The sequence below is a fragment of the Teichococcus aestuarii genome, assembly GCF_042651065.1.
In the GTDB taxonomy this organism is placed as follows: Bacteria; Pseudomonadota; Alphaproteobacteria; order Acetobacterales; family Acetobacteraceae; genus Pseudoroseomonas; species Pseudoroseomonas aestuarii.
The window spans coordinates 109432-160926 of record NZ_JBHSCH010000002.1 but is presented as its reverse complement, the minus strand read 5'-3'; the positions used below and the strand labels follow the sequence as shown (position 1 = coordinate 160926).

The window sequence follows — 51495 nt, the reverse complement described above, 5'->3', positions numbered from 1 at the left end:
GTGCCACGCCTGCGCCGACGCAGAAGGCGGCGGCGCGGGTGGCGCGCCAGTCCGCGCCGGCCCGCAGCGCCGGGCGGCTTTCGGTGGCCCGCCGCGCCACGGCCACGGTGATCGAGCAGGGCGATGGCGGCAGCCGCGTGCGCGCCACGCCCGAGCGCAGGCCGGCGCGGCGCAACCCGGCCCGGCCGGCGCGCTGAGCGCCGGCTTCCGTCACACTTCATCACGGGCGTAGGGGGAGGGCGCAATGCGCCCGTAACATTCCCCTCCCATCTCTCTCCTCATGCGGCGCTGTTCGCCGCCCATCCCGAGGGGAGAGCCACGATGACTTCCAAGCTTGCCATGGGCCTGTTCGGCGCCGCGCTGGCCGCCGCCGCCCTTCCGGCCCTGGCGCAGCAGCCGGGCCAAGGCGGTCCGCGCCACGGTGGCCCGGCCCGGATGCTGCAGCAGGCCGATGCCGACCGCGATGGCCGCGTCAGCGAGACGGAGGGGCTGAACTTCCTCTCCGCCCGCTTCGCCGAGGCGGATGCCAACAACGATGCCGCGCTGGAACGCAACGAAGTGCGCGACTACCTGCAGGCGCGCCGCGCCGCCCATGCGCCGGGTGGCGAGCGCCGCCCCATGCCGGAGCGCGTCCGCAACGCCATGGAAGGCCGCATGGATGCCATCTTCCGGGCCGCCGACGCCAACCGCGACGGGCGCGTGACGATGCAGGAGGTGCAGCCGATCGCGGTGGCGATGTTCCGCGCCGCCGATGCCAATGCCGATGGCGCGCTGGAGGCGTCCGAGCTGCGTGGCCCGCGCCACCACCGTCATCAGCGCGGCTCCGGGGCGCCCGCGCCGCAGGCTCCCTCTCCCGAGGCGCAGCCCGCCCCCCAGGCGCCGCGCTGAGGCGGCGCGGCCCGGCGGCACTTCCCCACCCCCCCCCCGCCGCCGGGCCCGCCGCGCTTCTCCGCGGCCCTGGGCCGCTCATGCCACGCGCGAGAAACGACAACGGGGCCGTGCGATGCACGGCCCCGTTGGCAGCCTGACGATCAGGAAATTCGAGGACCCGATGGTGGGTGCGACAGGGATTGAACCTGTGACCCCCGCCGTGTGAAGGCGATGCTCTACCGCTGAGCTACGCACCCATCGGGTGTGGGCGGGGAAATAACGGGCGGCCGGAAAGGTGTCAAGCAGGGGTCACAATCATTCCTCATCTACAAACACCCGCCCGGCGCATCATCTGAACGGGATGCGCCGTCTCCTCCTGCCGCTCCTTGCCGCCGTGCTTTTCCTGCCCCTGCCGGGGCGGGCGGAACCGTTGCGGGCTGTCTATGGCGTGCAGGCGGCGGGCATGCAGGTGATGCGGGTGGAGGTGATGTTCGACCTGGATTCGCCACGCCACTACCGCATCGAATCCGCCGTGCACCTGACCGGGCTGGCACGCTGGTTCAGCGCCGGGCGGCAGGTCAACCGTGTCGAGGGGCTGTGGCGGGAGCATCGCGCCCAGCCGGTGCGTTTCGTGGGGGATGGGGTGTGGCGTGGCAAGCCGCGCCAGGTGGTGCTGGAATACCCCGACGGCCAGGCCACGCTGCGCCACCTCGTGCCGGCCGAGGACCCGGAGCGGGAGCCGGTGCCGCCCGCCCTGTGGCGCGGCACGGTGGACGCGCTGACGCCGGTGGCGCAGATGGCGCGCAACCTGGCCCGCACCGGCCGCTGCGAGGCCGAGGCCACGGTGTTCGACGGCCGCCGCCGCGCCGAGTTCACCGCCCGCACCCTCGGGCGGGACCGCCTCGCCCCTTGGCGCGAGGCCTGGAGCGGCGAGGCGGTGCGCTGCGGCTTCACCGGCCGCCAGACCGCCGGCTTCCGCCACGATGACGAGCGGGACCTGCGCGAGCCGCAGGAGGCCATCGCCTGGATGGCCAGCCCGCGCCCGGGTGCCCCGGTGCTGCCCGTGCGGGTGGAGATGCCGGGCCGCTGGCTGGGTCCGCTGACCGCCTATCTGCTGGAACTGGGCCCCGCCTGAGGCCTCGGCGCCGCCAGCGCCTGCCGCAGCAGCGCGGGCAGGGCGGCGGGGCTATCCGCCACCGGCGCGCCTTCCGCCATCTCAGGCAGGCCGTAGCCCCAGCCGCAATAGACCACCGGCACGCCAGCGGCGCGGCCGGCGGCGATGTCGTTGTGGTGGTCGCCCACCATCACCGCCGCCCCGGGCGTGCCGCCGGCCGCGGCCAGCGTGGCCAGCACATGCGCCGGGTCCGGCTTGCGGACGGGAAAGCTGTCGCCGCCGCCCAGCGCCGCGAAGCGGCCATCCAGGCCGAGCGCCCCCAGCAGGAGGCGTGCGGCCTTCTCCGGCTTGTTGGTGCAGACGGCCATCGCCCAGCCTTCGGCCGCCAGCCCGTCCAGGACCGCCGCCATGCCGCCGAACAGCTTCGTGTGGACGGCGGCGTTGGCCTCGTAATCGGCCAGGAAGGCGGGCTGGGCGGTGGGGTCGGCCGGCAGGCCGCGCGCGGCGAAGGCGCGGGCGAGCAGCACCGGCACGCCGTCGCCGATGAAGCGCGTCACCTCCGCCAGGGTGAAGGGGGCGAGGCCGCGCGCCTGCATCAGCCGGTTGAGCGCCGCGTGGATGTCCGGCCGGCTGTCCACCAGCGTGCCGTCCAGGTCGAAGATCACGGTTCGTTGCATGGCGCCGGTTCATGCCATGTTTCGTGCGGCAATGCGAAGTGACGCCGGAAACCCTTGCCGGGCCTTGGCTTTCCCAGGCAGAAGCGGGGCATGAATGCTGCCGCCATCCTGCTCGCCGCCGGCCTCGGCACCCGCATGAAGAGCCGCCTGCCCAAGGCGCTGCATCCCATTGCCGGGCGCCCGATGCTCAGCCACCTCATCGCCGCCTGCGAGGGGGTGTTCGACCGCCTGGTGGTGGTGGTGGGCCCCGACATGCCGGCGCTGGAGCGCGCCGCCGCGCCGCACGCCACCGTCGTGCAGGCCGAGCGCTTGGGCACCGGCCATGCCGCCCTGCAGGCCGCGCCGCTGCTCGACGGCTTCGCGGGCGACGTGGCGGTGCTCTATGCCGACAACCCGCTGATCAGCCCCGCCACACTGCGCCGCCTGCGCGCGGCGCGCGGCGCGGAAGGCGGCGAGGGGGCCGGCCTCGCGCTGCTGGCCATGCGGCCGGAGGACCCGGCGAAGTATGGCCGGGTGATGCAGGACGGGAGCGGCAACGTCACCCGCATCGTCGAGTACGCCGACGCCACGGAGGCCGAGCGCGCCGTCGGGCTGTGCAATGCCGGCGTGCTCTGCGCCCCGGCGGCCGACCTGTTCCGCTGGCTGCGCGGCGTGCGCAACGAGAACCGGGCGGGCGAGTACTACCTGCCCGACGTGGTGCCGCTGGCCGTGGCCGAGGGGAAGCGCGTCGTCGCGGTGGAGGCGCCGGAGGCCGAGCTGCGCGGCATCAACAGCCGCGTCGAGCTGGCCGCCGCCGAGGCCACGGTGCAGCAGGCGCTGCGCCGCGCCGCCATGGAAGGCGGCGCCACCCTGACCTGGCCCGAGAGCGTGGTGTTCAGCCACGACACCCGGCTCGGCCAGGATGTGACGGTGGGCCCGCATGTGGTGTTCGGCCCCGGCGTGACAGTGGAGGACGGCGCCGAGATCCGGGCCTTCAGCCATCTGGAGGGCTGCGTGGTGCGCGCCGGCGCGCTGGTCGGCCCCTATGCGCGGCTGCGGCCGGGCACGGATGTGGGGCCCGCCGCGCATGTCGGCAATTTCGTCGAGCTGAAGAACGTGGCGCTGGGGCAGGGGGCCAAGGCCAACCACCTGACCTATCTGGGCGACGCCTCGGTGGGGGCGGGCACCAATGTCGGCGCCGGCACCATCACCTGCAACTATGACGGCTTCGCCAAGCACCGCACGGAGATCGGCGCCGGCGTGTTCGTGGGCTCCCACACCACGCTGATCGCGCCCATCGCGCTGGGCGATGGCGCGATGACCGCCGCCGGCTCGGTGCTGACCAGGGATGTGGCGCCGGATGCGCTGGCCTTCGCCCGCGCGCGGGCGGCTGAGAAACCCGGGGCGGCCGCGGCCTTCCGCGCCGCCCGCCGGAAGGAGAAGGGCTGATGTGCGGGATCGTCGGTGTGGTGGGGCGGGACGATGCCGCCCCGCGCCTGCTGGAAGGGCTGCGGCGGCTGGAATACCGGGGCTATGACAGCGCCGGCATCGCCACGCTGGTGAACGGGCACATCGAGCGCCGCCGCGCCGAGGGCAAGCTCGTCAACCTGGCGAATGCGCTGGAGGCCCAGCCGCTGGCGGGCACCATCGGCATCGGCCACACCCGCTGGGCGACGCATGGCGCGCCGACCGAGCGCAATGCCCATCCGCACGGCACCGCCCGCGTCTCCGTCGTGCACAACGGCATCATCGAGAATTTCTCCCAGCTGCGCGCCGAGCTGGAAGCCGAGGGCGTGGAATTCGAGACAGAGACCGACACCGAGACGGTCGCCAAGCTGCTCGACCACCTGCTGGCCGGCGGTGCCACCCCGGAGCAGGCCGTCTCCGCCACGCTGAAGAAGATCCATGGCGCCTTCGGGCTGGCGATGGTCTTCGCCGGCCATCCTCGCACCCTGATCGCCGCGCGGCAGGGCAGCCCGCTGGCCGTGGGCTATGGCGAGGGCGAGATGTTCGTGGGCTCCGACGCCCTGGCGCTCTCGCCCATGACGCGCCGCGTCGCCTATCTGGAGGAGGGCGACTGGGTGGTGCTCTCCGATCGCGATGCCCGCTTCTTCGACGCCGATGACCGGCCGGTGGAGCGCGCCATCAAGCTCACCGCCTATTCCGGCGCCGCGGTGGGCAAGGGCAACTACCGGCACTTCATGGAGAAGGAACTGCACGAGCACCCCGTCGTGCTCGGCGACACGCTGCGCCAGTATATCGACCCGGCCAGCCGCGCCGTGGCCCTGCCGGCGCTGCCCTTCGACCCGGTGGCGGTGCCCAAGATCTCTTTCAGCGCCTGCGGCTCGGCCTATCTGGCGGCGCAGGTCGGGCGCTACTGGATCGAGCAGGTGGCGCGCATTCCGGTCGATGCCGATATCGCCAGCGAGCTGCGCTACCGCGACCCGCCGCTGCCCGAGGGCGGCGCCGCGCTGCTCGTCAGTCAGTCCGGCGAGACGGCGGACACGCTGGCGGCGCTGCGCCTGCTGCGCGAGCGCGGCCAGCGCATTCTCTCGGTGGTGAACGTGGCCGAGAGCAGCATGGCGCGGGAGAGCCATGGCACGGTGCTGACCGTGGCGGGGCCGGAGATCGGCGTCGCCTCCACCAAGGCGTTCACCGCGCAGCTCGCGGTGCTGGCCAGCTTGGCGCTGGGCTTCGGCCGGGCGCGCGGCACGCTGCCCGCCACCGAGGAGGCGCGCCTGACCGCCGCCCTGCTGGAGGTGCCCGCCCATGCCGCCGCCCTGCTGGAGGACAGCGCCGAGATCCTGGAGCTGGCGCGCGAGGTGGCGCAGGCGCGGGACGTGCTGTTCCTCGGCCGCGGCAGCCTCTACCCGATCGCGCTCGAGGGCGCGCTGAAGCTGAAGGAGCTGAGCTACATCCACGCCGAGGGCTATGCCGCCGGCGAGATGAAGCACGGACCCATCGCGCTGATCGACCCGACGGTGCCGGTGATCGCCCTCTGCCCCTCCGGCCCGCTCTTCGAGAAGACCGCATCCAATTTGCAGGAGGCGGCGGCACGCGGCGGCCGCATCATGGCCTTCACCGACGCGGTGGGCGCCCCGGCGCTGCGCCGCTTCGCCGAACGGGTGGTGGTGCTGCCCACGGTCGATCCCTTCGTGGCGCCCATCCTGCACGCGATACCGGTGCAGCTGCTGGCCTACCACGTGGCGGTGCTGAAGGGCACCGATGTGGACCAGCCGCGCAACCTGGCCAAGGCGGTGACGGTGGAGTGACAGGACGCCCGCCTCTGGCCGGGGCGCAGTCCGGTGGTGGCGGCCGCTCCGGCCGCGGCCCGGCCCGATATCCTAGGGCCTGCCGGGCCGGGTGCGGCGTGATGATGCGGCCTATTCCGCCGGTTATTCCACCGGGCGACGGAACTGCGCCATGCCATGCGGAGTTTCCAGTGGCAGGGCGCGCCGCTCCGGCGGAGAGGGCGGCCGGCCCGTTCCTCCACCACCGGATCCGAGGCGCTTCCCATTGCTTGGCGGTCACGGCAACCTGAGACTATGCTGCGTCGCAGCACAACCTTCCGGAGCCGTCATGCCATGAGTCGGACCCGCCTCGCCCGCACCGAACTGCTCGCTCGCCGCTATCTGGCCAGCCGCGGCGGTGCGCCGATGGTCGAGGACCCGCTCCGGGTGGCGCTGCCCCGGCTGCAGGCGGAGGTCGCCGCCGCCTCCCGCCTGGCACGGCTGGATCTGACGATCGCGCTCGGATTGTTCGTGGCGGCGCTGACCATGGTGCTGACGGCCTGGCTGGCCCCGCTGCATGGCGGTATCCTGGTGGCGCTCCTGCACCTGCATCTGGCGCCGCTGGCGGGGCTCGCGGTGGCCGTGTGGGCCGCCATCGTGCTGGAGAAGTCGGGGCCGCGGCTGTTCGTGACGCGCCGCATCGCCCGCGCCCTGAAGGCGGGTGCATGGCTGGAGGCGCTGGACCTCGCGGTGCAGGGCCTGCCCGCCCCCAGCGCCGCCTGAGCCGGCCATCCCCCTCTCCCGAAAGGAGAGGGGGATGGCCGCCGGCGTCAGATCCGGCCCATCAGCAGCAGCACGATCAGGATCAGCAGGATCAGGCCAAGGCCACCCGAGGGCCCGTAGCCCCAGCCGCGGCTGTAGCCCCAGCTCGGCAGCGCGCCGATCAGCAGCAGAATGACGATGATCAGCAGGATCGTACCCATGGCGTTCTCCAGCCTTGTAGCCTGCGCCTGCGGTTGCCGGCGTGCCGGGTCAACGCCCGGGCGGCGGAAAGTGTTGCGCTCAGGTTTCAGCGATCATCGGCGGGTGGGCTGACAGCGAGGCATCGCACGCCTACCTTTCCCGGAACGCCCGGCCAGCCGCCTTCCGGCGGGCCGGAGAAAAGGGAAGGAGAGCCCGATGCTCGACACCGTTGCCAAGCTGCCGCTGAAAGACCCCGACCTGTTCCGGCAGGCCAACCTGATCGACGGCGAATGGGTGCAGGCGGACAGCGCCAAGAGCCTGGAGGTTCGCAACCCGGCCACGGGTGAGGTGGTGGGCACCGTGCCCGCCATGGGCCAGGCCGAGACGCGCCGCGCCATCGAGGCGGCCAATGCCGCCTGGCCGGCCTGGCGGGCCATGCTGGCCAGCGAGCGGGCGGCCATCCTGAAGAAGCTGGCCGCGCTGATGCTGGCCAACACCGACGACCTGGCCGCCATCATGACCGCCGAGCAGGGCAAGCCCCTGGCGGAGTCGAAGGGCGAAATCGGTTACGCCGCCAGCTTCATCGAATGGTTCGCCGAGGAGGCGCGCCGGGTGAATGGCGAGACCATTCCGCAGAACGCCAAGGGCCGCCGCATCCTGGTGACCAAGGAGCCGGTCGGCGTCTTCGCCGCCATCACGCCCTGGAACTTCCCGGCCGCCATGATCACCCGCAAGGCCGGCCCCGGCTGGGCGGCGGGCTGCACCGGCGTCATCCGCCCGGCCAGCCAGACGCCCTTCTCGGCGCTGGCCATCGGCGTGCTGGCCGAGCGCGCGGGCATGCCCAAGGGCGTGTGCAACATCATCACCGGCCCGTCCTCCGGCACCGGCAAGGAGCTGACCGGCAACCCGCTGGTGCGCAAGCTCTCCTTCACCGGCTCCACCGAGGTGGGCCGGGTGCTGCTGGAGCAATGCGCCGCCACCATCAAGAAGACCTCGATGGAGCTGGGCGGCAACGCGCCCTTCATCGTGTTCGACGATGCCGACCTTGACGAGGCGGTGAAGGGCGCCATCGCCTCGAAGTACCGCAACACCGGGCAGACCTGCGTCTGCGCCAACCGGGTGCTGGTGCAGGAGGGCGTCTACGAGGCGTTCAGCCAGAAGCTGAAGGCGGCGGTGGAGAAGCTGAAGGTCGGCAACGGCATGGAGGACGGGGTCACCCAGGGCCCGCTGATCAATGCCGACGCGGTCAAGAAGGTGCAGGACCACATCGCCGATGCGCTGTCGAAGGGCGCCAGCATCGTCACCGGCGGCAAGCCGCACGAGAAGGGCGGCAATTTCTTCCAGCCCACCGTGCTGGCCAACGTGCCGCATGACGCCGTGATCTTCCGCGAGGAGACCTTCGGCCCGGTGGCGCCGCTCTTCCGCTTCAAGACGGAGGAAGAGGCGATCCGCTTGGCCAACGACACCGAGTTCGGCCTCGCCGCCTATTTCTATTCGCGCGACGTGGGGCGGATCTTCCGTGTCGCCGAGGCGCTGGAATACGGCATCATCGGCATCAACGAGGGCATCATCTCGACCGCCGAGGCGCCGTTCGGCGGCTTCAAGCAGTCGGGCCTCGGCCGCGAGGGCAGCAGCCACGGCATCGAGGAATATCTCGAGACGAAGTATCTGGCGCTCGGCGGCATCGGCGGCTGAGCGACCGGGCCGGGGAGGGGTGCTTCCCCGGCCTTTCCTGCGCGCGAAATGGCCGCAGGAAGAAGGAAGGATGCCAGCTTTCCGCGGCATGAGTGCCGCAGTCGAATACAAAAAAGGCCCCGCACGGAATGCCGTGCCAGAGCCTGGGAATATTTCAGCATGTTGGAAAACTTGGCTGGGGAACCTGGATTCGAACCAAGACTGCCCGAGTCAGAGTCGGGAGTTCTACCGTTAAACTATTCCCCAACGGCGTTGGCGGCGATATAGCGCCCGCCAGATTGGCTTGCAAGGGGGGTGTTGAACCATTCCGCTTTGCGGCGCGAAATCGCTTGCCCCGGGCGCCCGCAGGCCGGATCATTGGCAAGCCCCCCTTCTGCCCCTGCCCGGGCGGAGCCGGGAAAGGCCCCGAATATCATGCCAGATGCCGTGTCGAATCCTGCTGTCGCCCGCTTCCACCCGCCCTCCGCGGCCGCTGGCGGTGCATTCGCGGCCATTGATCTCGGCACCAACAACTGCCGCCTGCTCGTCGGCACCCCCACCCAGTCCGGCACCTTTAGGGTGCTGGACAGCTACAGCCGCGTCGTCCGCCTCGGCGAAGGGCTGGCGGGGGAGGGGCGCCTGTCCGAGGGCGCGATGGAGCGGGCGCTGCTGGCGCTCCAGACCTGCGCGCAGAAGCTGCTGCGCCGGCCGCTGCGGCGGCTGCTCGCCGTCACCACCGAGGCCTGCCGCCAGGCGAGCAACGGCCGCGCCTTCGTCGCCCGCGCCCAGGCCGCCACGGGCCTGCCCATCCGCATCATCACGGCGCGGGAGGAGGCGGAGCTGGCGATGGAATCCTGCGCCCCCCTGCTGCGCCCGCAGGACCGCCGCGCCCTGCTGTTCGACATCGGCGGCGGCAGCACCGAGATCGCCTGGATCCGCGCCGGCGCGGGGGGGCAGGCGGAGCTGATCGGCTATGTCTCTCTGCCGCTCGGCGTCGTCACCCTGGCGGAGCGGGCGGGGCTGTGCTGCTACACGCCGGAGGGTTTCGGCCGGGTGGTGGATGAGGTGACCGAGCAGCTCACCGAGTTCGACCGGGTGCACAGCATTGGCCGCGAGATGCGCGCCGGCGGCGTGCGGCTGATGGGCACCAGCGGCACCGTCACCACCCTGGCCGGCGTCGCCCTGTCGCTGCCGCGCTATTCCCGGCCGCTGGTCGATGGGCGCGTGCTGGACATCGAGGTGGCCGACCAGGCGCTACGCGACCTGTTCCATCTCGGGCGGGAAGGGCTGCGGGCGCATCCCTGCATCGGCCCCGAACGGGCGGATTTCGTCCTGCCCGGCTGCGCCATCTATGCCGCCATCCGCCGGTTGTGGCCCTCCTCCTGCGTCACCGTCGCCGATCGCGGGCTGCGGGAGGGGATGCTGCTGCGCATGATGCGGCAGGAGCGCGCGCCGCCGCGCCGTGCCGCCCACCCGCCCCGCTGGGCCGCCCACCCGGCGCCCTGAGACACTGCTTCTTGAGGAATTGCCTGTCGTGAAGACTCCGACCGGAGCCGGGCGTGGCCTGACCACGCGCCTCCGCACCGCCAAGGGCCGCACCACCGCCAGCCAGAAATGGCTGGAGCGGCAGCTCAACGACCCCTATGTGCGCGCCGCCAAGGCGGCCGGCTGGCGGTCCCGTGCCGCCTTCAAGATCATCGAGCTGGATGAGAAGTACGGCCTGTTCCACCCCGGCCAGCGCGTGGTCGACCTGGGCGCCGCGCCCGGCGGCTGGACCCAGGTGGCGGTGCAGAAGACGGGCGAGCGCGGCAAGGTGGTGGGGCTCGACCTGCTGCCGATGGACGTGATCGCCGGGGCCACCCTGCTGCAGGGCGACTTCCAGGACGCAGCGGTGGAGCAGGCCGTGCTGGACACGCTGGACGGGCCGGCCGACCTCGTCCTGTCCGACATGGCGCCCAACACCACCGGCCACAACGCCACCGACCACCTGCGCATCCTGGGACTCGTCGAGCTGGCGCTGGATTTCGCGGGCAAGGTGCTGGTGCCGGGCGGCGGCTTCGTCGCCAAGGTGTTCCAGGGCGGCACGGAGCGCGACCTGCTGAACCGGCTGAAGCGGGACTTCGCCAGCGTGAAGCACGCCAAGCCTCCCTCCAGCCGCAAGGACAGCGCGGAGATGTATGTGGTGGCCCAGGGCTTCCGCGGCGGGGCCGAGGCTGGCGGGGAGGCGTAGGGCGCGGGGCAGGGTCGCCCGCAGGGCGCGGGGCGGGGTCGCCCGCAGGGCGCGGGGCAGGATCCCCCAATCGTCACGCGCTCGCGGCTTGCGGCGCATGGCGAATCTGGGGTAGGGGGACGCGCCAAGGCTGCGGAACGCGCCGCAAGAGTTGTCCGAAAGGCTCCCGCCATGGCTCCCGACACCATCCCGACCGACGGCCCCGCCGAGCGCGGCGCCGCGCCGCGCCGCACCCTGATCGCCGAGGCCTATGCCTTCGACGACGTGCTGCTCGTCCCGGCCTATTCCACCGTGCTGCCGAACCAGACGGATGTTCGCACCCGCCTGACGCGCGAGATCACGCTGAACATGCCGGTCATCTCGGCCGCCATGGACACCGTCACCGAGGGGCCGATGGCCATCGCCATGGCGCAGGCCGGCGGCATCGGGGTCATCCACAAGAACCTGACGCCGGAAGACCAGGCCGCGCAGGTGCGGCAGGTGAAGAAGTTCGAGAGCGGCATGGTGGTGAACCCCGTCACCATCCACCCCGACCAGACCCTGGCCGAGGCGCAGGCGCTGATGGCGGCGCACCGCATCAGCGGCATCCCCGTGGTGGAGCGCGACAGCAAGCGCCTCGTCGGCATCCTCACCTACCGCGACGTGCGCTTCGCCAACGACCCGAATGTGCGGGTCTATGAGCTGATGACGCGGGAGAACCTCGTCACCGTCACCGCCGACGTCTCGGCCGAGAAGGCGCGCGGCCTGCTGCACAAGCACCGCATCGAGAAGCTGCTGGTGGTGGACGATGCCTATCGCTGCATCGGCCTGATCACCGTCAAGGACATGGACAAGGCGCAGGCCAACCCGAACGCGGCCAAGGACGCCATGGGGCGCCTGCGCGCCGCCGCCGCCACTGGCACCGGCGAGGACGGCTTCCGCCGCGCCGAGCTGCTGATCGCCGCCGAGGTGGACGTGATCGTGGTGGACACGGCGCATGGCCACTCCGCCGGCGTGCTGAAGGCGGTGGAGAAGATCAAGCGCCTGTCCAACAGCGTGCAGGTCATCGCCGGCAACGTGGCGACGCCCGAGGCGGCCGAGGCGCTGGCCGAGGCGGGGGCGGACGCGGTGAAGATCGGCATCGGGCCGGGCTCCATCTGCACCACGCGCATTGTCGCCGGCGTCGGTGTGCCGCAGCTCACCGCGGTGATGGAGAGCGCGGCGGCCGCGCATGAGAAGGGCATCCCCGCCATCGCCGATGGCGGCGTCCGCTCCTCCGGCGACCTCGCCAAGGCGATCGCCGCCGGGGCCGACTGCGTGATGATGGGCAGCCTCTTCGCCGGCACGGACGAGGCGCCGGGCGAGGTGTTCCTCTACCAGGGGCGGTCCTACAAGTCGTATCGCGGCATGGGCAGCCTCGGCGCCATGGCGCGCGGCTCGGCCGACCGCTACTTCCAGGCCGAGGTGCAGGACCAGCTCAAGCTGGTGCCGGAAGGCATCGAGGGGCGCGTCGGCTACAAGGGGCCGGTGGGGCCGGTGATCCACCAGCTCGTGGGCGGGCTGAAGTCGGCCATGGGCTACACCGGCAACGCCACCATCGCCGACATGCAGCGCAACTGCACCTTCCGCCGCATCACCGGGGCCGGGCTGCGCGAGAGCCACGTGCATGATGTCGCCATCACGCGCGAGGCGCCGAACTACCGGCAGGACGGCTGAGCGCGACACAAGGCCGGGGGAAGGAATTCCCCCGGACCCCCATCTTTTTTCTTCGAGTCTGGGCGTGTGCGCCTGGGGTGAGTACATTCCGACATGACACCTTCCGCGCGGATCGCCGCCACGGTGGCGCTGCTGGCCGAGGTGGCCGCCGCGCCGCGCCGCCCGGCCGACGCCACGGCCAACAGCTTCTTCCGCGAGCGCCGCTACATCGGCAGCGGCGACCGCCGCGCGGTGGCCGAGCGCGCCTGGGGCGTGCTGCGCCAGCGCATCCGGCTGGAGTGGCACCTGGCGGCGGGCGGCGTGCCCGTCACGCCGCGCCTGCTGGTGATGGCCCACCTGCTGCTGGTGGAGCGCTGGACGCGCGACGGCGTGCTGCAGGCCTTCTGCGGGGGCCGCTTCAACCCCGCGCCGCCCGACCCGGGCGAGATGAGCGTGATCGAGGCGCTCGCCGGTGCACCCCTGCTCGATGAGGACATGCCCGAGGCGGTGCGCCACAACCTGCCGGGCTGGGCGCTGCCCGGCTTCCAGGCCCGCTTCGGCGCCGAGCTGCCGGCGGCGATGGCGGCGATGGAGCTGGCGGCGCCGCTCGACCTCCGCGCCAACCTGCTGCGCACGACGCGTGAGGCCGCCGCCGCCGCCCTCGCCGCCGAGGGCGTGCCCACCGAGCCGATGCCGTTCTCGCCCTGGGGGCTGCGGATCGCCGACCGCCGGCCGATCCTGGCCAGCAAGGCCTATACCGAGGGGCTGATCGAGATCCAGGACGAGGGCAGCCAGCTCATCGCCCTGCTGACCGGTGCGCGGCCGGGCATGCGCGTGGTCGATTACTGCGCCGGCGCCGCCGGCAAGACGCTGGCGGTGGCCGCCACCATGGGCAACCGCGGCCGCATCGTCGCCTGCGACGTCTCGGCCATGCGGCTGGAAGGCGCGGTGAAGCGCCTGCGCCGCGCCGGCGTGGACAATGCCGAGCGCCACCTGCTGCAGGCCGGCGACCGCTGGGTGAAGCGCCGCGCCGGGCAGTTCGACCGCGTGCTGGTCGATGCGCCCTGCACCGGCACCGGCACCTGGCGCCGCAACCCCGATGCCCGCGCCCGCACGCAGCCGCGCGATCTCGAGGAGCTGGTCACCAAACAGCGAGATATCCTCGAAACCGTCGCGGAACTGGTGCGCCCGGGCGGGCGGCTGGTCTACGCTACCTGCTCGGTGCTGCCCGAGGAGAACGGATTGCAGGTCGAGGCCTTTCTGGCGCGTCACGGCGAGTATGAGGCTGTCCCGGTCGCCGAGGCCTGGAGCGATGCCTTCGCGCCGGCCACGCCGCCTGGCCCGCCGCCTTGCGATGGTCGCTGGATGGAACTCGCGCCACACAGCCATGGCACGGACGGCTTCTTCGCCGCCGTGCTGCGCCGCAAGGAATAGCCCGGCTGGGCGGCGGAACGGGAAGGGATGGGGGCACGCCGATGATCCGCATCCGTAAGGCCCGCCCGGCCGATGCCGCCGCCATCGCAGCCGTCCATATCGAGACCTGGCGCAGCACCTATCCCGGTATCCTGCCCGAGGCCTATCTCGCTGGCCTGTCTCTGCCGCGCGTCGCCGCCTTCTATCAGCGTAGCCTGCTGGAGCGGCGGGAAGGCGCCGCCATGTTCGTCGCCATCGCGGAGCCGGAGACCGGCTGCGGCCCGTCGCAGGTGGTGGGCTTCGCTTCCGGTGCCCGTGCGCGCCGGCCGACCCTGGCGCAGGGCGAGATCGAGACCCTCTACCTGCTGGAGGATTGGCGCGAGCGCGGCGTGGGCCGGCGCCTGATGCGCGCCACGGCGGCGCATCTGGCTGCCATCGGCTGCCGCTCCGCCATGCTCTGGGTGCTGAGCGAGAATCCCGCCCGCTGGTTCTACCAGCATCTCGGCGGGCGCCTGGTCGGCACGGACATGGTGCGAGTCGGCGGCGTGTCCGTGCCGCAGACCGCCCTGCTCTGGGACCCCATCCAGACCCTTCTCCTCTCCACCGCGCGCGCGGATGGTGCCTGAGCCCATGCCCCCGGTCTGCCCGTTTGGGAGAGGGGGTGTTGCAAAAATGTCTCGCCCGATTGAAGCTTCTGCGCCACACCCCGCCGCATGGTTGACGCCAGCGACCCATCCCGGTTCTCTTTTAACCAGAAGGGGTTGCGAGGAGTTAGACAGCCATGGGCCGCGCTCGGTCATGAACACCATCACCCGCGCGCAACTGGCCGAGGCGATCTATGCCCAGGTCGGCCTGTCGCGAAACGAAAGTGCTGCGCTGCTGGAGGATGTGCTGGAGCGCATCTCGGCTGCGCTGGAATCCGGCCGCCCCGTGAAGATTTCCGCCTTCGGCACCTTCTCGGTGCGGCAGAAGGGGATGCGAGTCGGTCGCAACCCGAAAACGGGAGTCGAGGTGCCGATCATGCCCCGGCGCGTCCTGTCCTTCCGCCCCAGCCAGGTGCTCAAGGCCCGGCTCAACGGCGAGGCGGTGCGCGCGGGTGATGAGTGATGCCGGCCATGCCGGCCGCAATGTGGAATTGACCGCATGAATGACGGGGTGCATCCGATGCCAGAGGATCCGGAGGCCACCGGCCGACCGCGCAAGGCCCCGACGGCATTCCGCACCATCAGCGAGGTGGCGGAGGATCTGCAGATTCCGCAGCACGTGCTGCGTTTCTGGGAGACCAAGTTCCCGCAGCTCAAGCCGCTGAAGCGCGGAGGCGGGCGGCGCTACTACCGGCCCGAGGATATCGCCCTGCTGCGGCGCATCGGCGACCTGCTCTACACCCAGGGATACACCATCAAGGGCGTGCAGCGCCTGCTGCGCGACAATGGCGGCGAAGGGGGCGGGGAGGCGGAGGCCGACCTGCCCGAGGCGGAGGGCGCGCCGCACGAGCCCGCCGCGACGGCGCTGCGCGATGCGGTGGCGGAGCTGGAGGCGCTCGCGGCCGAGCTGCGCATCCTCGCCGCCCGCATGGGCCGCTAGCCGCCCCGGGCCAGGGCGGCGGGCGGCCGGTGCCCCGTGGCGGTTTCGCGGGCAGATTAACCCCATCTTCTTCGGGGCAGGGGGTTGAGGCGGGGCGGCACGGGTGCTATGCCCCCGGTCGTCGGAGCCGATACGCTCCAGCCGCCCCGGCTGGTGCTGAAGGCCAGCCGGCATCCTGGCACAGCGGGCAGTAGCGCAGCCTGGTAGCGCATCAGTCTGGGGGACTGGGGGTCGTGGGTTCGAATCCCGCCTGCCCGATACGCCAAGCCAAGGATTGCCGGCCGGTATGCCCTTTCGGGCATCTCCGGCTTCCTGAATGCCCGGCCGCCCTCGCAGGTGGCCGGGCTTTTTCATGTCGCTTTTTCACCTCCGGGGCGCGGCCGGGGGCGGCGTGCCGGCAGGCGCCGCGCCGCGTCGCTCCGCCTTCTTAGCCCTCGCGCAAGCGTGTCATGCTGCGGTGCTTCCAAGACTAGCCACAGAATTGCCGCAAAGTCGGGAATCGTCTAAAATCATTGTCGGTGCACAATGAAGTGCCAGGGATGGTTGCAATGATTCGCGGAGGCATGGTGTTCGATCAGATCGGCCACGAGATCCATGCACGTATTTCCGAGGATACCGCCCCGGCGCGGGCACGCGACCTGGGGCGGGTGGCGGCGGAGCGGGCCATCCAGCAGGTTCTGGCGGGGCAGGAAGCGCCGCAGCGGCGGCGGTGGATCGACATCCTGAAGACCGACTTCCGCAACTACGGCTACGACCTGGTGCACGAGTTCGGCCACCATCATGCGGCGCGGGACGCATGGGAGGCGGTGCACAGCTATCTCCGCCGCCTGTAAGCGGCGCACCGGCCGGCGGCCCCCGCATTCCCCGCCCGCAGATCCTCCCGCGGCGGGCGGGCGCCGCCTGAGGCGGCGCTACAGGCCGGCGAAGAGGTCGGTGGAGAGGTAGCGCTCGGCGAAGGAGGCGGCGATCCCGACGATCAGCTGCCCCTCAATGGCTGGCTCCGCGCCCAGTTCCAGCATGGCATGCAGCACCGCGCCGGAGGAGATGCCGATGGGCAGCCCCTCGGTGCGGGCACAGAGCCGGGCGGCCGCGAAGCTCTCCCGCTCCGTCACCCGCCGCACCGCGTCCAGACGGTGCAGCTCCAGCACCGTGGGGCGGAAGCCCGCGCCGATGCCCTGGATCTCGTGCGGGCCCGGGTCGTCGCCCGAGAGGACGGCGGATTCGGCCGGCTCCACCCCGATCACGCGCATCCCCGCGCGGCGCGGCTTCAGCGCGCGGGCGATGCCGGTGAGGGTGCCACCGGTGCCGACGCCCCCCACCACCACATCCACCAGCCCCGCGCTGTCGGCCCAGATCTCTTCGGCGGTGGTCGCGGCGTGCACCGCCGGGTTGGCGGGGTTGTCGAACTGCCGCGGCATCCAGGCGCCCGGCGTCGCCGCGACGATCGCCTCGGCCCGGGCGATGGCGCCCGACATGCCCTGGCCGGCGGGCGTCAGCTCCACCTCGGCACCCAGCAGGCGTAGCATCTTGCGCCGCTCCACGCTGGCGCCGTCCGGCATGGTGACGATCAGCCGGTAGCCCTTGGCGGCGGCGACGAAGCCCAGCGCGATGCCGGTGTTGCCCGAGGTCGGCTCCACCAGCACCGACTCGCCCGGGTGGATCAGCCCCTCCCGCTCCGCCGCCTCGATCATGGCGAGGCCGATCCGGTCCTTCACCGAGCCGAGCGGGTTGAAGAATTCCAGCTTCAGCGCCAGCCGCGCCTTCAGGCCACGCGCTGCCTCCAGCCGGGGCAGCCGGACCAGGGGGGTGTTGCCGATGGTGCTGAGGATGCTCTCGTGCATCCCGCCGGGCCGGGTGGCGCCGGGCCGGGTGGCGCCGGGAATGGCGCGGGGGGTGTTTCCTTCGGGCATGGGGCGGCTATACCACGTATCGGATGCGTGGTTCAGGGGTGAATGCGATGTTGTTGCGGCGGGATCGGGCGATGACGGCGGTGTCGATCGTGCTGGACGTGGCTTTCCACGCGGGGCGCGGCAGCACCGTGCCGGCGGGCGATATCGCCGACCGCCTGGGCGAGGCGCGCCGGGGTATCGAGCCGGTGCTGCAGGCCCTCTCGCGCGCCGGCATCCTGGGCAGCACGCGCGGGCCGAAGGGCGGCTACCGGCTGGGCCGCGCGGCGCGCGACATCACCCTGGCGGAGGTGGTGGCGGCCGCCACCGGCGGAGACACCGCCGCCGAGCCGGCGCCGCCGCCGCCCTCGCCCCTGCAGGTGCGGGTGATGATGCCGCTGTGGGAGGAACTGGAGGCGGGGCTGCTGGAGGCGCTTTCGGGCCGCACCGTGGCCGAGCTGCTGCGCCGCGCCGCCCTGGCCGGCCTGCAGCGCCCGACGCCGGAGGCGCTGAACTTCGCCATCTGAGGCGGCCGCGAGGCCGCGCGGCAGACCCTGAAAGCTTTGCTTGCAGAGGGCTTTGCGCCTCGTCCATTGTGCGTCGCAATGGTCCCGGAACGGGATCTCGGGGAGCGTGCAATGAAAGGGAGCACAGGGTGACGGACACCATCCTGGAGACGCGCGGCATGACCAAGGAGTTCCTTGGCTTCGTGGCCGTGGGCGACGTGTCGCTCCAGATCCGGCGGGGAAGCATCCATGGGCTGATCGGGCCCAACGGCGCCGGCAAGACGACCTGCTTCAACCTGCTGACCAAGTTCCTGCCGCCGACGCGCGGCGAGATCCGCTTCGACGGGCGCGACATCACCCGCATGAAGCCCGCCGAGGTGGCGCGGCTCGGCCTGGTGCGCAGCTTCCAGATCTCCGCCGTTTTCCCGCACCTGACGGTGCTGGAGAATGTGCGCGTGGCGCTGCAGCGGCAGCGCGGCGGCAGCTTCGATTTCTGGCGTTCCGACCGCGTGCTGCGGCAGCACGATTCGCGGGCGCGGGAGCTGCTCGAGGATGTCGGCCTCTCCTCCTATGCCGCGCTGACGGCGGGGCAGCTGCCCTATGGCCGCAAGCGCGCGCTGGAGATCGCCACCACCCTGGCGCTCGACCCGGTGATGATGCTGCTCGACGAGCCCACCGCCGGCATGACGGCCGAGGATGTGGACCGCATCGTGGCGCTGGTGAAGCGCGTGGCGCAGGGCCGCACCGTGCTGATGGTGGAGCACAACCTGAAGGTGGTCGAAGGCCTGTGCGACACCATCACGGTGCTGACGCGCGGCCGCGTGCTGGCGGAGGGGGACTACGCCACCGTCTCCCGCAACCCCGAGGTCGTCGCCGCCTATCTCGGCACCGATCCCTCCATCGCCGGAGCCGCCGCCCATGGCTGAGCCGCTGCTGAAGGTCGAGAACCTCCAGGCCTGGTATGGCGAGAGCCACATCCTGCACGGCATGGACATCGAGGTGCGGGAAGGGGAGGTGGTGACGCTGCTTGGCCGCAACGGCGCCGGCAAGACCACCACGCTGCGCGCCATCATGGGGCTGGTCGGCCGCCGCAGCGGCAGCGTGCGCTTCGAGGGGCAGGAGCTGGTGGCCGCGCGCAGCGACCGCATCGCCCGCGCCGGAATCGCCCTCTGCCCCGAGGAGCGCGGCATCTTCGCCAGCCTCGACGTGACGGAGAACCTGATGCTGCCGCCCAAGGTGCGGGAGGGCGGCATGGAGCTCGAGGCCATCTACGCCCTGTTCCCGAACCTGAAGGAGCGGGCGCGCAGCCCCGGCACCAAGCTCTCGGGCGGCGAGCAGCAGATGCTGGCCATCGCCCGCATCCTGCGCACCGGCGCCAAGCTGCTGATGCTGGACGAGCCGACGGAGGGCCTCGCCCCCGTCATCGTGCAGCAGATCGGCCGCACCATCCGCGAGATCAAGGCGCGCGGCTTCACCGTGCTGCTGGTGGAGCAGAATTTCCGCTTCGCCCAGACGGTGGCGGACCGGCACTACGTGGTGGAGCATGGCCGCGTGGTCGATGCGGTGAGCAATGCCGAGCTCGCCGGCGCGATGGACCGGCTGCACGACTACCTCGGCGTCTGACTTCTCGGCGTCCGGCCGGCGCCCCGGCCCGGACCGCCACAGGCTTGCACGCCTCCGCCCGGCCGGCGGCGCACTGCGCCGGCGGAGGCACCAGACCCGGCCCCGGGGGACGACAGGGGCATTGGGAGAGAACCGAGACATGGCACAAGATCGCCGCAGCCTGCTGAAGACCGCCGCCGCCGCGGCCATCGCCCCCGCCCTGGGGGCGGGGCTCGCCGGCCTGCCCGGCCGCGCCCGCGCCCAGGGCGCCAACACGCTGAAGATCGGCGTGCTGAACGACCAGTCCGGCGTCTATCGCGAGATCTCGGGGCCCGGCTCCGTGGCCTGTGTGCGGCAGGCGATCCAGGATTCCGGCATCGCCCAGCGCGGGGTGAATGTCGAGGTCGTCTTCGCCGACCACCAGAACAAGGCGGATGTCGGCTCCACCATCGCCCGCCAGTGGATCGACCGCGACGGTGTCGATGTCATCTTCGACGTGCCGAACTCGGCGGTGGCGCTGGCGGTGAACGCCGTCGTCCGCGAGAAGAACAAGGCCTACTTCAACTCGACCGGCGCCACGACCGACCTCACCGGCGCCCAGTGCAGCCCGAACACGGTGCACTGGACCTACGACACCTACATGCTCGCCAAGTCCACCGGCGGCGCCATGGTGAAGACGGGCGGCGACAGCTGGTTCTTCATCACCGCCGACTACGCCTTCGGCCATGCGCTGGAGCGCGACACCACCCGCTTCGTGCAGGCGGCCGGCGGCAAGGTGCTGGGCAATGTGCGCCACCCCCTGCAGTCGACCGACTTCTCCTCCTACCTGCTGCAGGCGCAGCAGAGCCGCGCCAAAGTGATCGGCCTGGCCAATGCCGGCACGGACACCATCAACAGCGTGAAGCAGGCGGCCGAGTTCGGCGTCACGCGGCGCGGCACCAAGATCGCCGTGCTGCTGATGTTCATCAACGACGTGCACAGCCTCGGGCTGAAGGCGGCGCAGGGCCTCGTCTGCACCGAGAGCTTCTATTGGGACCTGAACGACCGCACCCGCGCCTTCACCGGCCGGGTGAAGGGCGCCATGGGCGGCAACTACCCCGCCATGTCGCATGCCGGCTGCTACGCCTCCGTGCTGCACTACCTGAAGGCGGTGGGCGACATGGGCGTGGCGGCGGCCAAGGCCAGCGGCGCCGAGGCGGTGGCGCGCATGAAGGCGATGCCGACCGACGATGACTGCTTCGGGCAGGGCCGCATCCGCGAGGATGGCCGCAAGCTGCACCCCGTCTACCTCTTCGAGGTCAAGAGCCCCGAGGAATCGAAGGGCGCCTGGGACTACTACAAGGTGCTGCAGACCACCCCGGCCGACGAGGCCTGGCGCCCGCTCTCCGAGGGCGGCTGCAGCCTGGTGAAGAGCTGATCCAGCCTCTCCGCAGCCACTCCGGCCGGGTACGCCATGGTGCGCCCGGCCGGACCCTGAAGCCGCTCGCCACGGGAAGTCTCGCCGGTGCTTGAGGAATTGCTCTTCCAGATTGAGCTCGGCCTGCCGCAGATCGTGCTCGGCCTGGTGAACGGCGCCTTCTACGCGCTGCTCTCGCTCGGCCTCGCCGTCATCTTCGGCATGCTGAACGTCATCAACTTCGCCCACGGCGCCCAGTTCATGATGGGCGCCTTCGTCGCCTGGATGCTGCTGAACTGGGTGGGCATCGGCTACTGGCCGGCGCTGGTGCTCTCGCCGCTGATCGTCGGCGCCTTCGGCGTGCTGATCGAGAAGACGATGATCAGCCGCCTCTACAAGCTCGACCACCTCTACGGCCTGCTGCTCACCTTCGGGCTGGCGCTGATCATCGAGGGCATCTTCCGCAACCAGTTCGGCTCCTCCGGCCTGCCCTACGCGCCGCCCGAGGCGCTAGGCGGCCCGCCGGTCGATCTCGGCTTCATGTTCCTGCCGAAGTACCGCCTCTGGGTGGTGGTGGCGGCGCTGGGGATGAGCCTCGCCACCTGGCTCGTCATCGAGAAGACGCGGCTCGGCGCCTATCTGCGCGCGGCCACCGAGAACGCGGCGCTGGTGCAGGCCTTCGGCGTCAACGTGCCGCGCATGGTCACGCTCACCTACGCGGCGGGGGTGGGGCTCGCCGCCTTCGCCGGGGTGCTGGCGGCGCCGATCTACTCGGTGAACCCGCAGATGGGGTCGAGCCTCATCATCGTCGTCTTCGCCGTGGTGGTCATCGGCGGCATGGGCTCCATCCTGGGCTCGGTGGTCACCGGCTTCGGCCTCGGCCTGGTCGAGGGGCTGACCAAGGTGTTCTACCCCGAGGCCAGCTCCACCGTCATCTTCGTCATCATGGCCATCGTGCTGCTGGCGCGGCCGGCCGGCCTGTTCGGGAGGGCCTGAGCCATGGCCGGTGGTCACGCATCCACGGCGCCGGCGATGCTGGCGCCCGAATCCCCCGGGCTGCTCGGCCTCTCGGGCTTGGGCTTCAACCGGGCGCAGAGCATCGCCTTCCTGGTGATGCTGGCGGCGCTGCTGGTGGGGCCGTTCCTGCTCTACCCCGTCTTCCTGATGAAGCTGCTCTGCTTCGCCCTCTTCGCCTGCGCCTTCAACCTGCTGATCGGCTATGTCGGACTGCTCTCCTTCGGGCACGCCATGTTCTTCGGCATGGGCGGCTATGTCGCGGCCCATGCCGCCAAGGTGTGGGGCCTCACGCCGGAGCTGGCCATCCTGGCCGGCGGCGTGGTGGGGGCGGGGCTTGGCGTGGTGGCGGGCTGGATCGCCATTCGCCGCCAGGGCATCTACTTCGCCATGATCACCCTGGCGCTGGCGCAGATGGTCTATTTCTTCTGCCTCCAGGCGCCCTTCACCGGCGGCGAGGACGGCATCCAGCGCGTGCCGCGCGGCGCGCTGCTCGGCGTGGTGGACCTCAGCCGCGACATGTCGCTCTACTGGGTGGTGGCGGCGGTCTTCCTGGCCGGCTTCCTGCTCATCAACCGCATCGTCCACTCGCCCTTCGGCCAGGTGCTGACGGCGATCCGCGAGAACGAGCCACGCGCCACCTCGCTCGGCTACCGGACGGACGACTACAAGCTGGTGGCCTTCACCCTCTCCGCCACCCTGGCCGGCATCGCCGGCGGCACCAAGGCGTTGCTCTTCGGCATCGCCACCCTCACCGATGTCTACTGGGCGATGTCCGGCGAGGTGGTGCTGATGACGCTGGTGGGCGGGCTCGGCACGGTGTTCGGCCCGGTGGTGGGGGCGGCCGTCATCGTCACCATGCAGAACTACCTGGCCGAGTTCGGCGCCTGGGTGACGGTGATCCAGGGCGTCATCTTCGTCGCCTGCGTGCTGGCCTTCCGCGCCGGGGTGGTGGGCGAGCTGGGCCGGGTGCTGAAGGTGCGCCTGTAGGCGGCGGGCGGGGCGGCGCGCCCCGCCCCTCAGGAGATCAGCGCCTGCGACAGGTCGGCGGCGTTGCGGATGTTGCTCTGCATCTGCTGCGCCGCCTCGTTGATGCCCTGCAGGCTCTGGCTGATGGCCCCCACCGCCCCGGCGGCCTGCGTCATGTTCTCGGCCATCTGCCGCGTGGTCATGCTCTGCTCGTCCACCGAGCTGGAGATGGCGGTGGCGATGTCCGAGATCGCCTCGATCCGCTGCGCCACGGAGCGGATCGCCCCCACCGTCTGCTCCACCGCGCTGCGCATCTGGCCCACCTGGCTGCTGATCTCGCCGGTGGCCTTGGCGGTCTGGCTGGCGAGGTTCTTCACCTCGGAGGCCACCACGGCGAAGCCCTTGCCGGCCTCGCCGGCGCGCGCCGCCTCGATGGTGGCGTTCAGCGCCAGCAGGTTGGTCTGCCCGGCGATGGCGGCGATCAGCCCCAGCACCTCGCCGATGCGGTCGGCCGCCTGCACCAGATCGGCCACCGTCACCGAGGCGCGCTCCGCCTCCGCCTGGCCGGCGAGGGACACCTCCGAGGCGCTGCGCACCTGCCGGTTGATCTCGGAGACGGAGTTCGCCATCTCATCCGCCGATTGGGCGATGGTCTGCACCTTGCCCAGGGTCTCGCCGGTGGAGCGGGCCGCGGCCTCCGCGCGGTGCAGGGTCGTCTCGGCCGCCCTGGAGATGCCGGACAGCTCCCCGGCCACCTCCTGCCCCATCTGCAGGCGGCGCTGCCGGGCCTGTACCGTGGCGGTGATGTCGGTGGCGTATTTCACGATCTTCATCAGCCGGCCGCAGGGCGCGAAGATCGGGTTGTAGATGGCCTGGATCCAGATCTCGCGGCCGCCCTTGGCCCGGCGCCGGAACTCGGCCGCCTGGTACTGGCCGTTGCGCAGCGCCTGCCAGAAGGCCTCGTAGGCGGGCAGGCGCTGCTCCTCCGGGTGCATGAACATGGAGTGGTGCTGGCCCACGATCTCGTCCAGCCGGTAGCCCGTGGCGGCGAGGAAATTCTCGTTCGCGGTGAGCACCTTGCCCGACAGGTCGAACTCGATGACGGCGCGGGAGCGGTGGATGGCGGCGATCTGCCCCGCATGGTCCGCCGCGAGCATCTTGCTGGCCGTGATGTCGGTGGCGAACTTCATGATGCGCGCCGGCCTGCCGCAGCGGTTGAGCACCGGGCAGTAGGAAGCCTGGATCCAGACCTCGCGCCCGCCCTTGGCGATCCGCCGGAACTCGGCGCTCTGGAAGCGGCCCGCCCGCAACTCCCGCCAGAACAGCTGGTAGGCGGGGTCCGACTGCGCGCCCGGCTCCATGAACATGCTGTGCGGCCGGCCGCGAATCTCCTCGATCGTGTAGCCCATGGCCCGCAGGAACAGGTCGTTGGCCCCGAGGATGGTGCCGTCGAGCTGGAATTCGATCACTGCCTGGCTGGCCTGGACGGCGGCCATGCGGGCCGCCGCGCTGGGGGGGAGGGCGGCGCAGATCGTATCGAGCATGGCTACCTCGGGGGAGAGAAAGTGGCGCGAGGCTATGCCCGGGGACGGTAAAGGATTCTGAACGTGTGGCGCTTGAGCCTCCGGCAGGTGTGGCGCATGGGCCTCCGGCCCGGCAGTCCTGGTGCTGCCCGCCGCGCCTATCCCGTGCTCCGCGCCAGCACCAGCCGCAGCGCCCGGTCCGCCAGCAGCGCCAGCCAGGCGGTGAACACGGCGCCCTGCGCCACCCAGGCCATGTTGCCATTGGCCAGCCCGGTGACGATGGGCGTGCCCAGGCACTGCGCCCCGGCCACGGCCCCCACCGCCGTGGTGGCGATCGAGAGCACGACGGCGACGCGCAGCCCCGCCTGGATCACCGGCAGCGCCAGCGGCAGCTCCACCCGCGCCAGGATGCCCGCACGCCCCATGCCGGTGCCGCGCGCGGCATCCAGCACGCCGGGCGGCACGGCATCGAGCCCGGCCACGGCGCCGCGCATCACCGGCAGGCTGGCATAGAGCACCAGCGCCAGCAGCGTCGGCGCCGCGCCGAAGCCCAGCAGCGGCAGGGCGAGCGCGATGACCGCCACGGGCGGGATGGCCTGGGCCAGGGAGAACACCGCGTCCAGCAGCGGCCGCAGCCGCTGCCCGCCCGGCCGCGTGGCCAGGATACCGGCGCCGAGGCCGATGGCGCCGGCGATGGCCGCGGCGCCGAGCGAGAGCATCAGGTGCTCGCCCAGCAGGGTGAACCAGCCCTGGCTCTCCCACACGGGCCGGGCGATGCCGGGGAACAGCCAGCGCCACAGCCCCTCCGCCCGCGGCGCCGCCCACAGCGCCAGCAGGAAGGCGGCGGCCTGCGCCAGCAGCCAGAGGAGCGGCCGGCTCACGCCGCGCGCACCAAATCGGCCCAGTGCAGCGTGCCGCCGGGGAAGCCGGCCTCGGCCGGCACGGCGAGGCGGTCGGCGCCCTGTTCCAGCATCAGCATCAGCGCCTGCTTCAGCGAGGCGGCGGCGGGCAGCACGGGCAGGCCGTCCTCCGCGTCCTCGTCGCGGGCGAGGCGGGCGGCGGGCAGGGTGCCGAGGCGGTGGAAGGCCAGGCTCTCCTCGCCGAACAGGCGGCGCACGCTGCGGTCCGAGCCATCCTCCAGCACCCGCGCCGGGCGGCCATGCGCGGCGAGCCGGCCCTCCTCCAGCACCGCCAGATGATCGGCCAGCGCCAGCGCCTCCTCCACGTCATGGGTGACGAAGAGGATGGTCTTGCCGGTGCTGGCATGGATGCGGCGCAGCTCCGCCTGCAGGTCGCGCCGCGTGCCGGGGTCGAGGGCGGAGAAGGGCTCGTCCATCAGCAGCAGCGGCGGGTCGGCGGCCAGCGCCCGCGCCAGCCCCACGCGCTGCGCCTGCCCGCCCGAGAGCTCGTGCGGGAAGCGGGCGCGGAAGCGCTCCGGCTCCAGTCCCACCAGCGCCAGCAGCTCGTCCACCCGCGCGGCGGCGCGCTCCGGCGCCCAGCCCAGCAGGCGCGGCACGGTGGCGATGTTCTCCGCCACCCGCCAGTGCGGGAACAGCCCGACCGACTGGATGACATAGCCGATGCCGCGCCGCAGTGCCTCCGGCTCGGCCTGCGCCACGTCCCGCCCCGAGACCAGCACGCGGCCGGCGCTGGGCTCGACGAGGCGGTTGACCATGCGCATCAGCGTGGACTTGCCGGAGCCGCTCTCGCCGAGCAGCACGCAGATGCTGCCCGTGGGCACCTCCAGCGTCACCCGGTCCACCACGGCGCGGTCGCCATAGCGGCGGGAGACCCCCTCGAAGCGGATCATCGCGGCACCTCCAGCGCCGATTGCAGCGCGGCCAGCAGGGCGTCCACCAGCAGCGAGAGCGCCACCACCGGCAGCACGCCGAGCAGGATGAGGTCGGTGGCGAGCTGGCCAATGCCCTGGAACACCAGCGCGCCGAGGCCGCCGCCGCCGATCAGCGCCGCCAGCGTGGCCAGCCCCACCGCCTGCACCGCCGCCACCCGCAGCCCGCCCAGGATGACGCCGCGCCCGAGCGGCAGGCGCAGGCGCAGCAGGGTCTGGCGCGCGGTCAGCCCCTGGCCGCGCGCGGCATCCAGCAGCGCGGGCCCCGCGACGCGCAGCCCGGCCAGCAGGGCGCTGGCCAGCGGCAGCAGCAGGTAGGCCGAGATGGCCAGCATGGCCGGCGCCGGCCCGATGCCACCCACCCCCCAGGCGCGCAGCCCGGGGAAGGCCGCCGCCAGCGCCGCCAGCGGCCCCATCAGCAGGCCGAACAAGGCGATGGAGGGGATCACCTGGAAGCCGTTGGCCACCGCCATCAGCACCGCCTCCAGCCGCGGGCGGGAGAGCGCCAGCAGGCCGAGCGGCACCGCCAGCGCCAGGGCGAGCGCCAGCGCGCCGCCGGCCAGCAGCAGGTGCTGGCCGAGGGCGGCACGGATCTCGGCCCCGCGCGCCGCCGCCTCCCGCACCACGGAGAGGCCGTCGAGCAGCCCGGCCGCCAGCAGCCCGGCGGCCCCCAGCGCGGAGAGCAGCAGGAAGCGCGCCGGCGTGCCGCCGCGCCCGGCGGCGCAGCTTCCCGCCGCCAGCGCCAGCAGCAGCACCGCCAGCCACGGCCCGGCCGCCGGCATGGCGCGCGCCAGCGGCGAGACGCCCTCCAGCGCCATGCCGGCGCCGAGGCCGAGGGTCGCCAGCAGCGCCGTCAGCGCCAGGGCGGCGGCGGCCTCGGCCCAGGGCAGCAGCCGCTCCCGCCGCGCCAGCAGCAGCACGGCCAGGCAGGCGAACAGGAAGGCTCCTAGCCCCAGCGTCACGCCCGGCGTCATCGGCAGGGCGGCGGGGCGGGGGCTGAGCAGCCGGTTCGGCGCCAGCGAGAGCCAGCCGAGCAGGAAAGGGCACACCGCCGCCCCCGCCGCCAGCAGCGCCATGGCGGTGGCCTCGCGCCGCGGGGCGGCGGGCTCGGGCGCGGCGCGGGCGGCGAGGGCGGCCGGTCGCAGCGGCATGATCAGCGCGCGAGGCCGAGGCCGCGCAGATGCGCCGCGGCCACCTGCCGCGCCGGCTGCCCCTCCACCACGATGCGGGCGTTCAGCGTCTGCAGCGTCTCCAGCGAGAGCGAGGCGAAGAGCGGGTCGAGCCATTCGCCGAGCTTCGGCAGCCGCTCGGCCACCGCCTGCCGCACCACGGGGGCAGGCTGGTAGACGATCTGCGCGCCCTTCGGGTCCTCCAGCACCACCAGCTCCAGCGCCTGGATGGCGCCGTCCGTGCCATAGACCATGGCGGCGTTGACGCCGTTGAGCTTCTCGGCGGCGGCGCGCATCGTCACCGCCGTGTCGCCGCCCGAGAGCACCAGCAGCCGCTCGGGCGGCAGGGTGAAGCCATAGGCCTTCTGGAAGGAAGGCAGCGCCGCCGGGCTCTCGACGAACTCGGCCGAGGCGGCGAGCTTGAAGGCGCCATCCGCCTTCAGGTGGCGCGCCAGATCGTCCAGGCTCTTCAGGCTGGCCTGCTTCGCCAAGTCCTGGCGCACGGCGATGGCCCAGGTGTTGTTGGCCGCCGCAGGCTTCAGCCAGACCAGCTTGTTCCGCTCGGCGTCCAGCCGGCGCACCGTCTCGGCCGCCTGGGCGGCGTTGTGCCAGGCTGGGTCATCCTCCCTCTGGAAGAAGAAGGCGCCATTGCCGGTGTATTCGGGGTAGAGGTCGATCTCGCCAGCGATCAGCGCCTCGCGGACGATGCGCGTCGGGCCGAGTTGCAGGCGGCGCTGCACCGGCACCTTCTGCGCCTCCAGCACCTGGGCGATCATCTCGCCGAGCAGCGCGCCCTCCGTGTCCAGCTTGGAGCCGATGGTGATGGGGCGGTCCTGCGCGCGCGGGGCGCGGGGCAGGGCGAGCGCGAGGCCGGCGGCGGCCAGCCCCAGCGCGGCGCGGCGCTTGAGGGGGGCGGAGGGCAGGGCGGGCGGCAGGGTCATCGGGTCGTCTCCGGAAGCGGTGGGGGCGGTGCCGCTGCGGCAACGCGGCGGCGGCGCGGGAGTGTCAGGCCGCGTCGGCGGAGGCGGCTTCCCGCGAAGTGGTGGCGAAACGGCGGCAGGGAAGCCTCCTCGTCCTGCCCCATGCCTGCCATGCTGGTGCTGGCTATGCCGGCCGGGGGCGGATGCATCCTGCCATGCTGCCGGGCGCCCCCCCGCCTTGCCAAGCCGGAGCGCGGCCCGGCCGTGGCCCGGATTGTGCAAGTTTCCGGCACCATGCCCCTGCCTCTCCCCCTTCCAGCCGGCGCCGGTGCCGGCCCATGAACTCGCCGGCGCCCGAGGTCATCGACCTCTCCATTACCTTCCGCCTCGCCGGGAGGGAGATCGGCGAACTGCCGGCCGAGGCGCGGCGCCGCCATCGCCGCGCCCGAGCAGGTGCGCATCCCCGAGGCGGCGCGGCGCGCGGCGGAATATCCGCGCCAGCTCTCGGGCGGCATGCGGCCGGCCGCCTGGCCATGGCCGGGCTTGCTGGCGGGGCTGGTGTTCATCGCCGTGGCGCTGCCGGCCATCGCCATCTCGGCCACGCCGATCTTCATGCGCCTGGCGCGCGGCATGGCGTTGGCGGCCAAGGCGATGGACCGGGGGGAGGCCGTCCGCGCCATGGGCAACCCGCCGCTGCTGGTGCGGGGCACGCTGGCCATCGCGGAGGCGATCATCGCCGAGGCCTCGTTCTCCTTCCTCGGCCAGCAGCCGCCCGTGCCTCCTGGGGCTCGATGCTGAACGCGGCGCAGCGCATCCTCACCCAGGCGCCGTGGATGTCGGTCTATCCCGGCCTCGCCATCTTCCTGGTGGTGCTGGCCTTCAACCTTGTGGGCGACGGGCCACGCGCCGCGCTGGACCCGCGCGGCGGCCGGGCGGATTTTGCTTGCGGAGCACCGCCCGGCCACCGGACCATGGCGCCATGCGCGCCGCATTGCTGCCCCTGCTCCTGCTGGCCCTGCCGCTGCTGCCTCCCGGGGTGGCGGAGGCGCAGCGCCCCGCCACCGCCGAAGCCCGCAAGGCGGAGGTCGAGCGCCTGCTGGACGCACTGCCCGCGGCGCCGGACGAGGTGGCGGGCGCCGCCCTGGCCGCGCGCATCCGCACCCTCTGGGCGCAGGGTGCCTCGCCCGCCGTGACGCTGCTGCTCCAACGCGGCCGGCGCAACCTGGAGGCCGAGGCCCCGGCCGACGCGGTGGAGGATTTCGACGCCGCCATCACCCTGCAACCCGGCCATGCCGATGCCTGGCTGATGCGCGCCCAGGCGCTGGCCGCCCTGGGCGACATGCAGGCCGCCATGAGCGACCTGCAGCAGGTGCTGGTGCTGCAGCCGCGGCACTTCGTGGCGCTGGCGCTGCTCTCCTCGCTGCGCGAGCAGGTGGGGGACAGGCAGGGCGCGCTGCGCGCGATGGAGGAGGCGGTGAGCCTGCACCCGACCCTGCCGGGCGCGGCGGAGCGGCTGCGCGCCCTGCACGACAAGGTGCACGGCACCGGCACCTGAAGCGCCGTGCCGCGGCAACGGCCGGATGGCCGCTCCCGCCCGGCCCGTGCGACACATCCCGCCATGAGCCCCGACACCGGAACCTCCACGGACATCGCCATGGACAGCGTCACGGACCTCCCGGCGGAACAGCAGGCCGACCGGCTCTGGTCCGCCCTGCAAGGCCGCCAGCCCAATCCCGGCATGCTCTATGCCGTGACCACGCAGGGCGTCTATTGCCGGTTCGGCTGCCCCTCCCGCCTGCCGCTGCGGCGGAACGTGCGCTTCTTCGCCGATTGCGCGGGCGCCGAGGCGGCGGGCTTCCGCGCCTGCCGCCGCTGCGACCCGCGTGGCGAGCGCGCCGCCCTGCAGGCCGAGGCGGTGCGCGCCGCCTGCGCGCTGATCGAGGAAGCGGAGACCCTGCCGCCCCTGGCGGTGCTGGCCGCCCGCGCCGGCTACGCGAAGCACCACTTCCTGCGCCTGTTCCGCGCGGTGACCGGCCTCACCCCCGGCGCCTATGCCGACGCGGTGAAGGCACGCCGCCTGCAAGCCGCCCTGGCCGGGGGCACCCGCGTGGCCGATGCGGTGGCGGAGGCCGGCTTCGGCAGCGAGAGCCGTGTCTATGAGCGACCCGGCCGGCTGCTCGGCATGACGCCCGGCGCCGCCCGGCGTGGCGGGGCGGGGGAGGAGATCCGCTACGCCTTCACGGAATCGCCGCTCGGCCTGCTGCTGGTGGCGCGCACGGAGAAGGGCCTCTGCCGCATCGCCTTCGGCCCGGATGAGCCGACGCTGGAGGGGGAGCTGGCCGCCCGCTTCCCACAGGCGCGATTGCTTCCGGGCGACGGAGCCATGGCGGCGGAACTGCGCGCCGTGGTCGCGCTGATCGAGGAGCCGCACGCCGCCCGCGCCCTGCCGCTGGATCTGCGCGGCACCGCCTTCCAGCACCGCGTCTGGCAGGCGCTGACGGACATCCCGCCCGGCCGCACCACCACCTATTCCGATCTGGCGGCGCGCATCGGCCAGCCGCGCGCCGTGCGGGCGGTGGCGGCGGCCTGCGGCGCCAACCCGGTGGCGCTGGCGGTGCCCTGCCACCGCGTGATTGGCCGGGACGGCAGCCTCACCGGCTACCGCTGGGGCCTGCCGCGCAAGCGCGCCCTGCTCGACCGCGAAGCGGCAAGCTGACAGAAAAAAGATGGGGGTCCGGGGGAATTCCTTCCCCCGGCCTTGCCTTTTCTACTTCACCACGGCCACGCGCAGCGCGTTGGTCGTCCCCGGCGTCCCGAAGGGCACGCCGGCGGTGACCACCACCTCATCCCCCGTGCTGGCGAAGCCTTCCGCCTGGGCCGCGCGCACTGCCTTGTGCACCATGTCCGTCATCGAGTGCGGCTCGGCCGAGAGCAGGGGGTGGACGCCCCACACCACCGCCATGCGGCGCGAGGTGGCCTCGCTGGAAGTCAGGCCCAGGATCGGGCTGCCGGGCCGCTCCCGCGCCACGCGCAGCGTGGTGGAGCCGGTGGCGGTAAAGGTGGCGATCACCTCCGCCTCGATCGTCTCGGCCACCTGGCGGGCGGCGGCGGCGATGGCGCCGGCCGAGTTCTTCTCCGGCGCGGGGCGGGCGGCATCAGTGATCTGGCGCCAGCCATCATCCTGCTCCACGCGGGTCAGGATGCGGTCCATCATGTTCACCGCCTCGAAGGGGAACTGACCGGCGGCGCTCTCGGCCGAGAGCATCACCGCGTCCGCCCCGTCGAACACGGCGGTGGCGACGTCGGAGGCCTCGGCGCGGGTGGGGGCGGGGGCGGTGATCATGCTCTCCAGCATCTGCGTCGCCACCACCACCGGTTTGCCGAGGGCGCGGGCGGCGCGGACGATGCGCTTCTGGATCAGCGGCACCTCCTCGGGCGGGCATTCCACGCCGAGGTCGCCGCGCGCCACCATGACGCAGTCGGTGAGCGCCAGAATGCCCTCGAGATTCTCGACCGCCTGGGGCTTCTCCATCTTCACCATCACCCAGGCGCGGCCATCGGCGATGGCCTTGGCCTCGGCCACGTCCTCGGGGCGCTGCACGAAGGAGAGGCCGACATACTCGATGCCGAGCGGCAGCACGAAGTCGAGGTCGGCACGGTCCTTCTCGGTCAGCGCCGGGATGGGCAGCGCCACGTCCGGCACGTTCACGCCCTTGCGGTCGGAGAGCGGGCCGCCGACCAGGATCTCGGTCTCCAGGTGGTCGTCCCGCTTGTGCACCACGCGCAGGCGCAGCTTGCCGTCATCGAGCAGCAGGGTGGTGCCGATGCGGGCCGCGTCCATGATCTCGGCATGCGGCAGCTGCACGCGGCGCACGTCGCCCGGCGTGGCGCTCATGTCGAGGCGGAAGCGCTGGCCGGTCTGCAACTGCACCCGCCCGCCCTGGAACCGCCCGACGCGCAGCTTCGGCCCCTGCACATCGGCCAGGATGCCGATGGGCCGGCCCACCTTCTTCTCCAGCGCGCGGATCATCTCGATGCGCGCCGCGTGGTCCTCGTGGCTGCCATGGCTGAAGTTGAGCCGGAACACGTCGGCGCCGCCGCGGTAGAGGCGCTCCAGCACCTCCGGCGTGGAGCTGGCCGGGCCCAGCGTGGCGACGATCTTGGTGCGGCGGTGGCGGCGGAGCGGGATGCGCGGCGGCAAGGGAGTATCCTTCTGTCTCGGGCTTCAGCCCGGCATGAGAGGAAAGGCCGGGCAGTTTGAGCCCGGCACATGGCGGCAGAGGCGCCGTCAGGCAATCAGGATGGCACGGAAGTCGTTAACATTCGTCAGTGTCGGCCCGGTGACGATGGTATCGCCCAATCCGTGAAAAAGGCCGAAGCTGTCATGCGCCGCCAGCAGCGCGCGCGCGTCGAGCCCGGCCGCCGTGGCGCGGGCCAGCGTGTCGGGCGCGGCGATGGCGCCGGCATTCTCCTCCGAGCCGTCGATGCCGTCCGTGTCGCCCATCAGCGCCCAGGTGCCGGGCTGGCCGGCGGCGGCGAGGGTGAAGCCCAGCAGGCATTCCCCGTTGCGCCCGCCGCGGCCGCCACCGGGGCGCCCCTGGGGCGTGCCGGGGCGGATGGTCACCGTGGTCTCGCCGCCGGAGAGCAGCAGGGCGGGCGCCGCCACAGGGTGGCCATGGGCGCGGACGCTGCGGGCGATGCCGGCCAGCGCCGTGCCCAGCACCGCCGCCTCGCCCTCCAGCGCATCGCCCAGCAGCAGGGGGGTGAGGCCCAGGGCGCGCGCCTCGGCGGCGGCGGCTTCCAGCGCCATCTGCGGCGTCGCGATCATGCGGAATTCGGCGCCGGCCAGGCGCGGGTCGCCGGGCTTGGGCGTCTCGTCGGCGGCGGCCGCGAGATGCGCGGCCACGGCGGGCGGCAGGCCGATGCCGTAATGCGCCACGATGCCACGCGCCTCGGCGAAGCTCGACGGGTCCGGCACGGTGGGGCCGGAGGCGATGACGGTGGGATCGTCCCCCGGCACGTCGGAGATGGCCAGCGTCAGCACCCGCGCGGGATGCGCCGCCGCCGCCAGCCGCCCGCCCTTGATGGCGGAGAGGTGGCGGCGGACGCAGTTCATCTCGTGGATGGTGGCGCCGGAGGCGAGCAGGGCGCGGTTGACCGCCTGCTTGTCCTCCAGCGTCAGCCCCTCGGCGGGCAGCGCCATCAGCGAGGAGCCGCCGCCCGAGATCAGCGCCAGCACCAGGTCGTCCGCCGTCAGGCCCTGCACGGCGCGCAGCACCTCGGCGGCGGCGGCGGCGCCGGCGGCGTCCGGCACCGGGTGGCTGGCCTCGACCACGCGGATGCGGGCCGTGGGCACCGCATGCCCGTAGCGGGTGATGACGAGGCCGGAGAGATCGGCCCCCGGCCAGGCGGCCTCCACCGCCGCCGCCATCACCGCGGCCGACTTGCCGGCGCCCACCACCACCACCCGCCCGCGGGGCTGCGGCGGCAGGTGGCTCGCCAGGATGGCGCGCGGGTCGGCGGCGCGGATGGCGGCGTCGAACACGCGCCGCAGCGCGGCTCGGGCGGTGGCGTCGGTCCAGTTCATCGGTGGTGGGTGCTCCCTGGCGTGGCGGCGCATTCTGGCCCCTGGGCTCCGCGAGCGGAAGCCGTGCCGGCCATGGCGGGCAGGGCGGGGCGGAAAAGGCCGGGGGCTTTTCCGGGAACCGGAGCGCGGGAGGGCCGGTTCATCGTCGGCGACTGTTCACAACGGAAGGGACAACCCCGTGACCAACCAGAACAGTTCGAACCGTGGCTTCGCGTCGATGGATTCGGACAGGCAGCACGAAATCGCCTCCAGGGGCGGGCAGAGCGTGCCGCCCGGGCAGCGCAGCTTCTCCCGGGACCCTGCGCTGGCCGCCGAGGCGGGCCGCAAGGGCGGCCAGAAGAGCGGGGGCAACTTCGCCAACAACCCGCAGCGGGCTTCTGAGGCGGGGCAGAAGGGCGGGCAGGCCAGCGGCGGCAATTTCGCGCAGGACCGGGAACGCGCTTCGGAAGCCGGCCGCAAGGGCGGGCAGAACAGCGGCGGCCGCTGACGGCGGCCTGCCTGCGGCGGAAAGCGGAAAACGGCAAAGGGGGCACGACGCCCCCTTTTCGCATGGAGAACAGGGCGATGCGCGAGAAAGAGGCACCGGTGCAGACCGACCGCCTGCGGCACGAGATCGACAGCGGCCGCACCGGAGACAAGGTGGCGTTCCACGACCCCGCCGCCGCGCCGCTCGGCGCCGATGACGAGGCGGCCGGCGTTTCGCCCACCCTCGAGCAGGTGGCGCAGGCCCGGAGGCTGGAGACGCAGCAGCCCGGCAATGCCGTCGGGCTGGCGCGGGGCGGCAGCATCGAGCAGACCGTCGGCCCGGGCAGCCGCTCCCGACTGGGCCTCGCCCTGATCGGGGGCGGGGTGGCTGTGCTGGTCCTGGTGGCCCTGGCCCTGATCATCGGCTGACGGCCCGCCGCCAGGGCGGGCCGCCGGCCGTCCGCCGGCCCGGTCAGGCGGCGCGGCGCGCCACCTCCTCCGGGCTCAGGCGCACCAGCGCCTCGTAGTCGCGCAGCAGCGTCTCGGTGATGGCGCCGGGCGTGTAGCTGTGCTCGCCGATCACCCGCACCGGAGTCACCTCGGCCGCCGTGCCGGCCAGGAACACCTCGCTGGCCTGCCCGATCTCCTCCAGCCGGATGGTGCGCTCCACCACCTTGATCTGCTTCTGCCGCGCCAGCCCCATCACCGTGCGGCGGGTGATGCCGTCGAGGAAGCAGATGGGCGTCGGCGTGTGCAGCTCGCCGTCGAAGACGAAGAAGGCGTTGGCGCCGGTCGCCTCCGCCACATCCCCCTTGTAGTCCAGCATCAGCGCGTCGTCGTAGCCCTGCGCCTCGGCGGCGTGCTTCGAGAGCGTGCCGATCATGTAGAGGCCGGCGGCCTTGCTGGCGGTTGGCGCCGTGTCGGGCGCCGGGCGGCGCCAGGGCGCCATGCCGAGGCGCACGCCCTTCATGCGGTTGTCGCCGAACAGGTTCGGCCAGGCCCAGGTGGCGATCGCCAGATGGATCTTCGTCTGCTGCGCCGAGACCGCCAGCATCTCCGAGCCGCGCCAGGCGAGGGGGCGGATATAGGCGTCGGTCAGGCCGTTCTTCTGCATCACGGCGATGCAGGCGGCGTCGATCTCCTCGGCGGTGTAGGGGATCTCGAAGCCGAGGATGCGGCCGGAGGCGATCAGCCGCTCCGTGTGCTCGCGCAGCTTGAAGATATTTCCGCCATAGGCCCGTTCGCCCTCGAACACACCGCTGGCATAATGCAGCCCGTGGGTCAGGACGTGCAGCTTGGCATCCCGCCAGGGGACCATCTGGCCGTCCATCCAGATCCAGCCGTCACGGTCGTCAAAGGGAACCAGCGCCATGTGTGCCATCCTCCGGCTCTTGTCTGCGCAACATAATTGCGCTGAATAAGGCGACGGTAAAATTACCCGTTCGATGTGTCAATGACGCTGACCCAACAGGGAAGCATGACTGCAATGCCTGAAGCACCGGACGCGAAGCCCGTGGGCGCTGGACGCCAGCTCCTGTTCCTGCGCGAGGAGGAGCTCCGGCTCGCCCAGGACCTGCTGTTCTTCGGCTATCGCGACTTCACCGCCGGCCCCGACGCCATCCTGGCCGAGCTCGGCATGGGCCGGGCGCATCACCGCGTGCTGCACTTCGTCGGCCGCCGCCCCGGCATCACGGTGGGCGAATTGCTGGCGATCCTCGGCATCACCAAGCAGTCGCTGGGCCGGGTGCTGAACCCGCTGGTGGAGGAGGGCTATGTTGTGCAGGCACCTGGGCGCAACGACCGCCGCCAGCGCCTGCTTTCGCTGACCGAGAAGGGCGAGGCGCTGGAGAAGCGCCTGTTCGAGCGGCAGCGGGAATGGGTGATGCGCGCCTACCGCGAGGCCGGGCCGGTGGCGGTGGAGGGGTTCCGCCGCGTCATGCGCGGGCTGATGGGCCCCGAGGCCCGCGCCCAGCTCGACCGCGCCCTGCCCGAGGTGGCGCGCCCGGCCGGCGCCAAGCCCCGGAGCGCGGCATGAGCGGCGCAGGGCCGGGCGGCGGCGCCGAGCCGCACCTGCTGGTGGTGGATGACGATGCGCGGCTGCGCAACCTGCTGCAGCGCTTCCTCTCGGAGCAGGGCTTCCGCGTCAGCGCGGCGGCCGACGCCGCGGCGGCGCGCCAGGCGTTGCAGGCCATGGCCTTCGACCTGCTGGTGGTGGATGTGATGATGCCCGGCGAATCCGGCCTCGACCTCACCGAGGGGCTGCGGCGGGAGGGGCACGAGGTGCCGATCCTGATGCTCACCGCCGCCGGCGCGCCGGACGACCGCATCGCCGGCTTCGAGCGCGGCGCGGACGACTACCTGGCCAAGCCCTTCGAGCCGCGCGAGCTGGCGCTGCGCATCCGCACCATCCTGCGGCGGGTGGCGCCGGCGCTGCCGGCCAGCCTGCCGCTGGCGCCGGTGCAGCTCGGCCCCCACTGGTTCGACCCCGAGCGCGGCGAGCTGCGCGGCCCCGATGGCAGCCAGCGCCTGACCGGCGGCGAGGCGGCGCTGCTCTCGGCGCTGGCCCGCCGCGCCGGCGAGGTGCTGACGCGCGAGGAGATCGCCGCCGCCCTCGGCACGCCAGAGGCGGGGGAGCGCGCCATCGACGTGCAGGTGACCCGCCTGCGCCGCAAGATCGAGCCCGACCCGCGTGAGCCGCGCTTCCTGCAGACGGTGCGGCACCGCGGCTATGTGCTGAAGCCCGGCATATGAAGCCCGCCCCGCCCCTGATGCGCCGCGCGCTGCGGAAGCTCGGCACGCCGCTGCGCGGGCTGCTGCCCCGCGGCCTGCTGGGGCGCGCCCTGCTCATCATCCTGCTGCCGCTGCTGATCCTGCAGGGCGTGGCGCTGCAGCTTTTCTATGGCGGGCATCTCGACGTCATCTCGCGCCGGCTGGCGGGAGGTGTGGCGGGGGATGTCGGCATGGTGGTGGAGCTGCTCAGCCGCCACCCGCGCGAGGTGGAGCGGGGCTGGATCTTCCGCGAGGCGGCCTGGCGGATGGACCTCTCCCTGGCCTTCGAGCCGGACGCCACCATCGCCATCCCCGGCCAGCGGCAGAGTTGGCTGCCGATCCTGCCGCTGGAGGGGGACCTGGCACAGGCGCTGCGCGAGCGCGTCGGCCTGCCCTTCGACACCGACTGGCAGTCCGACCCGCGCAGCGTCATCATCCGCGTGCAGATGCCGGATGGGGTGCTGCATGTGGAGGCGCCGCGCAAGCGGCTGTTCTTCGGCACGCTCTACCTGTTCGTCATCTGGCTGGTCGGCACCTCGCTGCTGCTGTTCTTCGTCGCCGCCCTGTTCATGAAGAACCAGGTGCGCGCCATCCGGCGGCTGGCCAGCGCCGCCGAGGCCTTCGGGCTGGGCCGCGAGGTGGGGCCGATCAAGCCCGAGGGGGCCTCCGAGGTGCGGCAGGCGGCGGCGGCCTTCAACCAGATGCAGGCGCGCATCCGCCGCTTCATCGGCCAGCGGACGGAGATGCTGGCCGGCATCAGCCACGATCTGCGCACGCCGCTGACGCGGCTGCGCCTCAGCCTGGCCATGCTGCCCGCCGGCGCCGAGGAGGATGCCGCCGCCATGACCGAGGATGTGGCGGAGATGGAGCGGATGATCGCCACCTACCTCGCCTTCGCGCGCGGGGAGGGGACGGAGCAGTCGCAGCCCGCCGACCTCACCGAGCTGGTGCGCGACCTCGCCGCGCGGACGCAGCGGGACGGCGCCATCGTCTCGGTGGAGGCGCCGGAGGCGCTGGTGCTGCCGCTGCGGGTGGATGCGCTGCGCCGCTGCCTCGGCAACCTGCTGGACAATGCCCGCCGCCATGCCCGCCGCATCGCCGTGGCCGTTACCGAGGCGCCGCGCGAGGAAAGCGGCCGCTCCACCGGCCGGTGGGTGATGATCTCGGTGGACGATGACGGCCCCGGCATTCCCGAGCAGGCGCGGGAGGAGGCGTTCCGGCCCTTCACCAGCTTCTCCGCCGGCGGCACCGGGCTGGGCCTGGCGATCGCCCGCGATATCGCCCGCGCCCATGGCGGGGATATCGTGTTGCAGGGCAGCCCGCTGGGCGGGTTGCGCGCCCTGGTCCGCCTGCCGGCCTGAGACATGCGCCGGGAGGAACATGGACAAAAGTCCATGAAAACCTCCCGGCGGCGGCGCTTTTCAGCCGAAGCTGGGCCGCTGCCCCTGGTATCCCCTCCCGAGGAGACCGCCTGTGCCGAACGACGCCGCCACGCCCCTGCTGGTTCCCGGCGAGACCTGCTGGCGGGTGGCGCGGGCTGACAAACTGGCCGTGCTGGTGGATGCGTCGGACTATTTCCGGACGGCCAAGCAGGCCATGCTGCGGGCCCAAAACAGCGTCATCCTGGTCGGCTGGGATTTCGACGCCCGCATCACCCTGGAGCCACAGGGCCAGACGCTGGAGGGCCCGAACCGCGTCGGCGCCTTCCTCAACTGGCTCGCCAAGCGCCGGAACTCGCTGCGCATCGGCATCCTGAAATGGGATCTCGGCCTGCTGCAATCGCTGGGCCGGGGCGAGACGCCGGCTTATTTCCTGCGCTGGCTGTTCGGACACCGGGTGCGGATGAAGCTGGACGGCGCCCACCCGCCCACCGCCGCGCACCACCAGAAGCTGCTGGTGGTGGATGACGCGCTGGCCTTCTGCGGCGGCATCGACATGACGGTGGGCCGGTGGGACACACCGGAACATGCCGAGGATGCCCCGGCCCGGCACACGCCCGGCGGCAAGCCCCTCCCCCCCTGGCACGACGCCACCACCTGCGCCGACGGCCCGCTGGCCCGGGCGCTGGGCGAGCTGGCCCGCGAGCGCTGGAAGCGCGCCACGGGCGAGGACTGGCCCGCCGCGCCGGGCGAGGGGCCGAGCTGGCCGGAGGAGCTGGAGCCGCTGCTGCAGCAGGTGGAGGTCGGCATCGCCCGCACCATGGCGGCTTACCAGGAGGAGCCGCAGGTGAGCGAGATCGAGGCGCTGACGCTGCGGCTGATCGCCACGGCGCGGCAGAGCCTCTACATCGAGAGCCAGTACTTCGCCTCCCGCCGTGTGGCCGAGGCCATGGCGGCGCGGCTGCGGGAGCCGGACGGGCCGGAGATCCTGCTGATCAACCCGGAATCCGCCGATGGCTGGCTGGAGCAGGCAACGATGGACGCGGCGCGGGTGCGGCTGGTGCACATGGTGCGCAAGGCGGACCGGTACGGGCGCTTCCGCATCCTGCACCCGGTGAACGAGGCGGGCACGCCGATCTATGTGCACGCCAAGATCATGATCATGGACGACCGTGTGCTGAAGATCGGCTCCGCCAACCTCAACAACCGCTCGATGGGGCACGACACCGAGTGCGACCTGGCGGTGGATGCCACCATGGCCGCCGATCCGGAGGCGACGCGGCAGGCCATCCTGGCGCTGCGGCACCGGCTGCTGGCGGAGCATCTCGACCATGATCCGGAAGCCGTCGTGGCGGCGGTCGGGAAGCACGGCTCGCTGATCGGCGCGGTGGAGGCGCTGGCCTCGGGTGGGCGCCGGCTGCAGCCCCTGCCGCTGCGGGAACTGAGCGCCGCCGAGGAGACCCTGGCGGAGAGCGACCTGGTCGATCCCGAGCGGCCGCCCAGCCTGAAGCGGCAGATGCGCTCCCTGTTCCGGCGGCGCCGCTAGGCGCCGCCGGCTTTGCTCCGGCTCAGCCGGAGGATTTCGCCATCAGCGACTTCACCTCGTCCATCGCCTCGGCGAAGCGGCGGTTCAGCAGCGACAGCGCCTCGGCGTTGGATTTCTGGATGAGATCGGCGATCTCCTGCATGTTGGAGACGGCGCGGCCATAGGTGGCCTTGACCATCTCGGCCTGGCGCGCCGCCTTGGCCTGCGGGTCCGCCTCGCCGCTCAGGCCCTGCATGGCCTGTGTCATCTCCGCCATGGAGCTCTGCAGGATCTCCATATGCCGGCGGGCGACCGCCTGGGCGCCTTCCAGCGCCACCTTGTTGGCGGCCGAGAGCGCCTCGAAATTGCGGCGCTGGGCGGCGGCGAGCGCCTCGACATCCGGCATCACCGGCAGTCGGAAGTCGGAAAGCATCCGCATGATGTCCATCTCTGGCGGGGGGGTGGGCCTGTCTGACATGGACGTTCCTTATCGTTGCTTCGGTGGCACTCTAGCGCGGCGCGGAACGGGCCGGAAGCGCAACCCGGATCGTCAGGTCACGATCTCGGGGGCGGGCGCCGAAGGGGCAGGCGGGGGAGAGGCGGGCGGCGGCTCCGCGGCATCCAGGCGCAGCATCCGCGCCACGCGCTCCGCCTTGTCCAGCGCGCGGTCCAGCGCGGCCATGGTGGGGCCGAGATCCTGGCTGTCATCCTGTTCCCAGGCCCGCAGTGTGGCGATCCACACCGCCGAGAGGCCCTTGACCCGCAGCAGGCCCTGCAGCCCGCCCGCCTCGATGCGCGCCGCCTCCAGCATCCACTGCATCGATCCGGCCAGCACCGGCGCCAACGCCAGGCTCAGCGCCGGGTCCCGCCGCATGTCGCGGCCGAAGCGGAGCAGGCCCTCGCGGTGGGGCTGCAGCGCGTCGATCCGGCGCATCAGCGTGTCGAACAGCCGGTCGCGCGGGGCGCCGCCGGTGCTCAGCGCGGAATCGGCCAGCACCGCCCGGTCCACGGCGCGCGCATGGCGGCAGAGCAGGGCGAACTTGGTGGGCACCATCTCGCGCAGCGCCTCGAGCGTCGTGCCGGCGCGCTCCGCCAGCTCGGCCATGGCGAAGCCATGCCAGCCCTGCTCGGCCACCAGGGACCAGAGGGCGTCGTTCAGGCGGGTCTCGTCGGGGGGGGAGCTTGCTTCGGTCATGGGAGGAGTCTGGGGTCCGCGCCGGGTTTCACCAGGGGGAGAGGCTGGCCAGGGGCACCGCGCCCCGCCGGGGAACAGCCGGCGGGGCAGGGGGTTTCAGCCGGGGGGGGTCAGCCGGCCAGCTCGCGCGAGCGGGCGGTGGCGGCGGCGATGGCCTCGGACATCAGCTTCGGCCAGGCCTCGGGCGCCATCAGCACGTTCAGCGCGCGCTCGGTGGTGCCCTTGGGGCTGGTGACGTTGACGCGGAGCTGCGCGGCATCCAGCGGGCTGGCGGCCAGCAGCGCGCCGGAGCCCGAGACGGTGCGCCGCGCCATGCGCCGCGCCAGCTCGGGCGGCAGCCCCTGCTCGATGGCGGCCTTCTCCAGCACCTCGGCCAGCAGGAACACATAGGCCGGCCCGCCGCCGGAGACGGCGGTGACGGGGTCGATCAGCGACTCCTCCTCCAGCCAGGCCACCTCGCCGATGGCGGCGAGCAGCGTGTCGGCCAGGGCGCGCTGCTCCTCCGTCACGCCGGGGCCGGCGAAGGCGGCGGTGAAGCCCTGGCGCACGGCGGCGGGGGTGTTGGGCATGGCGCGCACCACCCGGGCCTCGCCGCCCAGCAGCGCCGTCATGCCCGCCACCGTCTTGCCGGCCATGATGGAGACGAATAGCGCGCCGGCCCGCGCGAAGGCGGCGCAGGCGGGCAGCGCGGCCTCGGCCTGCTGCGGCTTGGTGGCCAGCACCACCACGGCGGGGGCGAAGCCGGCCGGGATGGACTCGACCCCGGCGCAGACCGTCACGCGGTCGGCGAAGGGGGCGACGGAGGCGGGCTGCGGCTCGACCACCACGGCCTGCCGCACGCCCCGCTCCAGCCAGCCCTCGAGCATGGCGCCGCCCATCTTGCCGCAGCCGACCAGCAGGATCGGCGGCAGGGGAGAGGCGGCGGGGGTGGGAGCCGGCACGGTCACGCCTCGCCCACGCAGTCCAGCATGGCGGCGGCCAGCGCCTCGGCCGGCGGCTTGCCGCCCCAGAGGACGAACTGGAAGGCGGGGAAGAAGCGCTCGCACTCGGTGATGGCGATGTCCACCATGTCCTCCAGGCTCTCGGCGCTGGCGCCAGGCGCGCCGCGCAGCAGCACGGCATGGCGGTAGACCGGCGCGCCATCCTCGCTGTCGATGCCGAAATGGCCGATCCAGAGCTTCTCGTTGGCGAGCGCCAGCAGCTCGTAGAGCGGGCCGCGCCGGTTGGACGGAACCTTCAGGTCGAAGGCGCAGGTGAAATGCATGGCGCTGATCTCCTGCGACCAGGAGAAGAACAGGCCATAGTCGCACCACTTCCCCGGTGCCTCGACGGCCATCTCGCCATCGGAGCGGCGCTCGAACACCCACTCATTGGCGGCGACGATCTGTTCCAGCACGTCGAGCGGATTGGCGGAACGGTCGCGGTCGGCGGTTTGCAAGCCGGACATCGCGGCACCTCCTTCCCTATCGGGGGACAGGGCCACCCAGGTCTTGGGTGAAGCCAGATGCCCACACCACAAAGGCTTGCATATCGCGGGCTCAAATGCCGTCGCAAGGGGCTTGGCCCGAGTCTGGCGGGGTACCGGCGGATTTTCATCGCGCCGCAGCATGGGCGCCCCGGGCGGGGCTTCATCCGCCCGCCACCATGGGCAGCGCCGCGGCGCGGGGCTAGGGTCGCGCGCATGTCCGCCGATTCCGCCCTGGGCCCCGCCGCCGCCCCCCGCCCCGCCAGCCGGGAGCGGGCGATCGGCCTGCTCTGCGCCTTCGCCGTCGTGCTGGTCTGGAGCGGCTTCGCCCTCTCCGGCCGGCTCTCCGCCCGCCAGGCCTTCACGCCCTGGGATGTCGGCGCGCTGCGCTACGCCGGCTCGCTGCTGGCGGGGCTGGCGCTGGTGGCGCGCTTCGGCTGGCCGCGCCTGCCCTGGCGGCGCGCGCTCGGGCTGATGGCGGGCGCCGCCTTCGGCTTCCCGCTCGCCGCCTATTGGGGCTTCAGCTTCGCCCCCGCCGCGCATGGCGGCGTCATCATGACCGGGCTGCTGCCCTTCGCCACGGCGCTGCTGGCGGCGCTGTTCCTGGGCGAGCGCTTCTCGCGCGGCCGCGCCCTCTCGCTTGCTGTGGTGGCGCTGGGCATCGGGCTGCTGGCCTCGGACACCTTCGGCACCTATCCCGGCGCCTGGCGGGGCGACCTGATCTTCCTGCTCGGCTGCTTCTCCTGGGCGAGCTTCACCGTGCTGATCCGCCGCTGGGGCGTCTCGGCCATCACCGCCACCACGGTGCTCGCGCTCTACCCGCCGCTGCTCTACCTGCCGGTGTGGTGGCTGGTGCTGCCCTCCAGCCTCGGCACGGCGTCGCCGGGGGCGATCGGCTTCCAGTTCTTCTACCAGGGCTTCATCGCCGTGGTGGTGGCGGGCTTCCTGTTCACCCGCGCCGTGGTGGCGCTGGGCGGCGGGCTGACCACCACCATCACCGCGCTCACCCCCGCGCTCGCCGCCCTGGCCGCCTGGCCGCTGCTGGGCGAGCCGCTGGGCCTGGCCGGGCTGGCCGGCGTCGCCATGGTCTCGGCGGGCATGGCGCTCGGCGTGCTCGTCGGAGGGCGCTGAGCCGTGGCGGAGGCAATGCGCATCGCCCTGGCCGTGCCGCACCCGCGCCTGGGCGCGGTCGCGGCGAACGCCGCCGCCCTGCTGGAAGCCCGCGCCGGGGCTGCCCGCCAGGGCGCCGCGCTGCTGCTCGCGCCGCTGGCCTCGCTGAGCGGCGCGCCCGCCGCCGCCCTGGCCTGCTTCCCCGATTTTCGCGCCGCCTGCGAGGTGGCGCTGGCGCGCCTCGCCGCCGCCACGGCGGATGGCGGGCCGGGGTTGGTGGTCGGCCTGCCCTGGGCGGAGGGCGCGGTGCTGCATGAGGGGCTGGCGCTGCTGGAGGGGGGGCGCGTCGTCGCCCGCCGCGCCTGCCACCGGCTTTCGGCGGCGCAGGATGGCGTCTTCGCCCCGGGCCCGTCGCCCGGCCCGCTGGCCTTCCGCGGCCTGCGCCTCGGCCTGATGGCCGGCGCCGACCTCGACGACCCCGCCGTGCCCGAGACGCTGGCCGAGACGGGGGCGGAGCTGCTGGTCTCGCTCTCCGCCACCCCCTTCCGCCGCGAGCCGGCGGACCGCGCCATCGACCGCGCCGTGCCGCGCGTGGTGGAGACCGGCCTGCCGCTGCTGGCGCTGAACCTGCATGCCGCCCAGGGCGAGGCGATCTGGCCCGGCGGCGGCTTCGCCCTGAACGCCGATTGTGCCCTGGCCGCGCGCTGGCCGGAGGCGGCGAACGGGCTCTGGCTCACCGATTGGCGCGCCGGCCCGCAGGGCTGGGCCTGCGCCCCGCAGCCCCTGCCGCCGCTGGAGGCGGAGCCGGCGCGGCTGTGGCGCGCTTTGGCCTTTGCCCTGGCCGAGGCGGTGGCGCGGGGCGGCTTCTCCGGCGTGCTGGTCGATCCGGCGCAGGGCGAGGCGGCCGCGCTGTGCGCCGCCCTGGCCGCGCCGCTGCTGGTGTGGCCAGCGGAGGCCGCGGGCGCCGAGGCGGGCCATGCCCGCGAGGCCGCGCTCTGGGCCGAGGCGGAGGCGCGCCGCGCCCTGCTGGTGAACGCCGCCGACAAGACGGCGCTCGCCCTGGGCGAGGGCCACCGCGCCGGCCACTTCGCCCCGCTGCGCGACCTGTTCCGCACCGAGCTGGCGGCCCTGGCGGTCGCCCACGGGCTGCCCGCCCCGCCGGGCGATGCCGGCACCGAGGGGCTGCTGCGCGGCCTGCTGGAAGAGCACAAGGGTGTGGACGCGCTGGCCGCCGGGGGATACGACCCCGGAGAGGTGCCGGAACTCTGGCGCCGCATGGCCGGGGCGGCCGGCTCCCGCCGCCGTGCGCCGGAGGGGCCCCGCCTCAGCCGCCACGGCTTCGGCCGCGACCCCATCGGCCATGGCTTCACCCACGCGACCACGGAATGACGAGCCCTATCTGCATGAGCGGCAACCGATGAGCGGCGATTTCGACGACACCATCTTCGCCCCCAAGGGCGGCTTCAGCGTGGTGATCCGCGACCTTTCGGGCGGCAACGGCGCCGAGCCGGTGGAGATCGTCCGCAACTTCCCGACCCTGCTGCAGGCCAACGGCTTCGCCCGCCGCTATGTGCGCGACAGCATCGAGCGCTGCCGCGCCCCCGGCCTGACGCCGGACGAGGTGCTGGCCGCCTGGTTCGCCTTCGGCGAGGATGCCGAGGTGACGGGCGCCGAGGCGCAGGGCTGGACCAGCGGCGCCGAGATCCGCGACTTCGCCGCCACGCCGAGCCGCGACCCGGAGGAGCGCAACTGGCGCATCCTCGACCCCCGCCGGCTCGAGGATGACGCGGATGCGGACGGGGAGGGGGAAGAGGGATGAAGCTCCGTTTCGCGCCCAGCCCCACCGGCTACCTGCATGTCGGCAATGCCCGTGTGGCGGTGGCCAACTGGCTGCTGGCCCGCCGCCATAGCGGCCGCTTCGTGCTGCGCTTCGACGACACGGACACCGAGCGCAGCAAGCCGGAATATGCCGCCGGCATCGAGGAGGACCTGCGCTGGCTGGGCCTCGACTGGGACGAGAGCTTCCGCCAGTCCGACCGGCTCGACCGCTATGAGCTGGCGGCGGAGAAACTGAAGAAGAGTGGCCACCTCTACCCCTGCCTGGAGAGCGAGGAGGAGCTGCGCTTCAAGCGCGACCAGCGCCAGAAGCAGGGCCGCCCGCCGGTCTATGACCGCGCCGCGCTGAAGATGACGGCCGAGCAGCTGCAACGCGCGCTGGACAACGGCAAGAAGCCCTACTGGCGCTTCAGGCTGGCCACCCGCACGGTGGAGTGGCAGGACGGCGTGCTGGGCCGCCGCCAGGTGAAGCTGCCGCCCATCTCCGACCCCGTGCTGATCCGCGCCGACGGCTCCTTCCTCTACACCTTCACCTCGGTGGTGGACGACCTGGAGACGGGCGTCACCGACATCGTGCGCGGCGAGGACCACGTCACCAACACCGGCGTGCAGATCGACATCCTGGAGGCGCTGGGCGGCCGCCCGCAGGGCAGGCCGGGCGCCATCCGCTTCGCGCACCTGCCGCTGCTGACCGATGCCGATGGCGGGCCGCTCTCCAAGCGGCTGAACTCCATGGGGCTGCGGCAATTGCGGCGGGACGGCATCGAGCCGGTGGCGCTGGTCGGCTATCTCGCGGCGCTCGGCTCCTCGCAGGACCCGGTGGCGGCGCCGCCGGCGGCGCTGGCGCCGGGCTTCGCCCTCGCCAACATGTCGCGCAGCACGGCGCGCTTCGACCCGACGCAACTGCTGGCGCTGAACCGCCGCCACCTGCACGGGCTGGACTTCGCCACGGTGCGGGACCGCCTGCCCGAAGGCGCCGACGAGGCCTTCTGGCTCGCCATCCGAGGCAATCTCGACCTGCTGGGCGAGGCGCGGGACTGGTGGGAGGTGGCGCGCGGCGAGATCGCGCCGGCGCCGCAGCCGGAGGAGGCGGAGTTCCTCGGCGCCGCGCTGGAGACGCTGCCGCCCGAGCCCTGGAACGAGGAAAGCTGGAGCGCCTGGACCCGCGCCCTCGGCGCCGCCACGGGGCGCAAGGGCAAGGCCCTGTTCCTGCCGCTGCGCCGGGCGCTGACGGGTGCCGAGCACGGGCCGGAGCTGAAGCTCTTCCTGCCGGTGATCGGGCGGGAGCGGGCGGTGGTCCGGCTGCGGGCGGCGCGGGGCGGCGCCTAGGGCGGAACCCCGGCGGGGGCGCGCGGCGCCCCCTGCCGCCTACAGCGAGAAGCTCAGGCGCAGGCCGATGGCCTGGAAGCGGCGGTTCTCCTCATCCAGCCGCAGGATGCCGTTCTGGTAGTTCAGCATCACCGCCAGGGTCTCGGTGGGGTACCAGTTGAGGCCGGCCGTCCAGATGCGCTGGGCGCCGCCGCGCAGCACCGGGCCATTCCGCAGCTCGGCGGCGCTGTAGCGGCCGGCCAGCTCCCAGGCGCCCCAGGCGCTGTCCGCCTCCGGGGTCGGGCGCTTCCAGGTGCCGTCCTCGGCATCGTGCCGGCGTGGCTGGCCGAGCAGGGTGTAGGCCCCGGCCAGGTACCAGGCCTGGACCTGCCGGCCGCCGCTCTCCTCCGTCTCGACGCCGATGCGCTGGTATTCCGCCTGGGCGTAGAAGCGGCCGAGGCCGGCCGAGAAGCTCGGGCCCACCGCCCAGGCATTGCTGGCACGCACCGCATCCGTGTCCAGCAGCTGCCGCCCGCTCAGCCGCAGTTCCGGGTAGTCGGACAGGGCGATGCTCTGCGGGTCGGTCTTGTCGCCGGGGCGGAACTGGTAGGCGCCGTTCACGCCGAGCTGCGCCACGAGCCCCTCGGGCGCCGGCAGCAGCGCCGTCACCCGCCCGACGAGCCCGCGCTGCCCCCAGCTGTTGGGCTGCGAGGCGAGGCCGCCGGTGACGTAGCCGGAGGCGGTCCACCGCTCGCCATTCGCCTCCAGGCCGATGGCGAGGCGCGTATCGCCGGAGGCCAGGCCGGAGGCGAGATTGGTGGCGGCGGCGGATTCCATGAACAGCAGGTCGCGCGAGCTGCTGGCCTCCTCCAGCATGTGGCGCGGCTCGTAGGCACCCACCCGCAGCGTGCCGATGCCGAGCCCCGAATAGCCCACCCAGGCCTCGTAGAGGTCGCTGTGGTCGTTCGGGTCGCCGCCGAAATCCCAGGCGAAGGCGAAGGTCACATCTTCGCCAACGCTGGCCTCGAAGCCCAGATAGCCGCGCCGCAGATTGGCGCCGGGGCGGAATCCGCCGGGCCGGTTCTGGCCGAAATAGCTCCCCGCATCGGCGTCGAACTGCAGGGTCGGCGTCAGCCGAACCGCGCCATTGCCAAGGGAATAGGCCGTCTCCGCCCGCGCGGCGGCCGGCAGGGCGAGGACGAGCAGGGCGAGCAAGGCATGGCGCATGGGGCGGATGATCCGGCGCAGGGGCGGGGGCCGCCAGCCTTGGCGGGTGCCCATGGCGCCGTCAATCGGCGCCGGGCGGGAGGGGGGTGGGTGGGAGGGGGTGGGCGGCTGGGCGGCGGGGCAGGGCCAGCAGCAGGGCGCCGAAGGGCATCAGCCAGGCGATGCGCGCCTGGTAGCGGTGGTGCGGCTTGGAGAGCGCGCCGGTGGCCAGCGCATTGCCCGAGACGGCGACCAGCAGCACCAGCACGAAGGCCAGGCGCAGCCGCCGCTCCGCCTCGGGCAGGGGGCCGCCGCGCCGGGCCAGCGCGCGCCAGAAGGCCAGCAGCCCCAGCGCGCCCAGCACCAGCACCACGCCCTGCGGCCAGAGGAAGGGCGCGGCGAGGCCCTCGAGCCGGTCCTGCGCCTGGGCGGCAGCGTCATGCGCCGCCACCTCGGCGGGCGGGAAGGCCTGGACGAGGCGCGGGCGGACCGAATCGCCCAGTGCGTGGCGGCTCAGCGTGTCTCCCACCCCGGCCTTGAAGAGCTGCGCCGCGCCATTGCCGAGCGCCGCCCAGGCCACGGCCAGGGGCTCGCGCCGCAGCGTCTCGGCCACGATGATCCGCGCCTCCTCCGCCAGCAGCACGCCGCCGAGGAAGCGGGGGCGGCCCTCGGCGTCGCGGTTCACCGGGCTGTCGAGGGTCCAGAGGAAGACGTCGCTGTCCGCCGGCAGGCGCCCGGCCCAGGCGCAGAGATACCAGCCCGATTGCGGGCAGCGCTCGGCGATGGTGCGCGCCGCCGGCCCGTCGCCGATCAGCCGCGCCAGCAGGAAGGTGGAGCCATAGGGCGACAGGGAGAGCCGCCCATGCCCCACGGCGTTGCTGCCGAGCAGCAGCAGCACCGCCAGCCCGAGCGGCGCCGCCACCCGCAGAACCGGCCGCAGCGCCCGGGCGTAGAGCGCCGCCAGCACCAGCAGCGCGAAGGCCAGCGGCAGGTTGGACAGGTGCGCCGCGATGGCGAGCGCGCCGAGCAGCAGCAGGTAGAGCGCCTCGCCACGGGACAGCGCGCCGGGTGGGGCGAAGCCCAGCAGGAACAGCGCCAGCACCGCCAGGGGGGTGAGGATGTCCGGCATCAGCAGCGCCGCCACCCAGGGCAGGGCGGTGAGGGTGGCGAGCGCGGCGCAGAGCAGCAGGTGCGCGGCCGGCGTGGCGCCCGTGCCCTGCCCGGTGGCGCGCAGCACGCGCTGGGTCAGCCACAGCAGGTGCGAGAGCGCCAGCCCCTGCGCCAGCAGCGGCGCCCAGAGCGTCTGTTCCCAATGGAACAGGTGCAGCAGCGGGCCGTAGATCCAGGGCTTGTCCCAGATCATCAGCGGCTCGACCGTCTGCGCCAGGAAGGCGCCGGTGTCGCTGAACAGCAGCGGGTAGCCGTTGAGGAAGGCGGGCCAGACCAGCAGCGGCACCGCCGCGAGGATGGCGGCGAGGCGCCCGGCCCGGCGCATGGCGCTAGACGGCCTGCCGCCAGCGCTCGGCGGCGGCGTCGTCGCTGGCGCGGGCCTCCACCCAGCGCTCGCGCCCGTCGGCGAATTCCTCGCGCTTCCAGAAGGGGGCGCCGGTCTTCAGCCAGTCGATGAGGAAGGCGCAGGCCTCCAGCGCGGCGGTGCGGTGGGCGCTGGCGGCCAGCACCAGCACGATCGGCTCGCCGGGCAGGATGCGCCCCACGCGGTGGATGACGGTGCAGCCGGTGAGCGGCCAGCGCGATTCCGCCTCGGCGGCGATGCCGGCCAGCGCCCGCTCCGTCATGCCGGGGTAGTGCTCCAGCACCAGCGCCGCGATACCGTCATCGGCGCGGCACAGGCCGGTGAAGGCGGCGATGCCGCCGACATCGACACGGCCCTCCGCCAGCGCCGCCTGCTCGGCCGCGATGTCGAAGGGTGCTTCCTGCACGCGGACCGTGGCCACGGCCTCAGCCGCCCGTCACGGGGGGGAAGAAGGCCACCTCGTCGCCCGGCCGCACCGGGTGGTCGGGCGGGCAGAATTCCTGGTTCACCGCGGCGCGGATCTGCCCCGGCTGGGCGAAGGCCGCCGCATGGCCCGGGCTGCGCGCCGCCAGCCAGCGCATCAGCCCCGCCACGTCCGCCACCTCGGCCGGCGGCTCCAGCGTCTCGGCGCCCTGGCCGACCTTCTGCCGGACCCAGGCGAAGTAGAGGATTTCCATGGCCATCAGCGCGGCGTCGGCACCTGGCGCACCGAGCCGTCCTGGCCCAGCAGCGTGGTGGTGGCCCCCTGCGGGATGGCGACGCCGGAGCCGCCGCCCGGCGAGTTGTAGGTGCTGTAGCCCGCCCCCTCCGTGGTGGTGACGGCCGGCCCGGAGGGGGTGGGGATGACGCGCCCGGCGCGGCGCGGCGGCGGGGCCGGCTCGGCCGGCGGGGGCGGGGCCTGGAAGTCGGCGCGGTTGTCGCGCGGCAGCACGGTGCCGGGGGTCAGCAGCTCGGGCGGCGTGCTGCTGCCGCGCGGAATCGGCCGGTTCGGCGGCGGCGGCGGGTCGGCCGGGCGGTTGAGGATGTCGGGCGTGCCCAGGGTGGGGCGCTCGGCCTGGTCCTCCTCGGTGGGCCAGACATTGCCGGGCACCGGCATCAGCGGCTCCGCCTGGGTCGGCATGCCGAGGATGCGCTGGGTGGTCAGGCTGTCGGCCGGCACGGTGATCGGGTCGCCGGTGAAGGAGGAGGCGCAGGCGCCGAGGCCCAGCAGCAGCGCCAGCCCCGCCGGACGCGCCCAGGGGCCGGGCCTGCCGGGAGTCTTGCCACGTGAAAGCTGGGCCATCCGCCCCTCCTGAGACTGCGTTGCGGGAAAGATGCGCCCGCCCTGCCGCCCGCTCAAGTGCGGGGGCCTCAAGGGCGGGAGAGTTCCTTGGGGGCGGCGTTGGCGCGGGCGCTGTCCTGCTGCCCGGCATGGCGCAGCCCGGCGCGGAGATAGTCCCACCCCGTCAGCAGCGTCAGCGCGGCCGCCAGCCACAGCAGCAGCTCGCCCAGCGCGCCGATCGGCAGTAGGCCGAGGCCGAGGGCCCCGGCGCCGCTGTCGCCCGCCAGCAGCACGCCGAGGGCGGTCATCTGCACGCCGGTCTTCCACTTGGCCAGCCGCGTCACCGGCAGGCCGACGGCGAGGCTGGCGAGATACTCCCGCAGGCCCGAGACCAGGATCTCCCGCAGCATGATGACGATGGCCGGCAGCAGCCCGAGCAGCGAGAGCCGCCCGAGGCCGGCCAGCAGCATCAGCGCCGCCGCCACCAGCAGCTTGTCCGCGATCGGGTCCAGCATGCGGCCGAAGGCGGAGGTGAGCTGCCGCTCGCGGGCGATCTTGCCGTCGAAATAGTCGGTGATGGCGGCGGCCGAGAACAGCGCGCAGGCCGCCACGT

The 51495-nt window shown here is 73.0% G+C and carries 55 protein-coding genes and 3 tRNA genes (1 of these 58 only partly in view); 35 read left to right on the top strand and 23 right to left on the bottom strand.

Annotated features, from left to right (window positions below; genetic code table 11):
- Positions 1 to 197 (top strand): hypothetical protein (locus ACFOY6_RS02035; RefSeq protein WP_379648623.1); only part of this gene is annotated, 197 nt, incomplete at its 5' end.
- Positions 198 to 321: 124 nt separating this feature from the next.
- Entirely contained in the window at positions 322 to 888 is a 567-nt protein-coding gene (locus ACFOY6_RS02030; RefSeq protein ID WP_181378182.1) for an EF-hand domain-containing protein, read from the top strand.
- Between the two features lie 164 nt (positions 889 to 1052).
- Here the strand turns inward: ACFOY6_RS02030 and ACFOY6_RS02025 are convergent.
- Positions 1053 to 1127: transfer RNA gene (locus tag ACFOY6_RS02025), tRNA-Val, on the bottom strand.
- A 104-nt stretch (positions 1128 to 1231) separates the two neighbouring features.
- Here ACFOY6_RS02025 and ACFOY6_RS02020 point away from each other — a divergent pair.
- Positions 1232 to 2005, top strand: coding sequence for a DUF3108 domain-containing protein (locus tag ACFOY6_RS02020; RefSeq protein WP_379648620.1), 774 nt, complete (start codon positions 1232 to 1234; stop codon positions 2003 to 2005).
- Here ACFOY6_RS02020 and gph read toward each other — a convergent pair.
- Entirely contained in the window at positions 1978 to 2661 is a 684-nt protein-coding gene (gene gph, locus ACFOY6_RS02015) for a phosphoglycolate phosphatase (protein ID WP_379633660.1), read from the bottom strand. The two genes, ACFOY6_RS02020 and gph, sit on opposite strands and share 28 nt — an antisense overlap.
- A 90-nt stretch (positions 2662 to 2751) precedes the next feature.
- Here gph and glmU point away from each other — a divergent pair, with 90 nt between their 5' ends.
- The 3 genes from glmU (at position 2752) to ACFOY6_RS02000 (ending at position 6653) form a co-directional block, all read left to right on the top strand.
- The gene (glmU, locus tag ACFOY6_RS02010; protein WP_379648618.1) at positions 2752 to 4089 is read left to right on the top strand and encodes a bifunctional UDP-N-acetylglucosamine diphosphorylase/glucosamine-1-phosphate N-acetyltransferase GlmU; all 1338 of its coding nucleotides are present in this window, start codon (positions 2752 to 2754) and stop codon (positions 4087 to 4089) included.
- Positions 4089 to 5912: a glutamine--fructose-6-phosphate transaminase (isomerizing) gene (glmS, locus tag ACFOY6_RS02005; RefSeq protein WP_379633662.1), complete on the top strand. Its 1824-nt coding sequence runs from the start codon at positions 4089 to 4091 to the stop codon at positions 5910 to 5912. The genes glmU and glmS overlap by 1 nt, the downstream gene beginning before the upstream one ends.
- 312 nt (positions 5913 to 6224) lie before the next feature.
- Positions 6225 to 6653, top strand: a complete 429-nt coding sequence (locus ACFOY6_RS02000) for a hypothetical protein (RefSeq protein ID WP_109517791.1) — start codon at positions 6225 to 6227, stop codon at positions 6651 to 6653.
- A gap of 47 nt (positions 6654 to 6700) precedes the next feature.
- Here ACFOY6_RS02000 and ACFOY6_RS01995 read toward each other — a convergent pair whose 3' ends face one another.
- Positions 6701 to 6853, bottom strand: coding sequence for a DUF3309 family protein (locus tag ACFOY6_RS01995; protein ID WP_099094782.1), 153 nt, complete (start codon positions 6851 to 6853; stop codon positions 6701 to 6703).
- A gap of 196 nt (positions 6854 to 7049) precedes the next feature.
- Here ACFOY6_RS01995 and ACFOY6_RS01990 point away from each other — a divergent pair, with 196 nt between their 5' ends.
- Positions 7050 to 8528, top strand: coding sequence for an NAD-dependent succinate-semialdehyde dehydrogenase (locus tag ACFOY6_RS01990; RefSeq protein ID WP_109517792.1), 1479 nt, complete (start codon positions 7050 to 7052; stop codon positions 8526 to 8528).
- A 172-nt stretch (positions 8529 to 8700) separates the two neighbouring features.
- Here ACFOY6_RS01990 and ACFOY6_RS01985 read toward each other — a convergent pair.
- Positions 8701 to 8774, bottom strand: a tRNA-Gln gene (locus ACFOY6_RS01985).
- 180 nt (positions 8775 to 8954) lie between these two features.
- Here ACFOY6_RS01985 and ACFOY6_RS01980 point away from each other — a divergent pair.
- The 9 genes from ACFOY6_RS01980 to ACFOY6_RS01940 all read left to right on the top strand — a co-directional run bounded on the left by ACFOY6_RS01980 (position 8955) and on the right by ACFOY6_RS01940 (position 16241).
- Positions 8955 to 10013 carry a Ppx/GppA phosphatase family protein gene (locus ACFOY6_RS01980; RefSeq protein WP_245906452.1) on the top strand — a complete coding sequence of 353 codons (1059 nt, stop codon included), beginning with the start codon at positions 8955 to 8957 and terminating at the stop codon, positions 10011 to 10013.
- 58 nt (positions 10014 to 10071) lie between these two features.
- The gene (locus ACFOY6_RS01975; protein ID WP_379635999.1) at positions 10072 to 10737 is read left to right on the top strand and encodes an RlmE family RNA methyltransferase; all 666 of its coding nucleotides are present in this window, start codon (positions 10072 to 10074) and stop codon (positions 10735 to 10737) included.
- A gap of 171 nt (positions 10738 to 10908) precedes the next feature.
- Positions 10909 to 12432 carry an IMP dehydrogenase gene (gene guaB / locus ACFOY6_RS01970; RefSeq protein WP_109517795.1) on the top strand — a complete coding sequence of 508 codons (1524 nt, stop codon included), beginning with the start codon at positions 10909 to 10911 and terminating at the stop codon, positions 12430 to 12432.
- 93 nt (positions 12433 to 12525) lie between these two features.
- Complete coding sequence (locus ACFOY6_RS01965; protein ID WP_379648614.1) at positions 12526 to 13845, top strand: RsmB/NOP family class I SAM-dependent RNA methyltransferase; 1320 nt, start codon at positions 12526 to 12528, stop codon at positions 13843 to 13845.
- A gap of 41 nt (positions 13846 to 13886) precedes the next feature.
- Positions 13887 to 14450 carry a GNAT family N-acetyltransferase gene (locus ACFOY6_RS01960; protein WP_379633669.1) on the top strand — a complete coding sequence of 188 codons (564 nt, stop codon included), beginning with the start codon at positions 13887 to 13889 and terminating at the stop codon, positions 14448 to 14450.
- A gap of 172 nt (positions 14451 to 14622) precedes the next feature.
- The gene (locus ACFOY6_RS01955; RefSeq protein ID WP_109517798.1) at positions 14623 to 14931 is read left to right on the top strand and encodes an integration host factor subunit alpha; all 309 of its coding nucleotides are present in this window, start codon (positions 14623 to 14625) and stop codon (positions 14929 to 14931) included.
- Between the two features lie 57 nt (positions 14932 to 14988).
- A complete protein-coding gene (locus ACFOY6_RS01950; RefSeq protein ID WP_379633671.1) occupies positions 14989 to 15408 on the top strand; it encodes a MerR family transcriptional regulator in 420 nt (139 codons plus the stop codon).
- Positions 15409 to 15592: 184 nt separating this feature from the next.
- Positions 15593 to 15666 (top strand) — tRNA-Pro (locus ACFOY6_RS01945).
- A gap of 305 nt (positions 15667 to 15971) precedes the next feature.
- On the top strand, positions 15972 to 16241 hold the full coding sequence (locus tag ACFOY6_RS01940; protein WP_379633673.1) for a hypothetical protein: 270 nt from the start codon (positions 15972 to 15974) through the stop codon (positions 16239 to 16241).
- A 78-nt stretch (positions 16242 to 16319) separates the two neighbouring features.
- On the opposite strand, the gene cysK is transcribed toward ACFOY6_RS01940, so the two are convergent.
- Positions 16320 to 17249: a cysteine synthase A gene (gene cysK / locus ACFOY6_RS01935; RefSeq protein ID WP_379648632.1), complete on the bottom strand. Its 930-nt coding sequence runs from the start codon at positions 17247 to 17249 to the stop codon at positions 16320 to 16322.
- A 116-nt stretch (positions 17250 to 17365) separates the two neighbouring features.
- On the opposite strand from cysK, the gene ACFOY6_RS01930 reads away from it, so the two are divergent.
- The 6 genes from ACFOY6_RS01930 to ACFOY6_RS01905 all read left to right on the top strand — a co-directional run bounded on the left by ACFOY6_RS01930 (position 17366) and on the right by ACFOY6_RS01905 (position 22802).
- Positions 17366 to 17821 (top strand): Rrf2 family transcriptional regulator, encoded by a 456-nt coding sequence (locus tag ACFOY6_RS01930; protein WP_109517801.1) that lies wholly within the window; start codon positions 17366 to 17368, stop codon positions 17819 to 17821.
- Between the two features lie 128 nt (positions 17822 to 17949).
- Positions 17950 to 18726: an ABC transporter ATP-binding protein gene (locus tag ACFOY6_RS01925; RefSeq protein WP_456316924.1), complete on the top strand. Its 777-nt coding sequence runs from the start codon at positions 17950 to 17952 to the stop codon at positions 18724 to 18726.
- Positions 18719 to 19423 carry an ABC transporter ATP-binding protein gene (locus tag ACFOY6_RS01920; RefSeq protein ID WP_109517802.1) on the top strand — a complete coding sequence of 235 codons (705 nt, stop codon included), beginning with the start codon at positions 18719 to 18721 and terminating at the stop codon, positions 19421 to 19423. Before ACFOY6_RS01925 ends, ACFOY6_RS01920 begins: the two co-directional genes overlap by 8 nt.
- A 139-nt stretch (positions 19424 to 19562) precedes the next feature.
- Positions 19563 to 20819, top strand: coding sequence for an ABC transporter substrate-binding protein (locus ACFOY6_RS01915; protein ID WP_379648611.1), 1257 nt, complete (start codon positions 19563 to 19565; stop codon positions 20817 to 20819).
- Positions 20820 to 20906: 87 nt separating this feature from the next.
- Positions 20907 to 21794, top strand: a complete 888-nt coding sequence (locus ACFOY6_RS01910) for a branched-chain amino acid ABC transporter permease (protein WP_109517804.1) — start codon at positions 20907 to 20909, stop codon at positions 21792 to 21794.
- Between the two features lie 3 nt (positions 21795 to 21797).
- Positions 21798 to 22802, top strand: coding sequence for a branched-chain amino acid ABC transporter permease (locus tag ACFOY6_RS01905; RefSeq protein WP_379648609.1), 1005 nt, complete (start codon positions 21798 to 21800; stop codon positions 22800 to 22802).
- 29 nt (positions 22803 to 22831) lie between these two features.
- On the opposite strand, the gene ACFOY6_RS01900 is transcribed toward ACFOY6_RS01905, so the two are convergent.
- The 5 genes from ACFOY6_RS01900 to osmF form a co-directional block, all read right to left on the bottom strand.
- Positions 22832 to 24325: a methyl-accepting chemotaxis protein gene (locus ACFOY6_RS01900; RefSeq protein ID WP_379648607.1), complete on the bottom strand. Its 1494-nt coding sequence runs from the start codon at positions 24323 to 24325 to the stop codon at positions 22832 to 22834.
- A gap of 137 nt (positions 24326 to 24462) precedes the next feature.
- Positions 24463 to 25185: an ABC transporter permease gene (locus ACFOY6_RS01895; RefSeq protein WP_109517806.1), complete on the bottom strand. Its 723-nt coding sequence runs from the start codon at positions 25183 to 25185 to the stop codon at positions 24463 to 24465.
- Complete coding sequence (locus ACFOY6_RS01890) at positions 25182 to 26114, bottom strand: ABC transporter ATP-binding protein (protein WP_109517807.1); 933 nt, start codon at positions 26112 to 26114, stop codon at positions 25182 to 25184. The genes ACFOY6_RS01895 and ACFOY6_RS01890 overlap by 4 nt, the downstream gene beginning before the upstream one ends.
- Entirely contained in the window at positions 26111 to 27304 is a 1194-nt protein-coding gene (locus ACFOY6_RS01885; RefSeq protein WP_379648604.1) for an ABC transporter permease subunit, read from the bottom strand. Before ACFOY6_RS01885 ends, ACFOY6_RS01890 begins: the two co-directional genes overlap by 4 nt.
- A 2-nt stretch (positions 27305 to 27306) precedes the next feature.
- Positions 27307 to 28263: a glycine betaine ABC transporter substrate-binding protein OsmF gene (gene osmF, locus ACFOY6_RS01880; RefSeq protein WP_379648602.1), complete on the bottom strand. Its 957-nt coding sequence runs from the start codon at positions 28261 to 28263 to the stop codon at positions 27307 to 27309.
- Positions 28264 to 28695: 432 nt separating this feature from the next.
- Here osmF and ACFOY6_RS01875 point away from each other — a divergent pair, with 432 nt between their 5' ends.
- The 3 genes from ACFOY6_RS01875 to ada all read left to right on the top strand — a co-directional run bounded on the left by ACFOY6_RS01875 (position 28696) and on the right by ada (position 30958).
- Complete coding sequence (locus tag ACFOY6_RS01875; protein WP_245906455.1) at positions 28696 to 29040, top strand: hypothetical protein; 345 nt, start codon at positions 28696 to 28698, stop codon at positions 29038 to 29040.
- Positions 29041 to 29221: 181 nt separating this feature from the next.
- The gene (locus ACFOY6_RS01870) at positions 29222 to 29797 is read left to right on the top strand and encodes a tetratricopeptide repeat protein (protein ID WP_109517810.1); all 576 of its coding nucleotides are present in this window, start codon (positions 29222 to 29224) and stop codon (positions 29795 to 29797) included.
- A gap of 63 nt (positions 29798 to 29860) precedes the next feature.
- Positions 29861 to 30958 (top strand): bifunctional DNA-binding transcriptional regulator/O6-methylguanine-DNA methyltransferase Ada, encoded by a 1098-nt coding sequence (gene ada / locus ACFOY6_RS01865; protein ID WP_379648599.1) that lies wholly within the window; start codon positions 29861 to 29863, stop codon positions 30956 to 30958.
- 51 nt (positions 30959 to 31009) lie between these two features.
- On the opposite strand, the gene pyk is transcribed toward ada, so the two are convergent.
- Both pyk and ACFOY6_RS01855 read right to left on the bottom strand, forming a co-directional pair.
- The gene (gene pyk / locus ACFOY6_RS01860) at positions 31010 to 32443 is read right to left on the bottom strand and encodes a pyruvate kinase (protein ID WP_109517811.1); all 1434 of its coding nucleotides are present in this window, start codon (positions 32441 to 32443) and stop codon (positions 31010 to 31012) included.
- A gap of 87 nt (positions 32444 to 32530) precedes the next feature.
- Positions 32531 to 33829 carry a glycerate kinase type-2 family protein gene (locus ACFOY6_RS01855; protein ID WP_379648597.1) on the bottom strand — a complete coding sequence of 433 codons (1299 nt, stop codon included), beginning with the start codon at positions 33827 to 33829 and terminating at the stop codon, positions 32531 to 32533.
- A 178-nt stretch (positions 33830 to 34007) separates the two neighbouring features.
- Here ACFOY6_RS01855 and ACFOY6_RS01850 point away from each other — a divergent pair, with 178 nt between their 5' ends.
- Both ACFOY6_RS01850 and ACFOY6_RS01845 read left to right on the top strand, forming a co-directional pair.
- On the top strand, positions 34008 to 34316 hold the full coding sequence (locus ACFOY6_RS01850) for a con-10 family general stress protein (protein WP_379633699.1): 309 nt from the start codon (positions 34008 to 34010) through the stop codon (positions 34314 to 34316).
- A gap of 77 nt (positions 34317 to 34393) precedes the next feature.
- On the top strand, positions 34394 to 34723 hold the full coding sequence (locus tag ACFOY6_RS01845; RefSeq protein ID WP_379648594.1) for a hypothetical protein: 330 nt from the start codon (positions 34394 to 34396) through the stop codon (positions 34721 to 34723).
- Between the two features lie 43 nt (positions 34724 to 34766).
- Here ACFOY6_RS01845 and ACFOY6_RS01840 read toward each other — a convergent pair whose 3' ends face one another.
- Entirely contained in the window at positions 34767 to 35666 is a 900-nt protein-coding gene (locus tag ACFOY6_RS01840) for a branched-chain amino acid aminotransferase (protein ID WP_379633703.1), read from the bottom strand.
- A 114-nt stretch (positions 35667 to 35780) separates the two neighbouring features.
- Between ACFOY6_RS01840 and ACFOY6_RS01835 the strand changes: the two genes are divergently transcribed.
- The 4 genes from ACFOY6_RS01835 to ACFOY6_RS01820 all read left to right on the top strand — a co-directional run bounded on the left by ACFOY6_RS01835 (position 35781) and on the right by ACFOY6_RS01820 (position 39988).
- Entirely contained in the window at positions 35781 to 36329 is a 549-nt protein-coding gene (locus ACFOY6_RS01835; RefSeq protein ID WP_379633705.1) for a MarR family winged helix-turn-helix transcriptional regulator, read from the top strand.
- Positions 36326 to 37045: a response regulator gene (locus tag ACFOY6_RS01830; protein ID WP_109517816.1), complete on the top strand. Its 720-nt coding sequence runs from the start codon at positions 36326 to 36328 to the stop codon at positions 37043 to 37045. Before ACFOY6_RS01835 ends, ACFOY6_RS01830 begins: the two co-directional genes overlap by 4 nt.
- Positions 37042 to 38424, top strand: a complete 1383-nt coding sequence (locus ACFOY6_RS01825; protein WP_109517817.1) for an ATP-binding protein — start codon at positions 37042 to 37044, stop codon at positions 38422 to 38424. Before ACFOY6_RS01830 ends, ACFOY6_RS01825 begins: the two co-directional genes overlap by 4 nt.
- Positions 38425 to 38536: 112 nt before the next feature.
- Positions 38537 to 39988 (top strand): phospholipase D-like domain-containing protein, encoded by a 1452-nt coding sequence (locus ACFOY6_RS01820; RefSeq protein WP_379648591.1) that lies wholly within the window; start codon positions 38537 to 38539, stop codon positions 39986 to 39988.
- A gap of 22 nt (positions 39989 to 40010) precedes the next feature.
- Here ACFOY6_RS01820 and ACFOY6_RS01815 read toward each other — a convergent pair whose 3' ends face one another.
- The 4 genes from ACFOY6_RS01815 to ACFOY6_RS01800 all read right to left on the bottom strand — a co-directional run bounded on the left by ACFOY6_RS01815 (position 40011) and on the right by ACFOY6_RS01800 (position 42609).
- Positions 40011 to 40445 carry a phasin family protein gene (locus ACFOY6_RS01815; protein ID WP_109517818.1) on the bottom strand — a complete coding sequence of 145 codons (435 nt, stop codon included), beginning with the start codon at positions 40443 to 40445 and terminating at the stop codon, positions 40011 to 40013.
- A 72-nt stretch (positions 40446 to 40517) separates the two neighbouring features.
- The gene (locus ACFOY6_RS01810) at positions 40518 to 41162 is read right to left on the bottom strand and encodes a TetR family transcriptional regulator (RefSeq protein ID WP_379648589.1); all 645 of its coding nucleotides are present in this window, start codon (positions 41160 to 41162) and stop codon (positions 40518 to 40520) included.
- Between the two features lie 110 nt (positions 41163 to 41272).
- Positions 41273 to 42103 (bottom strand): pyrroline-5-carboxylate reductase, encoded by an 831-nt coding sequence (proC, locus tag ACFOY6_RS01805; protein ID WP_379648587.1) that lies wholly within the window; start codon positions 42101 to 42103, stop codon positions 41273 to 41275.
- A gap of 2 nt (positions 42104 to 42105) precedes the next feature.
- Entirely contained in the window at positions 42106 to 42609 is a 504-nt protein-coding gene (locus ACFOY6_RS01800; protein ID WP_109517820.1) for a type III secretion system chaperone family protein, read from the bottom strand.
- A 234-nt stretch (positions 42610 to 42843) separates the two neighbouring features.
- Here ACFOY6_RS01800 and ACFOY6_RS01795 point away from each other — a divergent pair, with 234 nt between their 5' ends.
- From ACFOY6_RS01795 to gltX, 4 genes are read left to right on the top strand one after another with little or no spacing between them, the layout of a single operon-like run.
- A complete protein-coding gene (locus ACFOY6_RS01795; RefSeq protein WP_379648584.1) occupies positions 42844 to 43758 on the top strand; it encodes a DMT family transporter in 915 nt (304 codons plus the stop codon).
- A gap of 3 nt (positions 43759 to 43761) precedes the next feature.
- Entirely contained in the window at positions 43762 to 45126 is a 1365-nt protein-coding gene (locus ACFOY6_RS01790) for an NAD(+) synthetase (protein ID WP_379648582.1), read from the top strand.
- Between the two features lie 28 nt (positions 45127 to 45154).
- On the top strand, positions 45155 to 45556 hold the full coding sequence (locus tag ACFOY6_RS01785) for a hypothetical protein (protein WP_379648580.1): 402 nt from the start codon (positions 45155 to 45157) through the stop codon (positions 45554 to 45556).
- Positions 45553 to 46902, top strand: a complete 1350-nt coding sequence (gltX, locus tag ACFOY6_RS01780) for a glutamate--tRNA ligase (RefSeq protein ID WP_379648578.1) — start codon at positions 45553 to 45555, stop codon at positions 46900 to 46902. Before ACFOY6_RS01785 ends, gltX begins: the two co-directional genes overlap by 4 nt.
- Before the next feature lie 39 nt (positions 46903 to 46941).
- Here the strand turns inward: gltX and ACFOY6_RS01775 are convergent, their stop codons facing one another.
- From ACFOY6_RS01775 to pgsA, 6 genes are all read right to left on the bottom strand, one after another.
- The gene (locus ACFOY6_RS01775) at positions 46942 to 48108 is read right to left on the bottom strand and encodes an OprO/OprP family phosphate-selective porin (RefSeq protein ID WP_379648576.1); all 1167 of its coding nucleotides are present in this window, start codon (positions 48106 to 48108) and stop codon (positions 46942 to 46944) included.
- A 61-nt stretch (positions 48109 to 48169) separates the two neighbouring features.
- On the bottom strand, positions 48170 to 49582 hold the full coding sequence (locus ACFOY6_RS01770; protein WP_379648574.1) for a hypothetical protein: 1413 nt from the start codon (positions 49580 to 49582) through the stop codon (positions 48170 to 48172).
- Positions 49583 to 49586: 4 nt separating this feature from the next.
- Positions 49587 to 50042 carry a molybdenum cofactor biosynthesis protein MoaE gene (locus tag ACFOY6_RS01765; RefSeq protein ID WP_379633724.1) on the bottom strand — a complete coding sequence of 152 codons (456 nt, stop codon included), beginning with the start codon at positions 50040 to 50042 and terminating at the stop codon, positions 49587 to 49589.
- A gap of 4 nt (positions 50043 to 50046) precedes the next feature.
- The gene (gene moaD, locus ACFOY6_RS01760) at positions 50047 to 50304 is read right to left on the bottom strand and encodes a molybdopterin converting factor subunit 1 (protein ID WP_456316923.1); all 258 of its coding nucleotides are present in this window, start codon (positions 50302 to 50304) and stop codon (positions 50047 to 50049) included.
- On the bottom strand, positions 50304 to 50903 hold the full coding sequence (locus ACFOY6_RS01755; RefSeq protein WP_379648572.1) for a hypothetical protein: 600 nt from the start codon (positions 50901 to 50903) through the stop codon (positions 50304 to 50306). The genes moaD and ACFOY6_RS01755 overlap by 1 nt, the downstream gene beginning before the upstream one ends.
- A 68-nt stretch (positions 50904 to 50971) precedes the next feature.
- Positions 50972 to 51495: the 3' portion of a CDP-diacylglycerol--glycerol-3-phosphate 3-phosphatidyltransferase gene (pgsA, locus tag ACFOY6_RS01750; protein ID WP_379648570.1), read on the bottom strand. Its footprint extends 94 nt past the window's final position; only the last 524 of its 618 coding nucleotides appear in the window; its start codon lies off the right edge, out of view — the gene reads right to left on this strand; the stop codon is at positions 50972 to 50974.

Bases quoted from the DNA above. Each gene is read 5' to 3' on its own strand.
- ACFOY6_RS02030 (WP_181378182.1), top strand. From the start codon at position 322: ATGACTTCCAAGCTTGCCATGGGCCTGTTCGGCGCCGCGCTGGCCGCC.
- ACFOY6_RS02020 (WP_379648620.1), top strand. From the start codon at position 1,232: ATGCGCCGTCTCCTCCTGCCGCTCCTTGCCGCCGTGCTTTTCCTGCCC.
- gph (WP_379633660.1), bottom strand. From the start codon at position 2,661: ATGCAACGAACCGTGATCTTCGACCTGGACGGCACGCTGGTGGACAGC.
- glmU (WP_379648618.1), top strand. From the start codon at position 2,752: ATGAATGCTGCCGCCATCCTGCTCGCCGCCGGCCTCGGCACCCGCATG.
- glmS (WP_379633662.1), top strand. From the start codon at position 4,089: ATGTGCGGGATCGTCGGTGTGGTGGGGCGGGACGATGCCGCCCCGCGC.
- ACFOY6_RS02000 (WP_109517791.1), top strand. From the start codon at position 6,225: ATGAGTCGGACCCGCCTCGCCCGCACCGAACTGCTCGCTCGCCGCTAT.
- ACFOY6_RS01995 (WP_099094782.1), bottom strand. From the start codon at position 6,853: ATGGGTACGATCCTGCTGATCATCGTCATTCTGCTGCTGATCGGCGCG.
- ACFOY6_RS01990 (WP_109517792.1), top strand. From the start codon at position 7,050: ATGCTCGACACCGTTGCCAAGCTGCCGCTGAAAGACCCCGACCTGTTC.
- guaB (WP_109517795.1), top strand. From the start codon at position 10,909: ATGGCTCCCGACACCATCCCGACCGACGGCCCCGCCGAGCGCGGCGCC.
- ACFOY6_RS01965 (WP_379648614.1), top strand. From the start codon at position 12,526: ATGACACCTTCCGCGCGGATCGCCGCCACGGTGGCGCTGCTGGCCGAG.
- ACFOY6_RS01960 (WP_379633669.1), top strand. From the start codon at position 13,887: ATGATCCGCATCCGTAAGGCCCGCCCGGCCGATGCCGCCGCCATCGCA.
- ACFOY6_RS01955 (WP_109517798.1), top strand. From the start codon at position 14,623: ATGAACACCATCACCCGCGCGCAACTGGCCGAGGCGATCTATGCCCAG.
- ACFOY6_RS01950 (WP_379633671.1), top strand. From the start codon at position 14,989: ATGCCAGAGGATCCGGAGGCCACCGGCCGACCGCGCAAGGCCCCGACG.
- ACFOY6_RS01940 (WP_379633673.1), top strand. From the start codon at position 15,972: ATGGTGTTCGATCAGATCGGCCACGAGATCCATGCACGTATTTCCGAG.
- cysK (WP_379648632.1), bottom strand. From the start codon at position 17,249: ATGCACGAGAGCATCCTCAGCACCATCGGCAACACCCCCCTGGTCCGG.
- ACFOY6_RS01930 (WP_109517801.1), top strand. From the start codon at position 17,366: ATGTTGTTGCGGCGGGATCGGGCGATGACGGCGGTGTCGATCGTGCTG.
- ACFOY6_RS01920 (WP_109517802.1), top strand. From the start codon at position 18,719: ATGGCTGAGCCGCTGCTGAAGGTCGAGAACCTCCAGGCCTGGTATGGC.
- ACFOY6_RS01915 (WP_379648611.1), top strand. From the start codon at position 19,563: ATGGCACAAGATCGCCGCAGCCTGCTGAAGACCGCCGCCGCCGCGGCC.
- ACFOY6_RS01905 (WP_379648609.1), top strand. From the start codon at position 21,798: ATGGCCGGTGGTCACGCATCCACGGCGCCGGCGATGCTGGCGCCCGAA.
- ACFOY6_RS01900 (WP_379648607.1), bottom strand. From the start codon at position 24,325: ATGCTCGATACGATCTGCGCCGCCCTCCCCCCCAGCGCGGCGGCCCGC.
- ACFOY6_RS01890 (WP_109517807.1), bottom strand. From the start codon at position 26,114: ATGATCCGCTTCGAGGGGGTCTCCCGCCGCTATGGCGACCGCGCCGTG.
- ACFOY6_RS01885 (WP_379648604.1), bottom strand. From the start codon at position 27,304: ATGCCGCTGCGACCGGCCGCCCTCGCCGCCCGCGCCGCGCCCGAGCCC.
- osmF (WP_379648602.1), bottom strand. From the start codon at position 28,263: ATGACCCTGCCGCCCGCCCTGCCCTCCGCCCCCCTCAAGCGCCGCGCC.
- ACFOY6_RS01870 (WP_109517810.1), top strand. From the start codon at position 29,222: ATGCGCGCCGCATTGCTGCCCCTGCTCCTGCTGGCCCTGCCGCTGCTG.
- ada (WP_379648599.1), top strand. From the start codon at position 29,861: ATGAGCCCCGACACCGGAACCTCCACGGACATCGCCATGGACAGCGTC.
- ACFOY6_RS01855 (WP_379648597.1), bottom strand. From the start codon at position 33,829: ATGAACTGGACCGACGCCACCGCCCGAGCCGCGCTGCGGCGCGTGTTC.
- ACFOY6_RS01845 (WP_379648594.1), top strand. From the start codon at position 34,394: ATGCGCGAGAAAGAGGCACCGGTGCAGACCGACCGCCTGCGGCACGAG.
- ACFOY6_RS01840 (WP_379633703.1), bottom strand. From the start codon at position 35,666: ATGGCGCTGGTTCCCTTTGACGACCGTGACGGCTGGATCTGGATGGAC.
- ACFOY6_RS01835 (WP_379633705.1), top strand. From the start codon at position 35,781: ATGCCTGAAGCACCGGACGCGAAGCCCGTGGGCGCTGGACGCCAGCTC.
- ACFOY6_RS01830 (WP_109517816.1), top strand. From the start codon at position 36,326: ATGAGCGGCGCAGGGCCGGGCGGCGGCGCCGAGCCGCACCTGCTGGTG.
- ACFOY6_RS01825 (WP_109517817.1), top strand. From the start codon at position 37,042: ATGAAGCCCGCCCCGCCCCTGATGCGCCGCGCGCTGCGGAAGCTCGGC.
- ACFOY6_RS01815 (WP_109517818.1), bottom strand. From the start codon at position 40,445: ATGTCAGACAGGCCCACCCCCCCGCCAGAGATGGACATCATGCGGATG.
- ACFOY6_RS01810 (WP_379648589.1), bottom strand. From the start codon at position 41,162: ATGACCGAAGCAAGCTCCCCCCCCGACGAGACCCGCCTGAACGACGCC.
- ACFOY6_RS01800 (WP_109517820.1), bottom strand. From the start codon at position 42,609: ATGTCCGGCTTGCAAACCGCCGACCGCGACCGTTCCGCCAATCCGCTC.
- ACFOY6_RS01795 (WP_379648584.1), top strand. From the start codon at position 42,844: ATGTCCGCCGATTCCGCCCTGGGCCCCGCCGCCGCCCCCCGCCCCGCC.
- ACFOY6_RS01785 (WP_379648580.1), top strand. From the start codon at position 45,155: ATGAGCGGCGATTTCGACGACACCATCTTCGCCCCCAAGGGCGGCTTC.
- gltX (WP_379648578.1), top strand. From the start codon at position 45,553: ATGAAGCTCCGTTTCGCGCCCAGCCCCACCGGCTACCTGCATGTCGGC.
- ACFOY6_RS01775 (WP_379648576.1), bottom strand. From the start codon at position 48,108: ATGCGCCATGCCTTGCTCGCCCTGCTCGTCCTCGCCCTGCCGGCCGCC.
- ACFOY6_RS01770 (WP_379648574.1), bottom strand. From the start codon at position 49,582: ATGCGCCGGGCCGGGCGCCTCGCCGCCATCCTCGCGGCGGTGCCGCTG.
- moaD (WP_456316923.1), bottom strand. From the start codon at position 50,304: ATGGCCATGGAAATCCTCTACTTCGCCTGGGTCCGGCAGAAGGTCGGC.
- ACFOY6_RS01755 (WP_379648572.1), bottom strand. From the start codon at position 50,903: ATGGCCCAGCTTTCACGTGGCAAGACTCCCGGCAGGCCCGGCCCCTGG.